The 57,671-nt window shown below is 38.5% G+C and carries 56 protein-coding genes and 2 tRNA genes (2 of these 58 running past the window's edge); 44 read left to right on the top strand and 14 right to left on the bottom strand.

Annotated elements, in window-relative coordinates:
* From ispH to EGC86_RS00965, 7 genes are all read left to right on the top strand, one after another.
* A protein-coding gene (ispH, locus tag EGC86_RS00995; protein ID WP_182744784.1) for a 4-hydroxy-3-methylbut-2-enyl diphosphate reductase crosses the window boundary here: on the top strand, positions 1–326 show its end. The gene continues 604 nt to the left of window position 1, outside the view; only the last 326 of its 930 coding nucleotides appear in the window; its start codon lies off the left edge, out of view; its stop codon occupies positions 324–326.
* Between the two features lie 253 nt (positions 327–579).
* Positions 580–1,110: a type IV pilus modification protein PilV gene (gene pilV / locus EGC86_RS00990; RefSeq protein ID WP_123776366.1), complete on the top strand. Its 531-nt coding sequence runs from the start codon at positions 580–582 to the stop codon at positions 1,108–1,110.
* Positions 1,111–2,124 carry a PilW family protein gene (locus EGC86_RS00985; RefSeq protein WP_123776365.1) on the top strand — a complete coding sequence of 338 codons (1,014 nt, stop codon included), beginning with the start codon at positions 1,111–1,113 and terminating at the stop codon, positions 2,122–2,124.
* Positions 2,125–2,136: 12 nt separating this feature from the next.
* Positions 2,137–2,571 carry a PilX N-terminal domain-containing pilus assembly protein gene (locus tag EGC86_RS00980; protein ID WP_123776819.1) on the top strand — a complete coding sequence of 145 codons (435 nt, stop codon included), beginning with the start codon at positions 2,137–2,139 and terminating at the stop codon, positions 2,569–2,571.
* Between the two features lie 4 nt (positions 2,572–2,575).
* The gene (locus tag EGC86_RS00975; protein WP_123776364.1) at positions 2,576–6,106 is read left to right on the top strand and encodes a pilus assembly protein; all 3,531 of its coding nucleotides are present in this window, start codon (positions 2,576–2,578) and stop codon (positions 6,104–6,106) included.
* A gap of 5 nt (positions 6,107–6,111) precedes the next feature.
* Positions 6,112–6,510 (top strand): type IV pilin protein, encoded by a 399-nt coding sequence (locus EGC86_RS00970; protein WP_123776363.1) that lies wholly within the window; start codon positions 6,112–6,114, stop codon positions 6,508–6,510.
* Positions 6,507–6,806, top strand: a complete 300-nt coding sequence (locus tag EGC86_RS00965) for a TapY2 family type IVa secretion system protein (protein WP_123776362.1) — start codon at positions 6,507–6,509, stop codon at positions 6,804–6,806. Before EGC86_RS00970 ends, EGC86_RS00965 begins: the two co-directional genes overlap by 4 nt.
* A 62-nt stretch (positions 6,807–6,868) precedes the next feature.
* On the opposite strand, the gene EGC86_RS00960 is transcribed toward EGC86_RS00965, so the two are convergent.
* Together EGC86_RS00960 and EGC86_RS00955 are read right to left on the bottom strand one after the other, a co-directional pair.
* Positions 6,869–7,357 (bottom strand): GspH/FimT family pseudopilin, encoded by a 489-nt coding sequence (locus EGC86_RS00960; RefSeq protein ID WP_123776361.1) that lies wholly within the window; start codon positions 7,355–7,357, stop codon positions 6,869–6,871.
* Positions 7,358–7,496: 139 nt separating this feature from the next.
* Positions 7,497–8,018, bottom strand: a complete 522-nt coding sequence (locus EGC86_RS00955) for a GspH/FimT family pseudopilin (RefSeq protein WP_123776360.1) — start codon at positions 8,016–8,018, stop codon at positions 7,497–7,499.
* 424 nt (positions 8,019–8,442) lie between these two features.
* On the opposite strand from EGC86_RS00955, the gene EGC86_RS00950 reads away from it, so the two are divergent.
* The 3 genes from EGC86_RS00950 to EGC86_RS00940 all read left to right on the top strand — a co-directional run bounded on the left by EGC86_RS00950 (position 8,443) and on the right by EGC86_RS00940 (position 11,088).
* Complete coding sequence (locus tag EGC86_RS00950; protein ID WP_011638327.1) at positions 8,443–8,781, top strand: P-II family nitrogen regulator; 339 nt, start codon at positions 8,443–8,445, stop codon at positions 8,779–8,781.
* Between the two features lie 78 nt (positions 8,782–8,859).
* Positions 8,860–10,146: an NAD(P)/FAD-dependent oxidoreductase gene (locus EGC86_RS00945; RefSeq protein ID WP_123776359.1), complete on the top strand. Its 1,287-nt coding sequence runs from the start codon at positions 8,860–8,862 to the stop codon at positions 10,144–10,146.
* Between the two features lie 240 nt (positions 10,147–10,386).
* The gene (locus tag EGC86_RS00940; RefSeq protein ID WP_011638325.1) at positions 10,387–11,088 is read left to right on the top strand and encodes a SapC family protein; all 702 of its coding nucleotides are present in this window, start codon (positions 10,387–10,389) and stop codon (positions 11,086–11,088) included.
* A 147-nt stretch (positions 11,089–11,235) separates the two neighbouring features.
* Here the strand turns inward: EGC86_RS00940 and EGC86_RS00935 are convergent.
* A tRNA-Thr gene (locus EGC86_RS00935) sits at positions 11,236–11,311 on the bottom strand.
* A 6-nt stretch (positions 11,312–11,317) separates the two neighbouring features.
* Positions 11,318–11,393, bottom strand: a tRNA-Phe gene (locus EGC86_RS00930).
* Between the two features lie 973 nt (positions 11,394–12,366).
* On the opposite strand from EGC86_RS00930, the gene EGC86_RS00925 reads away from it, so the two are divergent.
* Together EGC86_RS00925 and EGC86_RS00920 are read left to right on the top strand one after the other, a co-directional pair.
* Positions 12,367–12,924, top strand: coding sequence for a cytochrome b (locus EGC86_RS00925; RefSeq protein ID WP_123776358.1), 558 nt, complete (start codon positions 12,367–12,369; stop codon positions 12,922–12,924).
* A 103-nt stretch (positions 12,925–13,027) separates the two neighbouring features.
* Complete coding sequence (locus EGC86_RS00920; RefSeq protein ID WP_123776357.1) at positions 13,028–13,603, top strand: YceI family protein; 576 nt, start codon at positions 13,028–13,030, stop codon at positions 13,601–13,603.
* A gap of 90 nt (positions 13,604–13,693) precedes the next feature.
* Here EGC86_RS00920 and EGC86_RS00915 read toward each other — a convergent pair whose 3' ends face one another.
* Both EGC86_RS00915 and mutY read right to left on the bottom strand, forming a co-directional pair.
* Positions 13,694–13,972 (bottom strand): oxidative damage protection protein, encoded by a 279-nt coding sequence (locus EGC86_RS00915; protein WP_011638322.1) that lies wholly within the window; start codon positions 13,970–13,972, stop codon positions 13,694–13,696.
* A gap of 34 nt (positions 13,973–14,006) precedes the next feature.
* Entirely contained in the window at positions 14,007–15,080 is a 1,074-nt protein-coding gene (mutY, locus tag EGC86_RS00910; protein WP_123776356.1) for an A/G-specific adenine glycosylase, read from the bottom strand.
* Between the two features lie 249 nt (positions 15,081–15,329).
* Here mutY and trmB point away from each other — a divergent pair, with 249 nt between their 5' ends.
* The 5 genes from trmB to EGC86_RS00885 all read left to right on the top strand — a co-directional run bounded on the left by trmB (position 15,330) and on the right by EGC86_RS00885 (position 19,721).
* Positions 15,330–16,046 carry a tRNA (guanosine(46)-N7)-methyltransferase TrmB gene (gene trmB / locus EGC86_RS00905; protein WP_011638320.1) on the top strand — a complete coding sequence of 239 codons (717 nt, stop codon included), beginning with the start codon at positions 15,330–15,332 and terminating at the stop codon, positions 16,044–16,046.
* Positions 16,047–16,081: 35 nt separating this feature from the next.
* Entirely contained in the window at positions 16,082–16,408 is a 327-nt protein-coding gene (locus EGC86_RS00900) for a YggL family protein (RefSeq protein WP_011638319.1), read from the top strand.
* 6 nt (positions 16,409–16,414) lie between these two features.
* Positions 16,415–17,329 carry a glutaminase B gene (glsB, locus tag EGC86_RS00895; RefSeq protein WP_059744111.1) on the top strand — a complete coding sequence of 305 codons (915 nt, stop codon included), beginning with the start codon at positions 16,415–16,417 and terminating at the stop codon, positions 17,327–17,329.
* A 227-nt stretch (positions 17,330–17,556) separates the two neighbouring features.
* Positions 17,557–18,369 carry a YggN family protein gene (locus EGC86_RS00890; RefSeq protein WP_123776355.1) on the top strand — a complete coding sequence of 271 codons (813 nt, stop codon included), beginning with the start codon at positions 17,557–17,559 and terminating at the stop codon, positions 18,367–18,369.
* A gap of 410 nt (positions 18,370–18,779) precedes the next feature.
* Complete coding sequence (locus EGC86_RS00885; RefSeq protein WP_011638316.1) at positions 18,780–19,721, top strand: LysR family transcriptional regulator; 942 nt, start codon at positions 18,780–18,782, stop codon at positions 19,719–19,721.
* 459 nt (positions 19,722–20,180) lie between these two features.
* Here the strand turns inward: EGC86_RS00885 and EGC86_RS00880 are convergent, their stop codons facing one another.
* From EGC86_RS00880 to EGC86_RS00845, 8 genes are all read right to left on the bottom strand, one after another.
* Positions 20,181–22,037 carry a DUF885 domain-containing protein gene (locus tag EGC86_RS00880; RefSeq protein ID WP_123776354.1) on the bottom strand — a complete coding sequence of 619 codons (1,857 nt, stop codon included), beginning with the start codon at positions 22,035–22,037 and terminating at the stop codon, positions 20,181–20,183.
* A 203-nt stretch (positions 22,038–22,240) separates the two neighbouring features.
* Positions 22,241–23,380, bottom strand: coding sequence for a radical SAM family heme chaperone HemW (gene hemW, locus EGC86_RS00875; protein WP_123776353.1), 1,140 nt, complete (start codon positions 23,378–23,380; stop codon positions 22,241–22,243).
* Positions 23,381–24,055, bottom strand: coding sequence for an RdgB/HAM1 family non-canonical purine NTP pyrophosphatase (gene rdgB / locus EGC86_RS00870; protein ID WP_123776352.1), 675 nt, complete (start codon positions 24,053–24,055; stop codon positions 23,381–23,383).
* A gap of 243 nt (positions 24,056–24,298) precedes the next feature.
* Entirely contained in the window at positions 24,299–24,721 is a 423-nt protein-coding gene (locus EGC86_RS00865; protein WP_165872337.1) for a DUF4426 domain-containing protein, read from the bottom strand.
* A gap of 74 nt (positions 24,722–24,795) precedes the next feature.
* Positions 24,796–25,110 (bottom strand): DUF167 family protein YggU, encoded by a 315-nt coding sequence (yggU, locus tag EGC86_RS00860; protein ID WP_123776350.1) that lies wholly within the window; start codon positions 25,108–25,110, stop codon positions 24,796–24,798.
* 20 nt (positions 25,111–25,130) lie between these two features.
* Positions 25,131–25,679, bottom strand: coding sequence for a YggT family protein (locus tag EGC86_RS00855; protein WP_011638310.1), 549 nt, complete (start codon positions 25,677–25,679; stop codon positions 25,131–25,133).
* Between the two features lie 235 nt (positions 25,680–25,914).
* Positions 25,915–26,733, bottom strand: a complete 819-nt coding sequence (gene proC, locus EGC86_RS00850) for a pyrroline-5-carboxylate reductase (RefSeq protein ID WP_011638309.1) — start codon at positions 26,731–26,733, stop codon at positions 25,915–25,917.
* A 303-nt stretch (positions 26,734–27,036) separates the two neighbouring features.
* The gene (locus tag EGC86_RS00845; protein WP_123776349.1) at positions 27,037–27,723 is read right to left on the bottom strand and encodes a YggS family pyridoxal phosphate-dependent enzyme; all 687 of its coding nucleotides are present in this window, start codon (positions 27,721–27,723) and stop codon (positions 27,037–27,039) included.
* A 27-nt stretch (positions 27,724–27,750) separates the two neighbouring features.
* Here EGC86_RS00845 and EGC86_RS00840 point away from each other — a divergent pair, with 27 nt between their 5' ends.
* From EGC86_RS00840 to EGC86_RS00710, 27 genes are all read left to right on the top strand, one after another.
* Positions 27,751–28,788 carry a type IV pilus twitching motility protein PilT gene (locus EGC86_RS00840; protein ID WP_011638307.1) on the top strand — a complete coding sequence of 346 codons (1,038 nt, stop codon included), beginning with the start codon at positions 27,751–27,753 and terminating at the stop codon, positions 28,786–28,788.
* 12 nt (positions 28,789–28,800) lie between these two features.
* Positions 28,801–29,913, top strand: a complete 1,113-nt coding sequence (locus EGC86_RS00835) for a PilT/PilU family type 4a pilus ATPase (protein WP_123776348.1) — start codon at positions 28,801–28,803, stop codon at positions 29,911–29,913.
* A gap of 238 nt (positions 29,914–30,151) precedes the next feature.
* Positions 30,152–31,255 carry a hypothetical protein gene (locus EGC86_RS00830; protein WP_123776347.1) on the top strand — a complete coding sequence of 368 codons (1,104 nt, stop codon included), beginning with the start codon at positions 30,152–30,154 and terminating at the stop codon, positions 31,253–31,255.
* 128 nt (positions 31,256–31,383) lie between these two features.
* Complete coding sequence (locus tag EGC86_RS00825; RefSeq protein WP_123776346.1) at positions 31,384–31,917, top strand: glutathione peroxidase; 534 nt, start codon at positions 31,384–31,386, stop codon at positions 31,915–31,917.
* Positions 31,918–32,170: 253 nt separating this feature from the next.
* Positions 32,171–33,184, top strand: a complete 1,014-nt coding sequence (gene hemH, locus EGC86_RS00820) for a ferrochelatase (RefSeq protein ID WP_011638300.1) — start codon at positions 32,171–32,173, stop codon at positions 33,182–33,184.
* A gap of 254 nt (positions 33,185–33,438) precedes the next feature.
* Positions 33,439–33,768, top strand: a complete 330-nt coding sequence (yciH, locus tag EGC86_RS00815; protein WP_102036447.1) for a stress response translation initiation inhibitor YciH — start codon at positions 33,439–33,441, stop codon at positions 33,766–33,768.
* A gap of 33 nt (positions 33,769–33,801) precedes the next feature.
* A complete protein-coding gene (locus EGC86_RS00810) occupies positions 33,802–34,362 on the top strand; it encodes a YqgE/AlgH family protein (protein WP_123776345.1) in 561 nt (186 codons plus the stop codon).
* Positions 34,363–34,541: 179 nt separating this feature from the next.
* A complete protein-coding gene (gene ruvX, locus EGC86_RS00805) occupies positions 34,542–34,961 on the top strand; it encodes a Holliday junction resolvase RuvX (RefSeq protein ID WP_102036446.1) in 420 nt (139 codons plus the stop codon).
* A 902-nt stretch (positions 34,962–35,863) separates the two neighbouring features.
* The gene (locus EGC86_RS00800) at positions 35,864–36,724 is read left to right on the top strand and encodes an HAD-IIB family hydrolase (protein ID WP_011638296.1); all 861 of its coding nucleotides are present in this window, start codon (positions 35,864–35,866) and stop codon (positions 36,722–36,724) included.
* 1 nt (position 36,725) lies between these two features.
* Positions 36,726–37,946, top strand: a complete 1,221-nt coding sequence (locus EGC86_RS00795) for a glycosyltransferase family protein (RefSeq protein WP_011638295.1) — start codon at positions 36,726–36,728, stop codon at positions 37,944–37,946.
* A gap of 26 nt (positions 37,947–37,972) precedes the next feature.
* A complete protein-coding gene (locus tag EGC86_RS00790) occupies positions 37,973–39,718 on the top strand; it encodes a sugar phosphorylase (RefSeq protein WP_123776344.1) in 1,746 nt (581 codons plus the stop codon).
* A gap of 317 nt (positions 39,719–40,035) precedes the next feature.
* The gene (locus EGC86_RS00785; RefSeq protein WP_123776343.1) at positions 40,036–40,593 is read left to right on the top strand and encodes a DUF4136 domain-containing protein; all 558 of its coding nucleotides are present in this window, start codon (positions 40,036–40,038) and stop codon (positions 40,591–40,593) included.
* A 589-nt stretch (positions 40,594–41,182) separates the two neighbouring features.
* Positions 41,183–41,695 (top strand): transcription/translation regulatory transformer protein RfaH, encoded by a 513-nt coding sequence (gene rfaH, locus EGC86_RS00780; RefSeq protein ID WP_011638292.1) that lies wholly within the window; start codon positions 41,183–41,185, stop codon positions 41,693–41,695.
* Between the two features lie 443 nt (positions 41,696–42,138).
* Positions 42,139–44,871, top strand: coding sequence for an SLBB domain-containing protein (locus EGC86_RS00775; protein ID WP_123776342.1), 2,733 nt, complete (start codon positions 42,139–42,141; stop codon positions 44,869–44,871).
* A gap of 158 nt (positions 44,872–45,029) precedes the next feature.
* Positions 45,030–45,407, top strand: coding sequence for a four helix bundle protein (locus EGC86_RS00770; protein ID WP_123776341.1), 378 nt, complete (start codon positions 45,030–45,032; stop codon positions 45,405–45,407).
* Between the two features lie 189 nt (positions 45,408–45,596).
* A complete protein-coding gene (locus tag EGC86_RS00765; protein ID WP_245423081.1) occupies positions 45,597–46,523 on the top strand; it encodes a Wzz/FepE/Etk N-terminal domain-containing protein in 927 nt (308 codons plus the stop codon).
* Between the two features lie 55 nt (positions 46,524–46,578).
* Entirely contained in the window at positions 46,579–47,385 is an 807-nt protein-coding gene (locus EGC86_RS00760; protein WP_165872317.1) for a GNAT family N-acetyltransferase, read from the top strand.
* 1 nt (position 47,386) lies between these two features.
* The gene (locus EGC86_RS00755) at positions 47,387–48,472 is read left to right on the top strand and encodes a DegT/DnrJ/EryC1/StrS family aminotransferase (protein WP_123776338.1); all 1,086 of its coding nucleotides are present in this window, start codon (positions 47,387–47,389) and stop codon (positions 48,470–48,472) included.
* An 8-nt stretch (positions 48,473–48,480) separates the two neighbouring features.
* Positions 48,481–49,617 (top strand): DegT/DnrJ/EryC1/StrS family aminotransferase, encoded by a 1,137-nt coding sequence (locus tag EGC86_RS00750; RefSeq protein WP_123776337.1) that lies wholly within the window; start codon positions 48,481–48,483, stop codon positions 49,615–49,617.
* Between the two features lies 1 nt (position 49,618).
* The gene (locus EGC86_RS00745) at positions 49,619–50,977 is read left to right on the top strand and encodes an MATE family efflux transporter (protein WP_123776336.1); all 1,359 of its coding nucleotides are present in this window, start codon (positions 49,619–49,621) and stop codon (positions 50,975–50,977) included.
* 34 nt (positions 50,978–51,011) lie between these two features.
* Positions 51,012–52,022 (top strand): polysaccharide biosynthesis protein, encoded by a 1,011-nt coding sequence (locus EGC86_RS00740; RefSeq protein ID WP_123776335.1) that lies wholly within the window; start codon positions 51,012–51,014, stop codon positions 52,020–52,022.
* A 26-nt stretch (positions 52,023–52,048) separates the two neighbouring features.
* The gene (locus tag EGC86_RS00735; RefSeq protein WP_123776334.1) at positions 52,049–53,233 is read left to right on the top strand and encodes a glycosyltransferase family 2 protein; all 1,185 of its coding nucleotides are present in this window, start codon (positions 52,049–52,051) and stop codon (positions 53,231–53,233) included.
* 45 nt (positions 53,234–53,278) lie between these two features.
* Positions 53,279–54,388, top strand: a complete 1,110-nt coding sequence (locus EGC86_RS21200; protein ID WP_165872316.1) for an EpsG family protein — start codon at positions 53,279–53,281, stop codon at positions 54,386–54,388.
* Positions 54,389–54,411: 23 nt separating this feature from the next.
* A complete protein-coding gene (locus EGC86_RS00725) occupies positions 54,412–55,191 on the top strand; it encodes a glycosyltransferase family A protein (RefSeq protein ID WP_123776333.1) in 780 nt (259 codons plus the stop codon).
* Between the two features lie 43 nt (positions 55,192–55,234).
* On the top strand, positions 55,235–56,461 hold the full coding sequence (locus EGC86_RS00720; RefSeq protein ID WP_123776332.1) for a glycosyltransferase family 4 protein: 1,227 nt from the start codon (positions 55,235–55,237) through the stop codon (positions 56,459–56,461).
* Positions 56,454–57,053 (top strand): sugar transferase, encoded by a 600-nt coding sequence (locus EGC86_RS00715; RefSeq protein ID WP_123776331.1) that lies wholly within the window; start codon positions 56,454–56,456, stop codon positions 57,051–57,053. Before EGC86_RS00720 ends, EGC86_RS00715 begins: the two co-directional genes overlap by 8 nt.
* Positions 57,050–57,671 carry the 5' portion of an acetyltransferase gene (locus EGC86_RS00710; RefSeq protein WP_123776330.1) on the top strand. It continues 11 nt past the right edge of the window, so the window shows 622 of its 633 coding nt (coding positions 1–622); its start codon is at positions 57,050–57,052; its stop codon lies beyond the right edge, outside the window. Before EGC86_RS00715 ends, EGC86_RS00710 begins: the two co-directional genes overlap by 4 nt.

Below are 57,671 nucleotides of genomic sequence, written 5' to 3'. Positions count from 1 at the left end.
ATAGACAAGATGCTGTACGCAGTATGTCTTCCGAAGTTGATTTATTGATTGTTGTTGGTTCTAAAAATAGCTCTAACTCAAATCGTTTACGTGAACTGGCTGAGAAAACGGGTACGCAATCTTATCTCGTTGATACCGCCGCTGATGTGGAGGCTGTGTGGTTTGATGGTGTGAAGAAAGTCGCTGTAACTGCTGGGGCTTCAGCCCCAGAGGTTTTAGTACAACAAGTTGTTAACGCAATAGCAAAACTTGCCCCAAGTATTATTACCGAAGTTGAAGGCCGTAAAGAAGACACTGTATTTGCGGTTCCTGCTGAATTACGTTAATAATTTCAATGATCTAAAAATAATAACCCGCAGCTTAATTTAGGCTGCGGGTTTTTTGTGCTTACAAAATAAACCGAGTATAATACTGATAAATTGTGTTGACCTATTAATCATACAAGATAGATACTATCTGATTACATTTAAGTCAGCTATTATCTATGGATGATGTTTAGACTGGTTTAATAGTTATGCTGTATAAGATATACAAGATTGAGAGTGGCTACTTTTGATCTCATCGGGAGGTTTTACGCTCATGCCATGTAAAAGGAATGGATTTTCCTTAATTGAAGTAATGGTCTCACTAGTTATTCTAGTGATAGGCCTTATTGGGATTTTTAATCTTCATATTATGTCAAAGCAAGGCAGTTTTGAGTCTTTTCAGCAAACTCAAGCCTCATATTATGCTAATGACATGATAAATCGTATGAGATTAAACAGTGCTCAATTAGCGCAGTATGCTAATGGTTCTCCTTATTCCGGTACTCCTAGCGCTGTCAGTCAGCGATGCGATTCTGCGACTGTTTTTTGCAGTGCAAGTCAAATGGCCCTGTGGGATATTTTTGAATGGCAATCTTCTTTTATAGGGACTTCAGAAGTCATTAATACTAAAAATGTAGGTGGATTAGATACTGCAACAGGCTGTATTAATGTTAATGGTAATGTTGTCACAGTGACTATGTCTTGGAAGGCTATTCGAAGCTCTAGCGATTCTGGAGATGTAAATGCATGCGGTACAGCAAGTGATAAACGTCGAATTTATTCAATACAAACAGTGATTATTTAAATGACAGCTTTTAATAAAATTCACAGAAGATCACAATCGGGTATGTCACTTGTTGAGCTAATGGTGGCAATGGTTATTAGTTTGTTTTTATCTGCTGGCATTTTTACTATATTTAGCATGTCCTCAACCAATGTCACTACAACGAGCCAATATAATCAGCTTCAAGAAAATGGTCGTATTGCATTGGCTATAATGGAACGTGATATTTCTCAGCTTGGTTTTTTCGGTGATATGACGGGTTCTGAATTTATTCTTGGCATTAATACTACATTAAATAACACCATTCCAATTGCTGATGACTGTATTGGTGCAGGCTTAAACAATGCGAGTTTACCTAACAATCAACCAGCCCATTTTAGGCGTCTATGGGGTTATGAAAATGGTTTAAGCGGTACTACTCCTCTTGCGTGTTTATCCGCAGCAACAGTCGCCCCTAATACTGATGTTATTCAAATAAAACGTTTTATAGGCCCAAGTATTGGATTCGGCGATGGTAGTGATAGCCCTGTAGGCGATATCACAAGATTTTCTGTATCAACCACATCAACCCAAGCTATATTTTTTAACGGCCTTGATCCTGCAACTAATTTGGTAAATTCTAGAGTTTGGGAATACCAACATCATGTTTATTTTATTGATATTGAGAATGGTGTTCCGATTTTAAGTCGTAAAACACTAACGAATAAAGGTATGAAAAATGATGAACAACTTGTCGAAGGAATCGAGAATATTCGTTTTTTATATGGATTTGATAATAGTGGCGATAACACACCAGATACTTATGTGCCTGCCGCTGATGTGTTAGCTCCAGTGTGGGACAATGAAACATTACAAAGATTAGTTGCTGTGAAAATATATGTATTAGTGCGCTCAGCTCAAGCTGATAATAGTTATGATAATCAGACAACTTACCAGCTGGGTGACAAGCAGATAAATCCCTTTAATGATAATTTTAGGCGGAAAGTGTTATCGACTACTGTCGTTTTAGAAAATCCTGTATTGATAAGGAATTAGATGAGTATTTCTATTATAAAACAAAGAGGTATCGTTTTATTTCTATCTCTAGTTGTTCTAGTGATTATGACTGTCATAGGTATTGCATTAGCTGTTAACTCAACGCAGTCTTTACGAATGTCTGGTGCAGGAGCTGAACGTATCGAAGCTATGTCTGTCGCAAATGGGGGCTTAGAGCAAGTCATTGCTAATAATTCAGGCGCTTCTTTTAGTAATTTATTAGCAGTAAAAACGGAATCAGTTTTTAACAGCACTCAAGTTATTACACCATTACCAGAAACGGGCGTTAGAGACGTTGGTTGTCAAAGAACATCTAATGCTATGGGCTTAAATTTAGTCAGTTGCAGGCGTTCTCAAATAACAAGCACAGCCCAATTTGGCCGTGATAACTTAGGTTCGTTAACGGTTGCTGCAGGAGTTGAGCAGCAAGTGTTAGCAGGGAATTAATATCATGAAAAACAAAATTATAATTAGTGTAATAGCTATACTCGTCACTATTTCTAGTGGGTTATTTGCTGATGATACCGAGCTTTATTTAATCGACTCAAGCTCTGCTACTGGTAAACGTCCGCAAATCTTATTTATATTTGATAACTCGGGTAGTATGAATACTGATGACCAAGTATCTGTTAGTCCTTATTGCTCGATAAGTGAAAAAGCTGCTGGTAACTGTAGCTATGCTTCTGGTTACCAAAGCTATTTAGATAACTACTCCGGTTATATAAACAATAAAGCACTGTACTGGACGTCTAGCGGTATTGATAATTCAACATTACCATCACCTGATCAACCCAATGATGCCCGTCGTTTTTATTCTCAAAGTAATAATTGCAATAAGTCTGTGGAAGCTTTGGCTAAAAACGGTCAATACAATGGCTATTTTCGTGAGTATCAAGCTCGTGGACAAAGTGGTTCTTGGGAACCGCTAGCTCAAAATAATGGCCTTAACAAGAATCAGGTTTTTGATTGTGTACAAGATATTATAGATTACGACCCTAAAAACCCGGGTAAGAATAATCAAGGTAATTCATACGCTGATGGGTATCCTGTAAATACTTCTGCTATGTACACAAATAATGCAGGGACAGAATCTCGTAATTTAAGTTATAGCAGCACCAGCTTTGGAACAGGGGGTACTGTGACCTTGTATACTCCAAACTATTTAGTCTGGTATCAGTGGGTGACCACCACAACTGAAGGGAAAAATAGTGGCACTACCGACAACAAACGAATCGATGTTGCTAAAGCTGCTTTAAAAGCCGCTTTGGAAAGCATGTCTGTTCCAATAGATGCTGGGTTAGCTGTATTTAACGTAAATTCACGAAGTGAGGGTGAGAATAACGGGGGGCGTATCGTTTCAAATCTCGTTGAAATGACCAATACAAATCGAGCAAATTTAATTTCTACCATTTACAGTTTAGATCCTGAAACAAATACACCATTATGTGAAACTTTATATGAAGCATATCAGTTTTTCAGTGGCGGACCTGTAACCTACGGAAATAAAGACTCCAATAGGTATTGGTCAGGTAGATGGAGACAGATGAATTATACGCCAAATACTCCTCCAAGTATAATTACCTCAGGTAATTATACAAGTCCGTTTAAGAAGTGTCCTGATACTGCTTATGTTGTATATATTACAGATGGTGCACCAACTTTAGATCGCTCAGCTGACGCAAATATTCTAGCCCTAACGGCCTCAGCATCAACTCCGGCAGATTATACAAGCTTTACCTCAACAAATGGCTATGGGCAGCAGGAGGTAAACTATTTACCTGCATTAGCAGCTTATATGGCTAATAATGATGTTGTTCAAGGTGTTCTTGATGCCGATGGAGTAGACAACAAACAAACAGTAAAATTGTATACCATTGGCTTTTCAGCTGGAGCAGACTCAGCTGCAAAATTATTAGAAGAAGCTGCATTTAGAGCCGGAAGCCCTAGAAATGAGACTACCAATATATCTAGTGGTTATTTTAGAGCGTCAAATGGATTAGCCCTAGTAGAGGCAATAAATAATATTATTAAGAATATCTTAGAGGTTAACACCTCATTTACGTCGCCAAGTATAGCCAGTAACAATTTTGATAAAACGCAAACATTTAATTCTGCTTACTTTGCCATGTTTTACCCTGGAGATGGACCTCGTTGGAGTGGGAATTTAAAAAAATTAAAAGTAAATGGTGAGGGTGTAATTGTTGCTCCCGGTGGAACAATTAAAGCCATAGATACCGAAGGCAATATATCTGCAACAACATGTACTTATTGGAATACTTGTGCAGCAAACTCAAGTGATGGTAATAATGTTACCTCTGGCGGTGTATTACCTTATCTTAGGAATGCGTTAAAAAACCGAAATATCAAAACCACCAGTGGTGGAAGCATCATTGATATAGATAGTTCAAGTTTTGTTTCTTCTCACTCCCAGGCTGCTCTAGATTGGCTATACGGTGTTGATGTTGACGATGATGATAAGGATAGCAGTTTTACTGATGCTCGAGCTGACATTATGGGCGATCCGCTTCATTCTAAACCATTAGCACTTAATTTTGGTACTTCGGATGCCCTAGATGTAAGAATCTTATTGGGTACTAACCAAGGTTTAGTGCATATGTTCAAAGATTCTGATACTGGCAGTGACGATTATTCTGTTGGTAATGTCAGCGAAACTTGGGCTTTTATTCCTGAAGAACTTTGGAGTAATATTCCGACTTTAAAGGAAAATATCCCTACAGGTAATCACAGTGTGTACGGAATGGACTTGTCACCAGTTGCTTATACTGAAACAAATGCCAGCGGCAAGATTGATAAAGCTTGGTTGTATTTGGGAATGCGCCGCGGTGGTGCTTCATATTATGCTTTAGATATATCTAATCCTGATTCACCGTCATTAAAGTGGATGATCAACTCTACTACATCAGGTTTTGAGGATTTAGGTCAAACTTGGTCCGTACCCATTACGACGTTCGTTCCTGGAGTTGATGATCCGGTGTTAATTTTTGGTGGAGGTATGTCGTCTAGTGATGGTACAGGCGAAGGTGTTTATATTGTCAATGCTGATACAGGCCCCACAGAATTGATAAAACTATTTACCTTTTCAGACATGAGTAGTATCGCCACTAAAGTATCAATTCTAGACAGTGATAATGATGGTGTAACGGATCGTATATATGCATCAGACATTAGTGGTAATGTATGGAGGATGGATTTACCTTCTGCTGATAAATCGACTTGGACGATATTTAAGTTTGCGTCAATAAGTAACAGTAGTTCACCAAATGATCGTATGTTCTTTTCAGAGCCTTCTCTAGCGCAAACTCAGTTTAATAATATTCACAGTACCAGCGGTGTGCTTAGTTACCAAAATACACCTTATGATGCAGTCGCAATCGGTACCGGTAACCGAACTCATCCCTTAGATACATATACCAATGATATGTTTTTTGTTTTCCAAGATAGAAATGTTGTCACCCAATCTTTTAGTTCGACCGAGGCCCCAGCAACGCTAGTTTTAACCGATTTGTACGATGTAACTTCAGCGGCTCCGACATCGCAGGCCCAAAATATTGTGTTTGGAAATAAAAGGGGGTGGTACTATGATTTTACTTTAGCGGGTGAAAAAAGCTTATCGTCGTCTTTAATTTTTGATGGGAAAGTGTACTTTACGTCGTTTGTTCCTCCTGCTGGCGGAACCATTGATTACGACCTTGGAGTATGTGATCTTTCTGGTGAGGGACGGTTATATGTATTAGATTTACATAAAGGAACTCGAACTTATAGTGATCTTTACTATGAGTTGGGTGAACGTGTACCTGATACTCCTCAGATAGTTATACCAAAAGCTGACACTGGTAATGATACTATTGCCTATATAATTGGTGTTGGCAAAGGGGATTGTGTCGGCAATGATTGTAAAGGTACGGTGGTTTTAGGCTCGGGCCTAACAACAAATAGAATTTATTATCATATAGAAGAGTAGAGTTGATGAAAAAAGTGTCTTTTAAAGGTTTTACTCTGATTGAAGTAATGATTACTGTTGTTATTATTGGGATTCTTGCAGCAATTGCATATCCGTCATACACCAGTTTTATAACTAAAAGTGGCCGTTCTGAAGGTGTCGCAGCTGTAATGAGAGTATCCAATTTGCAAGAACAATATTATATGGATAATCGTGTATTTGCAGAGGATATGACCAAGCTAGGTATGTCTAGTGAACCGTTTTTAACCGAAAGTGGATACTATTCGGTTGATTCAGTGGGTACAACAACATATACCATTACTGCAACAGCTAAAGGTAGGCAAGCAACCCTTGATACAACTTGTGCTACTATCACACTTACAGCGGCAGGGGTTAAAGGTCCTTCTAAGGAGTGTTGGAAATGATCAAATTAGTAGTATTGTGTTTATGCTTTGCTTCGTTCGGGGTTATATCTGAGACAGATGAATGGCAAGATTATAAATGTCATATCACCTCTTCATCAATAGGTGAGAGAATACTCTTTTATCGCTGGAAAAATAAAGACGCTAAATGGAACCAAGCAAAATTATCCGGTACGCAGTTTAAAGATAGTACTTCGAGAACTAAATACTTTATCAAAGAAGTAAGTGAATGTTTACCTCTTCACCTTACTTTTAAATTAGAGTCTGCAAAAAAATTGGATATTGAGACGCTTCGTTAGGCATCATAATAGCTCTGATATTTTCAGAGCTATTAAACAATAATAATTATCATTTGATTATTTTAACAGCTTTTACCCTCATCACCATATGATACTCGACCACTACTACTAACCGATATACTTTTTGATTCATCCGCTTTTCCATTTGGGCAATAGATGAAATCCCCTCCAGTAGAAATACCATCAGAGGAAAAGGAAATTGCCTTAGACGGCCCTTTCACTTTGTCTTTATCGTCAAAGCTATCAATCACTTTTAATTCTGTTGTTACGCCGTTTCCTTCGACAAAAACCCTTATGCCTTTACTCCAATCTGTTCCTGACTTGCAGCTAGTAGCAGTTTGGAGTGAACATATATTGACGATAGTTCCATAATTAATGGCTTGATTTCTAGCCAATACTAAAATGCTGTGAATTTTATCTGTATTATTTTTTGCTCTAACACTTTCATACAACGAATTTAATGAAGGAACTGCAACCACAATGACAATAGCCGCTATAGCAACAGTGACCATTACTTCTATTAGAGTAAACCCAAACGTAAATTTTTTCATGCGCAAATCCTCTGCTATATAGACAGAGTATAACTAAGCACAGTATGAATTACAGTGTTTTATTGAGCATTTGGGGTAGAACGGCTGATTTACTATGTATTCAATTACCCTATTTAATTATCATTTCATTCCTACTTTGTTAAGGCTTACATTTAATATTTTTCTTTTTCGACATTCTTACCCTCCCAGCTTGATTTACAATGACGGCTTTAGAGTATTTACTGTCAAACTTCCCTGGACAATACGTTAATGTGCCATTGGTACCAGAAGCCAATCCATCGGGCTGAAAGCGAATTGCTGGGCGATTGTAATTAATGAAATCACTTTCATGAAAAGGAGCTGTTTGTTGGAGTAAGCTATCACTGCCATCAAGTTGGTTTTTTTGCCCACGGTCAATAAATACACTTAATCCTATGCTCCAATCAGATGAACATAAATTTTTGATTAAAGGACAAACCGTTACCCTAGAGCCATAACTTATTGCCATATTTCGACCTAACTGAATGGTTTGTTGAATAACTTGAATATTACTTCTCGCTCTGATTTGTTCAGTTAGCGAAGAGAAGGAGGGAATTGCAATAAGTGACATTAACATTACAACGAGTGTCGTCACGATAACTTCAATAAGACCAAAGCCTTTAACTCGGTTAAAATTTGTCATACTTGTTCATCCTTAAACGTGGTCAGCTGCGTCCTGCAGTAACATTAAGGTAGTATATAAAATAACCAGCCGCTTCGCTGAGAAATATCTTTTCATAAATACGTAAAATAGCCGCGACAATTAGCTTCGCTTTCAAGTAAGATATTTGGATGATGTTAGCGAGTATATAAATTGCAATGATGACATGTGCTTAATCAACTTCAGTATGGGATTATAAATGGTTATTAAATTGCTTTTGTCCTGCTTATTGTCGTGGATTGAATTGTAATAGGCACCATATTGACGTGTAAATATTGCTTGTTAGTAAAACAAATGGCCAGTTAGATATTGCAGACTTGAAACAAACCATTTTCTTATCGATTTATCCCATCTCTTATCCCGAGTTGAGGTTAATCAAAAACTTAGCCGATGACAGGAGTATTTAATGAAAAAAGTCGAAGCGATTATTAAACCGTTTAAACTTGATGATGTGCGTGAGTCACTTGCTGAAATTGGCATTACTGGTATGACAGTATCAGAGGTTAAAGGCTTTGGACGTCAGAAAGGCCACACAGAGCTTTATCGTGGTGCAGAATATATGGTTGATTTTTTACCTAAGGTAAAAATTGAATTAGTAATCCAAGATGACATTCTGGAACGTGCGATTGATGTTATCGTTGATATAGCCAGAACAGGTAAAATTGGTGACGGTAAAATATTTGTAACTGATATTGAACGCGTGATTCGTATTCGTACCGGCGAAGAAAATGAAGAAGCAGTATAAGGCCCATAAGGGCCTTTTTTTATAACTATAAACACAGTGTGACGAAGTTATTGGTATAAGGTAATTTTGAGGTAATGTATGGTTCAACGAATTGTTATTGTGGGTGGTGGGGCTGCAGGGCTGGCATTGGCTTCAAAGTTAGGCCGTAAATTTGGTAAAATTCCGTTAATCGATATTAGTTTGATTGATAAGAATACCGTTCACATCTGGAAACCTAAATTACATGAAGTCGCGGTTGGTGTTATAGATCAATCAATCGAAGGCCTACAATATCGAGATCACGGATTAAAAAACGGTTACCGCTATATTCGTGGTGCCATTGAGCAATGTGATCCGAGTACTAAAACAATCCAACTTGCTCCAGTGTTTAACGATGAAGGCGAGATGATCATTGCCGCGCGCAATATTGAATATGATACTCTTGTTCTAGCATTAGGCGGAGTATCAAATAGCTTTAATACACCCGGAGCCGAAAAACACTGCATTTTTTTAGACAGTCTAGACAGTGCTAATCTTTTTCATCATAAGCTAATGGATGCGTTGTTACAGCTTAATGAAACCCAAGACCAATTAGGTATCGGCATTGTTGGTGCGGGTGCTACAGGTGTCGAGCTTGCCGCTGAACTCCATCATGTTATTGAATCAGTAAGAGAGTACGGTTATCAAAATATATCTAAAGATCATTTAGATATAAATTTAATTGAAGCATCAACCAAAATCCTGCCTCAATTGCCAGAGCAAGTGAGTACAAGAGCGCAAACAGTACTGTCAAAGTTAGGGGTTAAATTGCATTTAGGTGTGCAGGTTAAAGAAGTGACCAAAGAAGGTTTTGTTACTGCGACAGGCGAGACGATTAAAGCAAATATCAAGGTGTGGGCAGCAGGTGTCAAAGGCCCGAAAGTATTTGAAAACTTCACTCAACTTCCCGTTACTCCCCGTAATCAAATTGATGTAGATGACTGTATGCGTGTAAAAGGCATCGATGATATTTACGCTTTAGGCGACTGTGCTCAATTAATTTTACCATCAGGTAAGCCGGTACCACCAAGAGCCCAAGCCGCAGCCCAAATGGCCGATCGGCTCTATGCCAATATTTGTTTGAAGATGAAACAGCAGCCAGAAAAGCCTTTCGTTTATAAAGACTATGGTTCACTAGTATCACTGAGTCGATTTTCGGCGGTTGGCAACTTAATGGGGAGCCTACGTTCAGGCGATTTTTTTGTTGAAGGACACATTGCACGTTTGATGTACATTTCTCTGTATCAGCGTCACTTAGCTAGCTTGTATGGCTGGTTCTCGGCATCTGTATATCGTATTGCCCAAAAATTACTGCGCTGGCAACGTCCAAAGCTCAAGTTACATTAGGCGAGTGATCACCTAGAGAGTTGAGCGACTATCAACATAAACAAATAGGCTTTGTTAAACATAAAGCCTATTTTGCACAAGAATTGGCCATTTGACGTTTATTGACACAATTTAACTTAAATCTACTTGAATTTAAGATTTAACTTGGTAGTTTCAGTTATTAATTATTTGTTAACGTAACGTATGACAATGATGTTGTACTTATACCATAGAAGATAATCAGTGCTTCAAGGAGCCAAGATGCCCAACCAGATTACATTATTAGAACAAACCAAGCATGGTGATTTAAAACTGACTCCAAGTGACTTTTCACACGTGGCGGAGCAGCACATCGTGCCGGTTACTTTACATGAAATTAATCGTGCTGCCACTGAGTATCCAATCGTATTTGTTAAAAACAGTGATACCAACGAATTTCAATCAGTTGCAATGTTAGGCCTAAAACCTGGTCAGAATCTAAGTGTAAAAGACGGTAAGTGGCAAGGTTTGTATATACCCGCAGTTGTTCGTGACTATCCTCTTGGTTTAGTGGTTAACCCAGACGTTAAAGATAAAGTCTGGATTGGTATTCGCGAAGATGCCAAAGAAGTGACTAAAACAGACGGCCAAGCATTGTTTGAAGATGGTAAAGAAACCCCGTTTTTAGAAGCGCGTAAGCAAGCGTTGATTAGCCATTATGAACAAGACCAAGCTACTCGCGGTATTTTAGGTTTTTTAGATGAAAAAGGGCTGCTGATTAATCAGACTCTTACTGTTGATGTCGCCGGAGAGAAACGCAATATCAATGGTTTATACCTTATTGATGAAGCTAAATTAAATGCATTAAGCGACGAAGAGTTTATCGAACTTAAAAAGCGCGGTTTACTAGGGCCGATTTATGGTCACTTGGGGTCATTAAACCAAGTTAATCGTTTAGCTCGGGTTGAAGTACTCGGTAGATAGTCTCCGGGCTTTTTAAACAAAACAGGCACTCAATTGAGTGCCTGTTTTGTTTATAGAAGCTAAATCAAATATCTGAATCCAGATATTTGATTCGACTTATACTGCAGATGCAAAAAAGCCACTCATTGTGTGGCTTTTTTGTTTTTATGGTGCCGGCACCAAGAGTCGAACTCGGGACCTACTGATTACAAGTCAGTTGCTCTACCAACTGAGCTATGCCGGCTAAATATGGTGCCCGAACCCGGAATCGAACCAGGGACACGAGGATTTTCAATCCTCTGCTCTACCGACTGAGCTATTCGGGCAACTAACTAAGCGTTAGTTAATTACTGCAGACTAGGTATTAACTTGGTAATCAATGCCTGTCTCGTCTGGAGTGCGCACATAGTATAGTGATGGTTTTTATCGTGCAAGTGGTTTTTCAAATGTTTTTACTCGTTCGGCTAGTTAATGTGCAAACTGGTGGTTTTTTATCGATTTTTAACTCTAAAAGTGGTTTCTAAGCGTTAATCGATAAGAATAAAGTCGTAGAAGCTTACTGATGATTAAATAAAATAACTAAAGAGTAGCTCGGTAATTGAATTCTCCGTCTGTTTTTTGCTCAACATTAGTCTAATTTTATTTTTACATATGATTGGCGTCTTAGTGTTATCAGTAAGATCGAGTTTCTGCGCTGATAAATGCCCATTTACATGTAAATGAGTGAACTTTCGGTCAAGTGAATTATCTTAGTTAACGTTAACTGAGTAACCAAGGCATCTATTTAGCACAATAGAACCGACTCTGTACGGCAAGCTTAAAATCGATTGAACTTTAAAGACGAATAGTGCGGATATTTGTGACGATTTTATAAAAGGGAGAGTTTATTCGGAGTAGTGATTTCACATGCGCGGGCGATAACCTAGTTATAGAAGTCACAAACGCTAGCCGAAAGGCTCGGGTTAAGGTCTTTTTAATCTTTATAGAATATGTTGGTTACAAGACATAAGCGTAGTTAGAGGCTTAGTCTCTAATACTTGCAGCCTGATATATAAAAAACAAACCGTTTATCTTGAACAAGTTTTAACGATGAAAGATCAATAGGGCCTAGATGATATTTAATAATTAGTGGCTACAATTGATGTACGTCGAATTAGTCATTACTTAATTACATTGTGTAGTTAACGTTATCTAACTCTCATCACTTCTATTTTATAGAACGATTTCGGCTATTTTTACTGATTTTCTTTCCCAAAACTAACGTTAGAATGTTGTAACTTCTTTAGAGGAAAGTAAGGCATGTTAAAGAATACTCCAGCTGGCTATGGCTTGGTGACTATTTTAATCCATTGGTTGTCCGCAATCGCAGTGATTGGCCTATTTAGTGCGGGTTATTGGATGGTAGATCTTACCTATTATAGTAGTTGGTACCAAACTGCGCCGCATCTGCATAAAAGTATCGGTCTGCTGTTACTTGGTTTAACGCTATTAAGATTAGTTTGGCGAACGATATCACACACTCCTAATCCGATATCGAATCATCAGTCATGGGAAAAGCGTTTGGCGAAGTGGGCACATATTATTCTATATATGTTAATGCTACTCATTATGTGCTCAGGAATTATGATTTCGACAGCTGATGGCCGAGATATTTGGATTTTTGACTGGTTTGCCGTGCCATTTCCTAATGCCTTTATTGACGAACAAGCTGATATAGCGGGGTTTATACATCAATACCTTGCCTATAGCTTAATCGGCTTGGTTGTTTTGCATGCAGCAGGTGCGATTAAGCATCATGTTATTGATAAAGATAACACCCTTAAAAGAATGCTTATGCCAAACCGTATTGGCAAGTAATCGAATTATTTAACAATCGAGTGTATTAATAATGACTCTCGATAGATACCACGCTACTTATTTATCTGTTTACATACTTATTAACTTAAAGGAATAAAAAACCATGAAAAAACACCTTATAGCAGCACTAATCAGTGCAACGTTTATGTTACCTGTTGCTGTTAATGCTGCCGACTATGTTATCGACACTCAAGGTGCACATGCATCGATTCAATTTAGTGTAAGCCATTTGGGTTATAGCTTTGTAGTGGGGCGCTTTAATGAGTTTTCTGGCGACTTCAGTTTTGATGCTGACAAAGTCGCAGATGCGAAAGTGAATGTTAAAATTAATACTAACAGTGTTGATTCTAATCATGCCGAGCGTGACAAGCATTTACGCAGCGCAGACTTTTTAAATACCAGTAAATTCCCTGAAGCCTCTTTTTCATCAACATCAATTGTTGATAAAGGAAATAACCAGTTTGTAATTAATGGTGACTTTACTTTAAATGGTGTGACAAAGCCGTTAAGCATTGATGCCGTTGCTATTGGTGAAGGTAAAGATCCATGGGGTGGATACCGTGCAGGCTTTAGTGGCAAAACCACTTTTGCAATGAAAGATTTTGGTGTCAAAATGGATTTAGGTCCAGCTTCTGCAAACGTTGAATTAGCATTAGTCGTGGAAGGCGTTAAACAATAATCTGTTGGATTTGTGATTAACAACCAAAAAACAAAGCCGCTAAGTTAAGCGGCTTTGTTGTTTAATACAGTTATTGATTATGTTGTTGCGTTATTCATCTTCAGCTGGTGGAACATAGCCTTCGATTTCAACGTCTTTACCTTCAAATAAAAAATTAGTCATTTGCTCTTCAAGAAACTTGCGGTCATCAACATTCATCATATTGAGTTTTTTCTCGTTAATGAGCATTGTTTGCTTCTTTTGCCATAAGCCCCAAGCTTCTTTACCAATATTGTCAAAAATGCGCTTACCTAATTCGCCTGGGTAAAGCTGAAAATCTAAGCCGTCAGCTGATTTGTTTAGGTGTTGACAGTGAACTGTGCGAGCCATGATGATTCCTTACTAACTTTAATTACATTAAAAACTAATGTGTCGCGAAAAGTACGGTTAAATTAGCCAAAATACGTTCTGTAGCGGCTGCCAATCCGACTTTCGCAGGTTGCTCTATGTTATACCAGAGAGCCGAGGTTTGTTCCATGATACCTGTTGCTTGATCGACAGATAGTTCAACTAGCACTGGTTGAATATCAAGGTGGAAATGACTAAATGTATGCCTAAACCCAGCAAGCCCTTGCTCTGATTCTGTCAAATTATGCAGCGTTAAATAATCATCTAATTCTGCTTGATGTTCAAATTGTGGGAAACACCATAATCCTCCCCATATACCAGCTGGTGGACGCTGAATAAGCTGAACTTTTACTGAATCTTGGCTGTTATCGACTAAAACCACCATAAACGCTGATTTTTCTGGCGTTACTTTTTTAGGTTTTTTACCAGGATATAAACTTTGATGACCTGTCTGTTGAGCCACACAATCAATTGCTACAGGGCAGGCAGCACAATTAGGTTTACTGCGGGTACAAACACTTGAACCAATATCCATCATAGCTTGGTTAAATTTTTCAACGTTTTTGGCTGGTGTTAACGCATCGGTTAATTGCCACAATTGTTGTTCAACGTGTTTTTGTCCCGGCCAACCTTCAATAGCACCATGTCGTGCCAAAACTCGTTTTACATTACCGTCTAAAATTGAGTGGTGTTGACCGAGCGATAAGGATAACACTGCGCCAGCAGTCGATTTACCTATTCCAGATAACGCAACCACATCATCAAACTGTGTGGGGAATTGTCCATTAAAAGCATCTCGAATATGCTGAGCCGCTTTATGTAGATTACGCGCTCTAGCGTAATAACCTAGGCCAGTCCATAAATGTAGCACTTCATCTTGATGAGCATTAGCAAGATCTATAACGCTAGGGAAACGCGCCATAAACTTTTCATAATAAGGAATAACCGTCGCGACTTGAGTTTGCTGGAGCATGATCTCCGACACCCAAACTCGATAAGGTGTTTTATTAATCTGCCATGGCAGCGATTTACGACCATGAAGGTCATACCAAGCGATGATACGCTCAGAAAATGGAGTCAAATTTTTCATGGGCGCAGTGTAGCTATAGCCATTTTATTACACAAGTGGCCCTACTATTTAAAATCACACGTTTGCACTAAATTAGCGTAAACATGTGCAATGAGTTTAGGTATAATGCCCAACTGAGTTTAAAAACGATCTATTACAGAAAGCAATGCGTAATGTGCTGCTAAATAGTGTTGGAATAATATTTTGGCACTACTTTAACTAATTTTTAGTTATAACAGCACAACAAAGTACGCAGACAATGAGGCAAAGATGAGCGACGTTACCACAGCTGAATTTAACGAAGACGGTAAGTATATTCGTAAAATCAGAAGTTTTGTTTTACGCGAAGGCCGTTTAACCAAAGGTCAATCTCAAGCAATTGAAGCACATTGGCCAGCAATGGGACTTGATTATACTCCACAAGCGTTGGAGTTAACTCAAGTGTTTGGTCGCGATGCTGATACCGTATTAGAAATCGGTTTTGGTATGGGGGCATCATTAGTGCAAATGGCAAAAGCTGCCCCAGAACAAAACTTTATTGGCATAGAAGTGCATAAGCCAGGCATTGGTACGTGTCTTTCTGAGGCTGGTGCTGCTGAAGTGACTAACTTACGTGTATATCATCACGATGCAATGGAAGTGCTAGAGCACAGCATTGTTGATGGTTCACTTGAGCGCGTACAATTGTTTTTCCCTGATCCATGGCATAAAAAACGTCATCATAAGCGCCGGATTGTGCAAGCCGAGTTTGTACAACTTATCCGCCGTAAGCTTAAAATTGGTGGTGTGTTTCACATGGCAACCGATTGGGAGAATTACAGCGAGCATATGTTAGAAATAATGAATGCCGCAGAAGGTTATAAAAATCAATCAACAACTGGTACAGTTGTCGAACGTCCAGAGCATCGTCCACTTACCAAGTTTGAGGCAAGAGGCCACAGACTCGGTCACGGCGTATGGGATATCATGTTTGAGCGTACTGCTTAATCACAACTACACTTTCAGCAATCGGAGAATACACCATGGCGCAAAATCGTAGTCGTCGTTTACGTAAAAAATTACGAGTTGATGAGTTTCAAGAATTAGGCTTTGAAATCAACTGGACTTTTGATGAGTCTGTTTCTGAGGCAGATATTGATAACTTAGTAGATCAATTTCTTGTTGAAGTCATTGAACCTCGTCAATTAGGTTTCCACGGTGGTGGACACAAGCAATGGGAAGGTATTATTGCTACCCAAGCTATCGGTAAATGTACTGATGAAGATACCGCTGCAGTGAATGCATTCTGGAAAGACAAGCCTGTATCTAACCTAGAAGTCAGTGACTTGTACGATATCTGGTGGGGTTAAGCTAAATTGCCTGAGCAATTATTACTTCAAGAAGCTGTCGATAAAGTAAGATCGCTATTGGGTAAAGGCAAGGTTGCAGGATATATTCCTGCTCTTGCCTGCGTTGACCCTAATAAAATAGGGATTGCAGTTACCACTGTTGACGGTCAAACAATTGGTGCGGGTGATTACCTCGAACCGTTTTCAATTCAAAGTATTTCAAAAGTCTTTAGCCTTACCCTGGCACTTAATTTATATACCGAAGATGAAATTTGGAGTCGTGTGGGTAAAGAACCCTCAGGACATTCATTTAACTCGCTGGTACAGGTCGAATTAGAGCGTGGTAAACCTCGAAACCCTTTTATTAATGCAGGTGCACTTGTCATTGCCGACTTGTTGCAAGCTCGTTTAGGGGCGCCTAAACATCGAATGCTCGAAGTGGTACGTCAATTGAGTCAAAACCCGACATTATCTTACGATAAAGTCGTGGCGGATTCTGAGTTCCAGTTCAGTGCTCGTAATGCATCTATTGCCTATTTAATGAAGTCATTTGGTAATTTTGAGGGCGACGTCAATACCGTGCTTAAAAGCTATTTTCATTACTGTGCATTAAGAATGAATTGCGCTGATTTATCCCGTGCGATGTTCTATTTGGCTAACCGCGGTAAAACGCTTGATGGCGACAGCTTAGTGTCACCAGTGCAAACTAGGCAACTCAATGCTTTACTCGCGACATCTGGATTATACGATGGCGCAGGAGAGTTTGCTTATCGAGTGGGAATGCCAGGTAAAAGTGGCGTGGGTGGAGGCATTATTGCCGTAATCCCTGGTGATATGTCTATTTGTGTATGGTCTCCTGAATTAGATATCAATGGAAACTCCTTGGCCGGTACGGCTATGTTAGAGCAGTTAAGCCAAAAGTTAGGCCGTTCCATTTTTTGATGTAACCTCTCTAAATTAATTATTATTGAGATTCGTAAAATAGACTACTTTTTGGTTTATTTTACGAATACACTTCCGCTATCACCCATCCATCAGTTAACTCATTAACTCTATATTTGTTTTATCTATTAAAAATCATCGAGTTAACTTTGTTGGCATAGCTTGTGCTTTATAACACTCATATTCGACCTTATTATTGATATTCGTATAGCAAAAGGATTTTTATCATGACCAAACAGAAGTTGATTTGTGGTGTAGCGTTAACCAGCATGTTATTCACTGCAGGGGCGTTGACGCCAGCTATGGCAAAAATGTCAATTAATGATGAAAAGTGCAATGTGACATTAAACTATGACGTTACCGTTGAACCAAAAAAATTGCAGATTAGTGATAATGGATCCGAGAAATATCGCGTTGAACTGGATCAACTGTATGTAGACGGTAAAAAGGTTACCTTAAACGCTAAGCAACAAACATTGCTCACTCAATATTCTGATGAACTATCTCGTCAGGTTCCAGAGGTAATTGATTTGGTCGGTGATGTTGTAGTAATGGCATCTCAGGCGGTTAATATGGCATTAACTCCAATATTTGGCGATGCCACTGGTAGCCAAATTGATAAGCTCATGACTGGGATACAAAAACGCATTGACACCATGGCGTATCAGCAAGGCGATAAGTTTTATTTAGGTTCAACAGAGTCTTCAATTGAACATGCATTTAATGAAGAGTTTGAGCAAGAGATAGAACAAATGGTCACCAACTCAATGGGATCATTAATGATGACATTAGGTAGCCAGATTATGTCTTCTGAAGGTGGTTCATTTGAAGAGAAAATGAATACCTTTTCACAAAAAATGGATAATGTCGGTAAAGACATCGAGCAACAGCTTGAATCGCAATCACAAGGCCTTGAACAACGAGCTGATAAAATTTGTGATAATTTTGAAGGATTATTAGTGTTAGAAAGCCAAGTTCGTAAAGACATACCAGAACTTGCACCTTATACATTAGCTAAGTTAGGCGAACTAAAAGATTAAATTTATTTTGTTCAACCTGTCTTCCCGGACACCTGACCTTCCCCTGTGCTCTTTTTGAAGACACAGGGGCTTTTTTTTTGTGCCAATTCTAGCGGCTTTACCGCTATAGCTAGTGTTGCTTTGTTCTGATAAAAAAATTGTCAATTATAAATATAGAGCCATAGAAGCTTTTTTTGTTATACTCGTGACAATTATTACAAAATTACACTCTACTTTAGATGTGGTTATATTTCAGAATCTTCATTTGTTGGTGTTGATTAACGGTATTAGTTTGTTTTGATGTTCATTTGGTAGCATCAATCATAATATCTGAATGTTGATATTGACGCTTAACAAGGTTTAGTTACCAGCAATGGCTAACAGATATCTGGAATTTTTATTAATGTCGTAACCAGCTTAAGGCGACTTTCATGTTAGAACTGTTAGAACCTATCGCAATTTTTACTCATGTTGCACGTGCAGGAAGTTTTAGTGCTGCAGCCAGACGTCTTGGCATTTCTAAATCTAAAGTAAGTACTCAAGTTGCAGATCTTGAACATAAACTTGGCGTGCAGCTTATTCAGCGTACAACCCGCAGTTTAAGCCTTACTGAAGCCGGCAATTTATTGTATCTCCAAGGCGAAGAGCTCCTTCGTGATGCAGAGCAGGCCGTTTCAAGTGTTCACAACTTAAATGATGCAACTCGTGGTGTATTAAAAGTTGGGATATCGCAATCATTTGGCACCATGCATATTATTCCAGCTTTACCAGCATTTATGGCAAGGCATCCAGAGCTTGAACTACAAGTTAGCTTACTTGATCATAAGGTCGATGTCGTCAGTGAAGGCTTAGATCTACTGTTAACCATGTCTGAGCAATTGCCGCTGGGTATGGTGGCAAGACCGTTAATGAAATGTCAGTTCTTATTAGTCGCCTCACCGGGTTATATTGCGCAACATGGTAACATTAGCCGACCTGAACAGTTAGTTGAGCACAATTGCTTGGTGTATCAAGGCGAGTGGCATGAGCACAGTATGTGGCAATTTAAAAAGGGCGAAGACTATTGCGAAATTGGTGTGTCAGGCAATTTCCGTGTCGATAATGCACCAGCATTGAAATCGGCCGCAGTGAGTGGTTTAGGCATTGTATATTTAGCCAGTTACTTAATGGAAGATGAAATTGCTCAAGGGACATTGGTACCTTTGTTACCTGATTGGCAGTTGACTCACAACCTTCCATTACAAGCTGTGTATCCTCGTCGTAAGCATCTAGCTCCCAAAGTCAGTGCGTTCATTGATTTTATTAAAACGCACATTAGTAGCCCACCTTATTGGGATGCTAAGTTCGACCATTTGTATAAACTTCGTAAGTAAAAGTGGAAACATTGTTTCTATTTTAAAACAAAGCCGCGACTTACCTTGCGGCTTTGTTTTAAGTGTTTGATTTTAAATTGCTTAAGGAGTTGATTGATTAGTTTATTAGTAAGTTTCTAATCAAGGGGTTAGCGATTTACATTTGTTAACTAGTTGAACTCTGTTCTGATATCAATACAATGGTAGTTAGTTGATTCGAAGTGATTTGAACCCTGCGTTTTTCTGAGAAATGACCCCTTTTCAGTTGGGCGTACAAATCGGCAAGGTAGCAAATTTTGAATCAGTGTTGGCAATGGTTTTCGAACTAAAATAATGCCAACCTTAAAACCATCATCCTAATTTATTTGGTTTACCCCAGACTTTGTTCTGGGGTTATTTTTTTGTGAAATTTGACAAAAAAACGGCAACCTCAGTCAGGTTGCCGTTTTATGTTAGTTCGAGTGGATTAGTTATTGAAAATTACCGTGATTGAACCTGTTTAATCCACTTGTTTACTTGCTCTTCAAGTATGTCTAATGGCAATGGACCATTTTTAAGAATTACAGTATGAAATTCGCGAATATCAAACTTAGCTCCTAGTGCCTTTTTAGCCTGCTCACGTAGTTGTAGTATTTTAATCATTCCCACTTTATACGCTGTCGCTTGTGATGGCATAACAATATGGCGTTCAACCATTTTTATCGCATCAGATTCAGCGTTGGGAGTATTCTCAACATAATAGGTAATAGCCTGTTCACGAGTCCATTTTTTTGCGTGTATCCCAGTATCAACCACTAAACGGCATGCGCGCCATAGCTCCATCGATAAACGGCCAAAGTCAGAGTATGGGTCGGCATATAAGCCCATTTCTTTCGGGAAATATTCTGAATAAAGTCCCCAACCTTCAATATAAGCCGTGTAACCACCAAATTTACGGAATTTTGGAATACCTTGCAGTTCTTGTGCAATAGCAATTTGCATGTGATGCCCTGGAATGCCTTCATGGTAAGCAAGTGCTTCCATTTGATACTTTGGCATCGCTTCCATTTTGTATAAATTAGCGTAATAGCTTCCTGGGCGAGAACCATCTGGTGCAGGTTGGTCGTAAAATGCTTTACCTGCTGACTTTTCTCTAAACGCTTCTACCTTTCGTACTACTAATTCGGCTTTAGGCTTAATAGTAAACACTTCATCTAAACGAGACTCCATAGTATCGATCAGTGATTTTGCTTGAGCCAGATATGCCGTTTTGCCTTCATCAGTTTCTGGGTAATAAAATTGTTTATCATCGCGCATGAACACAAAAAACTCTTGTAAGCTGCCGGCAAAGTGTACTTTTTTCATAATGATCCGCATTTCATCATGAATTCGCTTCACTTCAGATAAGCCAAGATCGTGTATCGTGTCTGCGGTCATGTCGGTTGTGGTGGTACGTGCTAGAGCGTTATTGTAAAACGCTTCTCCATCAGGCAGTTTCCAGGCTCCATCTTGAGTATCGGCGCGAGCTTCAAGTGACTTGGTGTAGGTTATTAATTGCTCATAGGCAGGTTTTACCTTAGTCAGTAGAGCTTGCTTAACTTCAGCTAGTAATGCTTTTTTACTGTCATCAGTTATATCGAGTTTATTTATTTTACGTGTCGCATCAGCCCATAATGCACTGTCTTTTCCTGTATCTGTAAATGGGGCGCCAGTGATAATGTTTTTGCTATCAGAAATTACGTATGGGAATACAAATTTTGGCGCAATGATATGTTTTTTAGCGCGAATTTCTAACGAGGTTTCTAATTGTGCCAGTAGTGTTGGTATGGCGTTCAAACGGCTAATATAGGCTTTAGCATCACTTTCATGGGTAACCTGATGTTGATTAATCAGAAATGAAGCCACTACAGAATGGACTCCATACATTTGGTTAATCGGATAAGTGTGATAACGCCATTTATCATCGCTAATGCTGTGTTCTAACCCAGCTTTTAACAGTTCATAACTGAGGGCCGCTTGTTCATTTAATTTGTTGGCATCAAGGCTCGTCAATCTTGTGAGTTGCTGTTTACTGCGGGCTAAATCTGCATCGGCAGCAGCGTCAGACAAGTCATTCCACTTGCCGTAATCTTGTTTTATGCCAAGGTAAGTTTGATTGACTGGATTTGCCATCACATTTTCCATAAAAATGGCTTCAAACAATGCGTTGGCTTTTTCTGACTCGGTTTGTTGGCTTGATGTCGCTGTACTTTCTTGTTGGCTCAATTGCGGCATGTTGTGCAAGTTCGCAATGGCTGAAGCGCTTAATAAACTTGATAACGCGACAGCAACGAGAGTTGTTTTAGTTTTAATAGACATTGATATCTTCCCAAAGTACCTAAGTTATAGGCGCATATCCTAATCAAGCTTTGTCTAAAAGTGTGAATAGAAATGTTAGAAAGTGTGTATTTAAGGTAAGTGGAATGTAGTGGTAGAAGCCGATTTTCTGATTATTGGCTCGCAGTTTCCGGATTAAAAAGTAAACTGCGAGTCATATTGTTTTTTTAAATCGGCTGATTAAGTTAAATAAATTGAGACAGCAAATCATTTACAAACATGTGGCCTTTAGAGGTCAATTGCCAATGTGTTGTGGTTTCTGTCAATAATCCCCGTTCAATTGATTTTTGCATTCCCAGCTTTACCACCTCGGCCGATTGACCTGTACGTTGCTCAAATTCAGTTTTAGGGATTGGAGTCATTAATCTTAGACGGTTCATTAAATATTCTAACGGACGGTCTTCTTCAACGACATCTGTGGTTTCAAAGGTATATTTATCCGCAGCGAGGTAGCCCTTAGGGTGTTTTATTTTTACGGTGCGCACAATCCGATTTGAGTCGGGGAGAGTGATCTTACCGTGGGCACCGCAACCGATGCCAAGGTAGTCGCCAAACTGCCAGTAATTAAGATTATGGCGACATTGGTATCCCTGTTTGGCATAGGCCGATATTTCGTATTGCTCATAACCTAATGCCGCTAAGCGCTGCTGACCTTGCTCGTAAATTTGCCACAGGTTCTCATCATCTGGTAATTGTGGCGGTTTTGAATGAAACAAGGTATTGGGTTCAATGGTGAGTTGATACCAAGAAAGATGCGGTGGGGCTAAAGCTGTTGCTGTGTCGATATCATGCATGGCTTCGTCAAAGCTTTGGTTTGGTAAACCGTGCATTAAGTCGAGATTGAAACTTAAATAATCTGCTTGTTTGGCTTTTTCTGCCGCCACTTTAGCTTCATCTTCATTGTGGATACGTCCTAGCAGATTAAGTTTTTCTTTTGAAAAACTTTGCACCCCAATAGATAAGCGCGTGACACCCGCAGCACGATAGGCACTAAAGTCGTCGTGCTCTAATGTACCTGGATTGGCTTCCATGGTGATTTCAATATTATCTTCAAAAGGGATTAATGCTTGTGCGCCTTCAAGTATGCGTTGAATTTGGCTAGCGTCAAATAACGATGGCGTGCCACCGCCGATAAAGATGGTATGCACCTTTCTACCTTGAACATAAGCCAAGTCTTGTTTTAAATCGTCCAGTAACGCATCGACATATTGTTGCTGTGGTAACTCACCATTTTGGCCATGAGAGTTAAAATCGCAATAAGGGCATTTTTGCACGCACCAAGGAATATGGATATACAAGCTAAGAGGTGGAAGTTGCAATGTCATTTATTGATGACCGCCAGAAGTATTGTTCGATAAAATAATACCTTGGGCTTTCATGGCACTCACTAATAACTCAAGTGCTTTGCCTCGATGACTATGGGCATTTTTCTGCTCACGAGTTAACTCAGCTGCCGAGCAATCAAAACCTTGTGGAATAAACACTGGGTCATATCCATGGCCTTGTTCGCCTTGTGGGGCATGGTTTATTGTTCCTTCCCATGAAGCCTGGCAAATTATTGGCGTGGGATCTTTTGCGTGACGCATATACACAAGTACACATTGGAAACGGGCACTTCGAAGTGTTTCACCTTGCAATGCATCAAGTAGCTTGAGGTAGTTGCTAGTTTCAGTTGCACCAGGACCAGAATAGCGTGCCGAGTAAATCCCTGGTTGGCCTTGTAGTGCATCAACTTCAATGCCTGAGTCATCTGCAATTGCAGCCTTACCCGTTATTTCAGCGGCATGGCGAGCTTTAATAATGGAGTTTTCTACAAATGTAGTGCCTGTCTCTGCAACCTCTGTCACGTTAAATTGATTCTGTGGTAATACTTCAATATTAAATGCTGTCAGCATTTGATCAAATTCGGCAAGTTTGCCTTTGTTGCCACTGGCAAGAACAATTTGTTGTTTGGCTAAGGTATGCATAAGTTTTTTAGATGAGGGTAAATTTGCCGTCATTATACTCTAACTACCCCGCGATAGGCTATTGCAAGCGATGACAAGCGGTAACGGCGATGAAAAGCGATAACAAGCAGTAACAGCGGTAGCAAGAGATAATGGCGTTAACAAACGATAGCAAGTATGACGAGCGAACGCTGCACTTTTTGCTTGTATAAGATCTAGCCGCGCTCTAGGCTCTTTCGCTCGATATAGCTCTTTCGCTCGATATAGCTCTTTCGCTCGATATCGAGATTTTAGGCCTTAATCTACATAGAACTTTTGTTTGAATTTCAATGAGGTGTTTAGCTGGTTGCCGTACTTAATGGCAATTGTGAAATTGACCTCTTGGTCATCACGATATGGCACTTCTGCTATGTAATAGATAGAATTTCCTTCACGGATCTCTTTAAAATCAAGCGTTATGCGGGCATCTAGTAAGTTATTAGCTATACCTGATATTTCAACAGGGATAGCAGGGTTCCCTTCTAGATTAGTATTGAGCACGGTAATGTTCACCAATCCATTGTAACTGCTACGTTCAATTCCGTAGGTTTTGGCTATTTCAGGAGTAATAAAGGTGCTACTGAGCGCCATGTAATGAATATCAAAATGACCAACTTGTAGTTTTTGCTCTGCATGAGCATAGCCAATACTGGTGATGGTTATGAGTGACAACAATAACATGTGTAATAATGAGCGAGATAAACGCAGAGAATGAAACATAATTTTGTCCTTAATGGGCGTGAGCAATAACATTATTATAGAGAAATCGGTGACAAAAGGGCGGCTATTTCTGGCGGAATAACCTGAGGTTGGCATATTCTAATTTGTTTATGACGACCTTGTTCACCTTTAATGATATGAACCTGACTTTTGGCTACTTTACAGGATTTTGCAAGATATTTAGACAGATAAGCATTTGCTTTACCATCAATAGGTGGTGCTGTGATGGCTATTTTTAATTCGTTACCGTGCAAACCGACAATTTGATCGCGGCTGGCTTTGGGTTGCACATAAACAAAAAGCAGCAAGTCACCTTGCTGCTCATCGTTAATATAGCTTACTGGATTCATTAGTTAGGTTTGTTCTAAATCTAAATAATTGACCAAAAAGGAATATATTGCGCGCACAACATGTTAATGAAATTCATCGCAATAAATACCACTAATACAGATAAATCCAAGCCACCAATAGCAGGCAGTACTTTGCGCACTGGGGCTAAAATAGGTTCTGTTAATTGGGTCATCACCATCACAATTGGGTTATAACCTTGGTTAAACCAGCTCAATACTGCACGGATAAGTAACATCCAAAAAAGTAACACGCCAGCTTGTTTTACGACAGATATCACTGAGAATAATAGTAAAGTAACAATATCTACAGTTGCCCCTGCAATGAAAGTAAGCACTAACATTTTGACCAACACGACAATCAGGGCCAGTACCATTGATGAAGTATCAAAACGTCCTACTGAGGGTAATAGTCGACGCATTGGTGCGATAATCGGTTGTGTCGCCTTAACCACAAATTGGCTAAATGGATTATAAAAATCCGCTCTTGCAAGCTGTAGCCAAAAACGAAGAATGACGACCATTAGGTATAAGTCAAACAGAGTGTTGACTAAAAAACTCATTGCATTCATGTATGTTGCCTTACGTTGATGTGATTTAGTGCTTAATATTGTACTTAAATTAGAGCGCAGATTTGAGTGTAAATTAGTACTAAAATTAACTGCGCTAATATTTAACGATACGATTTACTGAGTGACCAATATAACGGATTATCACTCAAATTTGGTGTTTATAAGTTCAGTTTTACGCAACTATTTTACACCAAAGGGATTAATCATAAGTTAAATAATCGTTCATCTCATAACGTTAGAATGTTTTAGCCATTTCTTGGGCTCTAGCAACACAGTTTGTCATCGCTTTATCAACCAATTCAACTAACCCGCCTTGTTGGAATGTTTCAACTGCTCTAGCCGTAGTACCGCCTTTTGACATTACATTTTGACGTAATTCGGTTACCGATAACTGTTGGTTTTGTATCACCATCTGCGCAGCACCCAATGCTGCTTGCTCAGCAAGGAGTCTTGCTTTGTCTTCAGCCATACCCATGTTGACGCCAGAGGCGATCATAGACTCGATAAACAAGAAAAAATAAGCAGGAGAGCTACCAGCAAGTGCTATTACTTGATCTAATTCCGGTTCTTTATCAACCCAAACCACTTTACCGCCGCTTTGCATTAAGGTTTCGCAAATTGCTTTATGCTCGGCAGAAATACTGTCATCGGCATAAATACCAGTCATACCATAGCCAATTTGAGTTGGAGTATTAGGCATAGTGCGAATAAGTTTTATCGGTTGTTTAAAGTAGTCTTGATAACGAGACGCTGGAATACCTGCAGCGATAGTGATGATTAACTTATTGGCTAAATCGAGTGAACTTAAGTCTTCACAAACGGCCGCCATTAATTGAGGTTTTACACTTAGCACGATTACATCGGCAGCTTGTGCGGCTGCATGATTATCGTGAGAAACTTGAATCGAAAAATCTTGCTGCAACGCATCTAACTTACCTTTGCTTGGATTGGTTGCGTGAATAAGGTCACTAGGATAGCCATGCTTAACTAAGCCACTAATAATGCTACGAGTCATATTGCCCGCACCGATAAAACATACTTTTGCTTGAGTCATTAAGTCTGTATCCAATAAAAGAGTGAATTTATGTCCAATTACTGTGTATGTTACCTAATTCAGCCCTAGGACGCTACGCTTCTAGGGTCGCTACGTACGTCCTGCTAGGATCTAGGGCGTGACTTCGTCACTGCTAGGATCGCTACGCTTCTAGGGACCGCTTCGCTGCTTGATTTAGTCACTTCGCGAGTAGGCTGTTGATTTTATAGCATCTAGCCGCGAAGCGACCTAGCAGCGAAGCGTTCTAGGCTGTTGCTATAGATTTTATAGCTTCTAGCAGCGTAGCGCTCTAGGCTGTTGATTTTATCTTTCACCAAAGATCGCACTGCCGATGCGTACCATGGTTGAGCCATTAGCGATGGCGATGTCCATGTCGCCGCTCATGCCCATTGATAGAGTGTCAACGCTAGGATATTGCTGCTTAAGTTGGTCAAAAATTTGCTTCAATTGGCTAAATTCTTGTTGTTGAAGTTGTATGTCATCAGTTGCCGTTGGGATAGCCATTAATCCGCGTAATTTAAGATTGCTTAAGGAAGCAATAGCAAGTGCTAACGTGGCGACATCTTCAGCATTAACGCCCGATTTAGATTGTTCCTGGCTAATATTAACTTGAATACACACGTTTAATGGCGGCTTGTCATTTGGACGTTGCTCATGTAAACGTTGGGCTATTTTGGCGCGACTTAAGGTATGCATCCAATCAAAATGTTCGGCAACAACTTTGGTTTTATTCGATTGCAGCGGGCCAATAAAATGCCACTCAATATCAGGATAATCTGCCTGTAAGGCATTAATCTTAGTTTCGCCTTCCTGGACATAGTTTTCGCCAAATAGACGTTGCCCCGCTTGATAAGCTGCAACTATGTCACTAATGGGTTTGGTTTTGCTCACAGCAAGTAGGCTTATTTCGGCCGATGAACGTGAACACTTTTGCGCCGCTTGACTAATTCTACTCTGGGCGATTGATATTCTGTCTGCTATTGTTGTCATAATGTTGGTTAACTGGATGTCTCTACAATGGAAATCACTGAATTACTCGCCTTTAGTGTAAAACACAAAGCATCAGATCTACATCTTTCAGCAGGCGTTTCTCCTATGATCCGCGTTGACGGTGAGGTAAGGAAAATTAATTTACCTGCGTTAGATCATCAAGGCGTTCATAGTCTTGTCTATGACATCATGAATGATAAACAACGTAAAGACTATGAAGAACATCTAGAAATCGATTTTTCATTCGAAGTGCCTAATCTGGCGCGTTTTCGTGTTAACGCATTTAATCAGTCCCGTGGCGCTGGCGCGGTATTCCGTACCATTCCTTCTGAAATTTTGTCTCTTGAGCAACTTGGCGCACCAGAAATATTTAAAAAAATCGCCAGTTATCCACGTGGATTAGTATTAGTAACCGGGCCTACCGGTTCGGGTAAATCAACCACATTGGCTGCGATGGTCGATTACGTTAATGAAAATCGACATGACCATATTTTAACCATTGAAGACCCGATAGAATTCGTTCATCAGAACAAACAATGCTTAATCAACCAGCGTGAAGTACACAAACACACACACAGCTTTAATGCTGCCCTAAGAAGTGCATTACGTGAAGATCCAGATGTTATTCTTGTGGGTGAAATGCGCGACCTTGAAACCATTCGTTTAGCCATGACCGCCGCTGAAACGGGTCACTTAGTATTTGGTACTTTGCATACCACCTCAGCCGCAAAAACCATTGACCGTGTGGTCGATGTATTCCCAGAAGGTGAAAAGAGCATGGTCCGCACCATGTTGTCTGAGTCACTTCAGGCGGTTATTTCACAAACATTGATCAAGAAAATTGGCGGTGGTCGAGTGGCTGCTCATGAAATTATGATGGGTACACCAGCGATTCGAAATCTTATTCGTGAAGATAAAGTTGCACAAATGTATTCAGCTATTCAAACCGGTATGTCTCACGGTATGCAAACTCTGGATCAATGTCTGCAAAACTTAGTCAATCGTGGGTTAATTACCCGTGAAGATGCGATGCAGAAGAGTTCGAATAAACAAGCTAATTTCTAAGGAACTGGGATCATGGATGTTCGTCCGTTTTTAAATATGATGGTGGAAAAAAAGGCGTCAGATTTATTTATCACTGCTGGTTTTCCACCCAGTGCCAAAATTGACGGGGAGCTACGTCAACTATCCGAAAATCGATTAACACCAGAGCAATCATTAGTGTTTGTTGAGTCGTTAATGAGTGATGTCCAAAAGAAAGAGTTTCATGACACAAGCGAGTGCAACTTTGCATTTGCGGCTAAAGATTTAGGGCGTTTTCGCGTCAGTGCCTTTTGGCAACGTGAATCAGCCGGTTGTGTTATGCGCCGTATCGAAACTCAAATTCCTGAAGTCGATGATTTAAAACTGCCCCCTATTTTGAAAGATTTGGTCATGAGTAAGCGTGGTCTTATCATCATGGTGGGTGGGACTGGTACAGGTAAATCGACTTCGTTGGCAGCGCTGGTGGGATATCGAAATGCTCATGCTCGCGGACATATTCTGACCATTGAAGACCCTGTTGAGTTTGTACATAACCATCGTAAAAGTATAGTTACTCAGCGTGAAGTGGGTATTGATACCGACTCATTTGATGCCGCACTTAAAAGTTCACTGCGTCAAGCGCCAGATGTCATTCTGATTGGTGAAATTCGTACTCAAGAAACCATGGAATTTGCGTTGTCATTTGCCGAAACGGGTCATTTATGTATGGCAACCTTACACGCAAACAATGCTAACCAGGCTCTCGATCGCATTATGCATTTAGTACCGGAAAGCAAACACAACCAGTTGCTATTTGATTTGTCGTTAAATTTACGTGGCATTGTGGCGCAACAGCTTATTCCTAAATCTGACGGAACTGGTCGTCGCGCTGCCATTGAAGTGTTAATCAATACTCCCCGAGTGGCCAGTTTGATTGCTAAAAATGAGTTGCATTTACTTAAAGAAACCATGGGTAAGTCACGCGAGCAAGGGATGCAGACTTTTGACCAAGCATTGCTAGATTTATATGTAGAGGGTGAGATTAGTTACGCCGATGCATTACATCATGCCGATTCGCCTAATGATTTACGTTTAATGATTAAATTGCGAAATAACGAAGCAGCTTCTTCAGGGTCAATGGAAGGCATTACCCTCGACATGGATTAGTGATGATTTGAGCCAGTAAATGAGTGGATTATCAATCGACCCATTTTTTATGAGAGGCCGTAAGCTACATCTTACGGCCTTTTTTGTTATAATGACCGTTATGATTGTTATAATTACTGCTGTTGTTGTAGAGAATGCGATGACTCGGGTACATTAAAACATTTATCTAGTAACTAAAAATATTATATGTTACTCATTTTTATCACGCTTTATAACATTGTTATTTCAAGGATGTTTCATGCAGTTATGGCAAAAATTCACCGTCTTATCTTCGCTAATCTTGTTCCCATTCGCGGCCTCAGCAGTACCAGTCACAGATGAAGTCGATATCGGCGGTGCAGTACGCGTAAACTACGGTTGGAAAGATTACGACAACAACTCCAAACTTGAGTTTGAACTGTTCCGTGCTGACGTTAACTATAAGAGCAAAGATGGCCTATTTGCCTCAGCTCAGTATCGTTGGTATGAAAACATGGACGTAGTTCATCATGCCTACATGGGTTATCAATTTGATGAAGCCCAATCAGTGCAAGTGGGTGTAACCCAAGTGCCATTTGGTTTATTGCCTTATGCAGCCCATTCATTTTGGTTCGGCGCAACTTATTATCTTGGCTTTGAAGATGATTATGATGCTGGTATCCATTACAAAAATGAACAAGATGGTTGGCGTTACGATTTAGCTTATTTTGTTAATGACGAAATTGGCGACGGTTCTAATTATGATCGTTACTCATTTGATGCGGCCACAACAGCCGATTCACCATATGAAGAGGCAGGACAAATCAACGCTCGAGTTGAGCGAGAATTTACTTCTGGTGAAGTCACTCATAAGTTAGGTGGTTCATTACAATACAGCCAATTAGATTTTATGGCTGATGCAGCTACTGTAGTGGGTGAAGACACCAATGGTCTTGCCGCTGCAGCGCATTGGCAACTTGACTGGAAAAAATGGCAATTACAATTACAATATATTCATTATGACTATGGTATAGACAACAGTGAACGTATTGCGCTAAGTGCATTTCAATATCCATTTGAAATTGCTGCTGAAGCCGATGTTGCTACCGTTAACATTGCTAAATCGGTTGACGTTGATTGGGGACCAATCACTAATTTGAATTTTTACAACGATTACAGCCAAGTGATGGCATCGGGTCAAGGTCTTGATGATTCTATCCAGAATGTGACTGGTGTAGCCATCACTGCAGGTAAATTTTATTCTTATGTAGATTGGATTGCCGGTAAAAATATGTGGTTTGTTGATGGTGCAGGCGTTGGTATCAATAACGGTGATACATCATGGCATTCACGTTTGAACATCAATATCGGTTTTTACTTCTAATCACTTTTGATCTGAATAAAGCAGTACTACGTACAGTCCTGTGATACCTAATTAGGCATCGATAAATTCGTTTATCGGTGCCTATTTTTATCTATTCTTATAAACTTTGAGTAAAGGACAAATTAACAATGATTAAATACCTAACGGCAATTGGCTTAATGGCATTAAGTTTTAGTACTGTTGCTGCAAATTGTCCTGATTATCTCAATGTTGAAGCTCGTAAATTACACTCAACAGAAAACGTAAATTTATGCGAACTCACCCAAGGCAAAGCAGTATTAATCGTTAATACCGCATCGCACTGTGGTTTTACGCCTCAATTCGAAGCTCTTGAAGCATTACACAAACAATATGCCGATAAAGGTTTAGTGGTGATTGGCTTTCCGTCAGATGATTTTTTCCAAGAAGAAAAAGACGAAGCAAAAACTGCCGATGTTTGTTTTATTAATTATGGTGTTACATTTACCATGGTGGCAACATCACCTGTTAGAGGCGATGAAGCTAACTCCGTATTTAAATACTTGGGCGATAAAAGTGCCGCACCTAAATGGAATTTCTATAAGTATGTTGTTTCGCCTGACGGTCAAACCGTGCAGCAATTTAGTTCGCGTGTGAAACCCGATAGCGAAGAATTGAAAAATGCGATTGAATCAGTTTTGTAATCGTTAGTTAAGTTGAGTTATTTAACCTAGCGACTAAATACAGCTACTAATAAGTAAAGTGACTTAATAGAAACACCCAAATGAGTTAGCTAGCGTAAATAAATATTTGCCGAGTACCGGGTAATTTGATGATAAAATCGATACCTAGCGCTCTTTTTGTTTTAAATGAATGCGATACAATTTTAACTTACGCTCACGCGTTACTCAAAGTGAGCTGTATTTGTAAATCCATACCAATAACGGAGAAGATACTTTGGCTAGATTTTCAGGGCTAGATAAAGACACCGGCCATAAAGCTCGTGGCAAAACCGGTGTATTACTATTGAATCTAGGTACACCAGATGCACCAACTGCATCAGCTGTTCGCATCTATTTAGCTGAATTTTTGGCTGATCCTAGAGTAGTCGAAATTCCAAAACTGATATGGATGATTATTCTTCACGGCATTATTTTGCGTATTCGACCTGCTAAATCGGCTGCCTTATATCAACAAGTCTGGACCGAAGAGGGTTCACCTTTACTGGCTATCAGCCAACATCAACAAGCCAAACTAGCCAAACATCTACAAGCCCAAGGGTACGATGCAAGTGTACATTTAGCGATGCGTTATGGTTCTCCATCAACGTCGAGCACTTTACAAGCTATGCACAAACAAGGTGTCGATAACTTAGTCGTTTTGCCTTTGTACCCACAATATGCAGCTCCAACAACCGGTTCTGCGTTTGATGCATTGGCCAAAGAGCTAATGAAATGGCGTTATATTCCTGCTCTGCATTTCATCAATACCTATCATGACAACGTCGATTTTATAGACGCGCTTGCTGCATCTATTCAAAAAGATTTTGATCTACACGGTAAACCACAAAAACTAGTGATGTCTTTTCATGGTATGCCAGAGCGTAACCTGCATTTAGGCGATCCTTATTACTGCTTCTGCATGAAAACAACTCGATTAGTGGTAGAAAAGTTAGGCTTTAGTGAAGATGATTATGTAGCCACATTCCAATCTCGTTTTGGCAAGGCTAAATGGTTACAACCTTATACCGATGCAACAATTGGTAGCCTACCGGCTAAAGGTATTACTGACATTGCCGTAATTTGCCCAGCATTTAGCGCCGATTGTCTAGAAACCTTAGAAGAAATAAAAGGTGAAAATCGTCATGTATTTGAAAATGCAGGCGGAAAGAACTTCAGATATATCGAATGCCTAAATGACAACGACGACCACATCAATATGATGGCAAATCTTGTTAAACCTTTTCTATAATTATAGGGCGTGACTCCGTCACTGCTAGGGCGCTTCGCTTCTAGGACGGACTGCGTCCTGCTAGGGACAGCTTCGCTGCTAAGATCCTAGGCCGCAACGCGGCTGGTCTGTTGATTTTATAGAATCTAGCCGCGTAGCGTCCTAGCAGCGCAGCGCTCTAGGCTGTTGCGTACCCAGGCTTTTAGCTTTATATCCTCGCCTCTGCTTTTATGATTTGTTAAACTTAAACAATGTTTTATTGCTAAAGAAATAATATGAGAATAGATCCCAATATCGCATTAGTTTATAGCACTGATAAAGGTCGCATTGATCAGCCTAAGCCGCAAGTTGAAGTACCAACTGGCGACGGTATAGTGCGGATTCATAAAGACAGTAAAGGTCGTAAAGGTAAGGGCGTAAGTGTGATCAAAGGGCTAGAGTTAGATGAAAAAGCCTTAAAAGACCTAGCGCAAAAATTGAAGAAACAATGTGGCTGTGGTGGTACAGTGAAAGACTTCTGCATTGAAGTACAAACTGACAATCGCGAACAAATAAAATCCATATTAGAAAAGTTGAATTTCACTGTGAAATTAGCGGGTGGATAATACAAAACGCTAAAACACTATTGGGGATAGCATATGGATAGCTTAAAAGACCACTTTTTAATTGCGATGCCATCATTAGATGACACATTTTTCGAGCGCTCGGTGATATACATTTGTGAGCATGATCAAAAAGGTGCCATGGGACTAATGGTTAATCGTCCAATCGGTGTAGAGGTTGAAGATCTGCTTGAGCAAATGGAACTCTATTTATCGCCAGAGTTTGTATTCTCCCTCGACAGTCAAGTGCTCATTGGCGGCCCAGTGGCACCCGAACGTGGTTTTGTGTTACATACGCCTCAACAACATTGGGTCAACAGTACCGAAATTAGCGAAGATATTATGCTAACGTCTTCTCGAGATATATTAGCCTCAATTGGTTCTGACAAATCGCCTGAAAATTTCGTGGTTGCACTAGGTTATTCCGGCTGGAGTAAAGATCAGCTTGAACAAGAAATTGCCGACAACACCTGGTTAACAATCAAAGCCACACCAGAGTTACTATTTAATGTTGAACCCGAACAAATGTGGCTCATGGCTACCCAACAGCTCGGTTTTGATATTTGGCAAATGTCTAGCCAAGTCGGACATGCTTAAAATAGGTCGCTACGCTGTTAAGATTCTAGGCCGCTATGCGGATAGTGCGCTGCGCTTCTAGGGCGGACTGTGTCCTGCTAGGGACAGCTTCGCTGCTAAGATTTTATAGTATCTAGCCGCGAAGCGCTCTAGGCTGTTGCTTTTAAAGCGTCCTCTAAAAATTAAACCAAGAGATATACATGCAACCACAAACCGTTTTAGGGTTCGACTACGGCACCAAAAGTATTGGTGTCGCTATAGGTCAAGCCATTACAGCTAGCGCCACACCTTTATTATCAATTAAAGCGGTTGATGGGATCCCTAATTGGGATGATATCGATAAATTATTAAAAGAATGGCAACCAGATCTCGTTGTTGTCGGCTTACCGTTAAACATGGACGGCACCGAGCAAGAGATGACTCAACGAGCTCGAAAATTCGCTAATCGAATTAATGGTCGTTTTGGCGTTAAAATTGCCACCCAAGACGAACGTTTAACCACTGCAGATGCTAAAGCCCGTTTATTCGAATTAGGTGGTTTTAAAGCGTTAACCAAAGGTCAAGTTGATGCTGTGTCAGCTGTGTTAATTATCGAAAGCTATTTTGAAAACCAGTATTAATCTAGAGCCTAAGTGCTAGGTCGCTACGCGGCTAGAGCGCTGCGCTTCTAGGAACAGCTTCGCTGCTAAGATTTAGTCACCAGATTCCAGTACCGTTCGAGTTACTAGGTCTTTTAGCTTTTATAGCATCTAGCAGCGTAGCGCTCTAGTGATCTAGATTCTAAGTACTAGGCCGCTACGCGGATAGTGCGCTTCGCTTCTAAGGACAGCTTCGCTGTTAAGATTTTATAGAATCTAGCAGCGTAGCGTTCTAGCATCTAGGCTCTATCGCTTTTTATCGCTTTTTATCGCTTTTCATCGCCCTCCATCTCTTTCTATCGCTCGTTACCACTCTTTACCGCTTGCTATCCTCTTTTCTGCCTCAAAATGGTGCAATTTTTATTCATTGTCGCGCATGTCCTTTGATCCTATTCAATATACTTTTTACTTCATCGTTTTTGTTATGAAAATAAAGCCAACTATATCAATGGTTAAAGTCTTTTTGTGCCATTAAGGTGCAACGTTATTACGTTTGGCACATATCCTGAATCTACCTAATCAGTTAATAGCGTTACAGCGATAGCGAAATAGCGATAACGGGTGATAACAAGCGAACGGTGCACTTACAAATAGAATGATGAAAGAAGGTAACAAGCAAACGTTCACTTACTAATAGGGCAATAAATAATCGATAACAAACGGATGGTGTGGAAACTGCTGAACGTTGGCTTTCAGCTTTTATAAAATCTAGCCGCGCAGCGAATTAGCTTCTAGGCTTTACGCTTGTCACCGTTCTTTATAGCTTGGCACCGCTTGTTATCGTTCGTCACCGCTAGTTACCGCTAGTTACCGCTAGCTATCGCTTTGTGTCGCTTGATACTGTTCTTGATAGTCAGCATTCAATGATTGAAAAGGGATACGATATGACAACACGACCACTTATCTTTACCGACATCGATGGCACTTTGCTTGACCATTTTGACTATAGCTTTAGTGATGCAATCGAAGTGATTGAAGCATTGAATGAACGCCATATTCCTATTATCGCTAATACCAGTAAAACCTTTGCTGAAATGGAGAAGCTACAACAAACTATCGGTTTTAACTCACCATTTATATCTGAAAATGGCGCAGTTGTTTATATCCCAATTGGCTACTTTGACCAACAGCCAGAGGGGACGTTTACCGAAGGATATTATTGGGTAAAAGAGTTTTGTCAGCCGCGGCAATACTGGCTTGAATTATTAAACCAACATGCACAAGCATTTAACGATGACTTTATTGGTTTTTCATCTTTATCGGTTGAAGCGTTATGTGAGCTCACCGATTTGTCGCCAGATAATGCCAAGCTAGCTTTGATTAGGCATTATGCAGAGCCAGTACTTTGGCAAGGCAATGAAGCCAATAAACAAGCCTTTATTGAGTTGATGACACGCGTTGGTGCAAATACCCTGCAGGGTGGACGTTTTCTACATGTTGGTGGAGATAGTGATAAAGGCAAGGCAATGAATTGGTTAGCCGATGTCTATTCCAAGCAATATATCGCTCCAGTGACCACTATTGCACTCGGTGACAGTGGTAATGACAATGCCATGCTCGAAGCAGCAGACCTTGCAATACAAATTAAGTCACCTGTTCACCCATTTCCCATATTAACACCACAAAAACAAAGCATTAAAAGCAATGAATGCGGCCCTAAAGGTTGGGCTGAATGCATTAAGAAAACTCTATTGTCTTCATCGGCTGAATCGCAGCTAAACCAACTACCATTTGGAGGGGCGTAACATGGCCGACTTTTATCAAAATGGCATTGTCACCACAATGCATAATCTAACCCGACGTAGCCATGAAGAGCTTGAGCAAGATTTAATTAAGTTTTCAAAAACGCGCCCGTTAGGATTAATTTTGCCATCTCTGTATTCAGAGCTAGAAGGCACCGCACTTAAAGATATTGTGAGTAAATTAAAACAGGTGCCGTATTTATCAGAAATTGTGATTGGATTAGATAGAGCCGATCTGCAACAGTACAAACACGCGCTAAGCTTTTTTGGTGAGTTACCGCAGCATCATCGAATATTATGGAATGACGGGCCACGCTTACAAGCGCTGGATGCAAAACTGCAAGCGTTAGGCTTAGCGCCCAAAGAGCTGGGAAAAGGGCGAAATGTCTGGTATTGCATGGGTTATGTTTTGGCTTCGGGTAAAACAGAATCGGTTGCACTGCATGATTGTGACATCGTGACCTATGAAAAATCATTACTCGCTAGACTGCTTTATCCGGTCGCTAACCCGCAGTTTAACTATGAATTCAGTAAAGGTTATTATGCACGTATTTCTAATGGACAAATTAATGGTCGAGTGTCACGTCTATTAGTCACACCGTTGATTAAAGCACTTAAAAAAGTGGTCGGTTACAACGAATATTTAGAATATATGGACAGTTTTCGTTATCCATTAGCGGGTGAGTTTTCATTTAGACGAGACGTGCTCAACGACCTACGTATTCCAAGTGACTGGGGCTTAGAAATTGGTGTGCTGTCAGAAATGCAGCGTAACTATGCCCATAATCGTATTTGTCAGGTTGATATCGCCGATAATTACGATCATAAACATCAAGATTTATCATTGGATAATGAAGACGCGGGTTTGTCTAAAATGTCGATTGATATCACTAAAGCCTTTTTCCGAAAGTTAGCCACTCAAGGACATACTTTTAGCACTGAATCGTTCCGAACCCTTAAGGCAACGTATTACCGTGTCGCCCTCGATTATGTCGAAACATACCATAATGATGCATTAATGAATGGCTTAACCACCGACATACATTTAGAAGAAAAAGCGGTTGAAATGTTTGCCCAAAATATTGTCACAGCAGGGCAACGCTTTTTAGATAATCCAATGGAAACCCCGTTTATGCCAACATGGAGCCGAGTCGTGAGTGCCATGCCAGACGTGCTCGAGCAGCTTAAAGCTGCTGTTGAAGCCGATAATGCTGAGTTTAGCTAACATCAAAATCGACCAGAGGACACCCTATGTCAGTAATGGATGGATTACAGCAAAAGCTGCAGCAACAACTTAGTTGTATTTACAACGATGTCGACATTGACATAAGTGTGCCAGCATTGGCTGCACAGCTCATCGATATAATGCGTATCACCGAGTATTGCCAAGTGCCCGAACCCTTTGTAAATCATTGGTCTGAAAAAGACATCATTATGATCACTTATGGCGACAGTGTGATCCAACAAGGTGAGCGGCCACTCACCACGCTGGCTCAATTTATCGACAGCTATTTAAGTTGCATCAATGCTGTGCATATTTTACCGTTTTTCCCTTACAGTTCTGACGATGGTTTCTCGGTTATCGACTATTCAAGTGTTAACGAAGGCCTTGGGTCGTGGGCAGATATCAGTGCTATTGCCAGTAAGCGGCGATTGATGTCAGATTTAGTGATCAATCATTGCTCTAGTCGGAGCTTATGGTTTGAGAACTTTTGCAAAGGTGAGGGCGTGGGCCATGACTACTTTTTTACTGCCGAGCCAGATGATGACTTAAGTGCGGTGGTTCGGCCAAGAACGTCAACATTATTAAGACCAACAGAGACACCGAGCGGCACTCAACATGTGTGGTGTACCTTTAGTCATGATCAAGTTGATTTTGATTTTCGTAATCCACAAGTATTAATCGAGTTTGTACGTATCATTCGTCAGTATTTAGATGCGGGTGTGAGTATTTTTCGCCTCGATGCAGTAGCCTTTTTATGGAAAATAGTCGGTAATAAATCAATTAACTTACCGCAAACCCATGAAGTTATCCGTCTATTACGGACATTAATTGAACACGCTCAGCAAGACGTCATCATCATTACCGAAACCAACATTCCTAACACCCAAAACTTAACTTATTTTGGTAATGCTAACGAAGCACATTGTATTTATAACTTCTCATTGCCGCCTTTACTGATCAACAGTCTTATTACCGGCAGTTGCTTATACTTAAAGCGTTGGCTTATGAGTATGCCGCCCGCACAAGACGGCACCACCTACTTTAATTTTATAGCTTCTCACGATGGTATTGGTTTACGCCCGGCAGAAGGCTTACTTGAAGAAGATGAGATTGATACTCTGGTCGACACAATGAAGCAGTTCGGTGGCCAAATATCATCCAGAACCACAGAAGATGGCCTGCAAAAACCTTATGAAATGAACATTGCCCTGTTTGATGCCTTACAAGGCACCACTAAAGGTAAAGACCAGTGGGGGATGCAACGTTTTGTGTGCGCTCATACCATTATGTTTGCGCTCGAAGGTATTCCTGGAATTTATATCCATAGTTTATTGGGAACCCGCAACGACTATCAAAAGCTGGCCAATACTTCACATAATCGCGCCATTAACCGCCATCGTTGGGATCTCAATCAATTAACGGAACAACTAAATGATGCCAACAGCGATCATAGCCAAGTGCTAACCGAGCTGACCAATTTAATCAATATCCGAACGCAGCAAATTGCATTTCATCCCAATGCTACACAATTCACCTTACATCTAGGGTTACAGTTATTTGGTTTTTGGCGTCAAAGTCGTAATCGTAAACAAAGTATATTTTGTATCAGCAACGTATCAGACCAAATCACCGATCTTCGCATTAATGAACTTAATCTTATTATTGCAGAACACTGGGTAGACCTATTGAGTGGACAACCAATAGAAGACATCACCCAAACCATGCAACTGCAACCCTACCAAACCGTGTGGATTAGTAATGTACGTATCTAGGGCGGACTATGTCCGCTAGGCCGCTACGCGGATAGTGCGCTTCGCTTCTAGGGACCGCTTTGCGGCTAAGATGTTATAGCATCTAGCCGGCAACGTCCTAGCAGCTCGCAGGTTCGCCAGAGGACGGACTACGTCCTGCTAGAACAGCTTCGCAGCTAAGATTGACTCGCTGCGCGACTAGGCTGTTGATTTTATAGCATCTAGCCGCGAAGCGTCCTAGAGTCTAGCGTTCTTTATTTTATAAAACCTTGTTAACTTGACAACGCCTTTGCTCTCTATAAGCTAATAAACATTAACGTCTTGTTTTTGGAGCCTGTATGAAAACCCTAATTATCGCTGCGGCAGTGTTAGCATTGAGCGCATGTAGTACCTTGAAATCTACTTCAGACTTCGACCCATCGGTATCATTTGATCAATATAAAACCTATTCATGGATAGAGAAAAAAAATGACGATGCGGGCTATCATTTAGACGGACTGATGGATCAACGCGTCCGTGCTGCTATCGAAACTCAATTAAGTCAAAAAGGTATCAGCAAAGCCGACAAACAAAATGCAGATTTATTAGTTAACTACATCACTAAAGTCGATAAAAAAATCAATATCGATACCTTTAACAGTCACTACGGTTATAACCCATATTACGGCCCTCGTTGGGGATTAGGCGGCAGTCTTCATAGTGAAACCACCGTGCGTGAATACGATGTTGGTACATTAATGGTCGACTTAGTTGATAACAAAACGGGTAAGTTAATTTGGCGTGGTACTGTTGCTGATACCGTACGTGAACAAAGTACCCCAGAAGAGCGAATTAGCATTATTAATCAAGCAATTGGCACAGTAATGATGAATTATCCGCCCAAACCATATAAGTAAACTTTAAGGCAACATAAAGTGTCTAATAAAAGCCTCGTTTATCGAGGCTTTGTTTTATGTAGGCTAGAAATACCTATATCGCCTCAAATTGACCTTTATGACTAACATTTATCAATAATTTATCGATGGAGTCATTAATTGAAATATCGATAAAGTCAGATTGTGATTGTCGTAAATGGAAGTGAAATAACTGATATAAAAGATCGTCAATATGTTGTTTAATCTGTTGAGATTTTCAGGATATTGACGCATGTTGAGACAGTACTTTTACCATCTTTAACAGCTAACGTAGCAGATTGGCATTACTAAGAACTTTTTATTATACATAAAGTAAGATTAACGGAGTTCCGTGCGATAAAGGTGTTAAGTAAATGTCGAACGATAAATCAATTAGTTACTTCTGAATGTAGATAATAAATGATGGTGTGATTGCTTAATATAAAACCAGATGATGACTTAAACGCTGTATTTATAGGCACTAAGGCCTAAAAACTCATTCAAAAAGCTAAGTAATTTTGTTAATATCCCAAGCCGTGAATCGGATGTCACTTGCTCAAGCTGATGAGCAAATTTAAACAAGCGAGTAATAATGAAATCTTGGTATTTACTGTATTGCAAACCACGTCATGAAGTACGTGCACAGCAAAATTTGGCTTTACAAGAAGTCGAGAGTTATTTACCTATGATCACCCAACAAAAAATGGTCCGCAATAAACCACAAATGGTTACGGCACCACTTTTCCCTAGCTACCTGTTTATCTATTTTGATCCTCTCATCACCAGCGTCAGCAAAATCCACAATACACGTGGTGCGAATCGTATTGTTGGCTGCCGAGAAGATATGACTCCCATTGACGACAGAATTATTTCAGCGCTAAAAAGACGTGTTCAAGGTTATGTCCCAGAAGAGGTAAAACCGTTGGGCAAAGGCGATAAAGTCAAATTTGTCGACGGACCGTTTAAAGACCTTGAAGCAATATTCGACGAGAATAATCCTGATAAGCGTTGCCATGTGTTATTTAACATCATGGGACAACAAAAACGGATTTTAGTCGAGTTGACGAATTTACAAGCTGTACCAAATAATGACCAAACAACATAAATAGCTAATATGACTAAATAACTAAGCTGTCAGATAATAGCGATAGTCTTTGTAGGATATTGTCCATTTATAAAATGAATGAAGCTGACTTAAAAGGCTATTTCTGACTGTAAAGGTTGAATATTGAACGTTTAAATGGATTTTTTGCTATTTTGCAACAATTTTGAAACGTTCTGAGGGTTTTACTCAAGCATCTAAGCTGATTTTTGAGTATAATTCCGCGCTTGATTAGCGGTTGTTATGGCTCACAGCCAATAAAAAATTAAAGATTCGCGTAGCGAAGGGCATATTGGAAGCCGTAATCCATGGGCGGTAGCGTGTCTGAAATAGGGCGCTTCGCTTCTAGAACCTAAAACCTAGAAGGACGTAGTCCGCCCTCTGGCGAGCCTGCGAGTTCCTAGAATCTATAACCTTCTTATAAAAAATAATATTGGAGATATCTGGTGCTACATAAAACCAAAAACGTGTTACTAGCTGGCTTATCGGCCTTTATTATTTTTACCACACAAGCGCATGCCGTTACCCCAACACCGCAAATGATAGAGCAGTTTAAACAATTGCCTAAATCAGAACAGGAAAGAGTTGCGCGTCAGTATGGTTTAGACCCTTCAATGTTGTCAGGCAGTGCCAATAGCTCTGTTAGTGTAACAAACCCTACTGTGGTTGAACCTCGTCAAAATCATTCAAGTCAACAACCAGAATCAGAAAAAAAGAACGAGTATGACTTCAAACAAGACAGTGATAAAAATGAATTAAAACGTTTCGGTTACGAAATGTTTGCCGGCGAACCAACGACCTTCGCACCTGTGACGGATGTTCCTGTACCAAGTGATTATATGGTCGGTCCTGGTGATGTCATTAAAGTTCAGTTATACGGAAAAGAGAGTAACGAATACAGTTTAACTATTAATCGTGATGGCACAGTGCAAATTCCCGATTTAGGCCCTGTATCAGTCGCTGGTCTAAGCTTTTCAGATTTACGTCAAGAATTGTCTAAGCGCATTAAGCAGCAAATGATTGGTATTGAATCAAATATCACCATGGGTGAATTACGCTCTATTCGCATTTTTATCGCTGGTGATGCCTACAAACCAGGCTCATATACCGTATCAAGTTTATCAACCATTACTCAGGCGCTATTTGTTGCTGGTGGTGTAAACGAAATAGGTAGTCTTCGCAACGTACAAGTTAAGCGAAGCGGTAAACTAATAGGCTCATTTGATTTATACGATTTACTGCTCCGAGGCGATGCTTCTGGAGACATCAATCTTCGTTCTGGCGATGTAGTATTCATCCCATCAATCGGTGGTTTAGTCAGTGTTGCTGGTGAAGTGCAACGCCCCGCGATTTACGAGCTGAAAAAGAATGAAACCATTGCAGATGTTATCAATATGGCTGCTGGTATCAAACAAGGTGCTTATCCTAGAAATAGTAGTATCGAACGATATAATGCCAATGGTTTAAAAACCATTATCAATGTTGATTTAACCTCCGCAAATGGCAATAACACCTTAGCAAAAGCTGGAGATTATATCCGTGTTAAAAATGCTTCTAATCAATATGAAGATGCCATTACTATCGTTGGTGCAGTAGTTCGCCCAGGTAAATACCAGTGGAAGCAACAACGCATTAGCGATGTGTTACCTTCAATTTGGGGCGATTTATTATTATCTGCTGACTTAGACTATGGTTTAGTTGTTCGTGAAATCAACAAACATGGCGACATAGAAACATTACAGTTTGCGCCTGGTGAAGCGATTACATCACCTAATTCTATTCAAAATATTGCTTTGCAGCCTCGTGATAAAATAATGATATTTAACTTCAGTGACGATACTCAAAATCGTTTTGAACTGAATTCATTAGTTAAAAAGCGTGTCAGTAAAGTTGAATCATTAAAAGGTGACTCACTGCTGGATGCCGATCTGTTTAAAGCAGGGTTTGAAACCTTAGACAATACCGTAGCTAGCAAATATACCAACGAGATAGCGGGTGTAGCATTAAATGAGCAAGCATCAGAAGAGCAAACGTTGGTTAGCAGTGAAGTCGCTAAAATGCTATCGAATCTATTCGAAGACCGTGACTTAATCAAACTGAGTAACGTTATGTCACGTAAAGAACTACTTTACCCGATAGTGACTAAATTAACTCAGCAAGGTAATTCACAGCATGGCATTATGATTGTTGCTATTGCAGGTAAAATTCGTCATCCAGGTGTATACCCGTTAACAAACTCTGCCAAAGTAACCGACTTAGTTAAGGCTGCTGGTGGCTTGTTAGAAGGTGCTTATGTTGAACGTGCAGAACTGACTCGTACTCATACAACATCTACAATATCGGATATTATCCACAAACAAATTAATCTTTACGCGGCAATCAACGGTAATCAAGAAGACAATATTGAGCTAAAAGGTCGCGATATGGTCACTATTCTTACCACTCCAGAGTGGCAAGAAAGAAAAGTTATCGAAGTCAAAGGTGAAGTTAAATTCCCTGGTACTTATAACATCAGACGTGGTGAGACGTTATCAGATGTTATCGCTAGAGCGGGTGGATATACTGAGTATGCTTATCCCTCTGCGGCTGTATTTGTACGTGAATCAGTGCGAATGCAAGAGCAGATCGAAATTAAAAAGTTAGCAGACCAACTTCGCCGAGACATCGCCACTCGTGGAGTTTCAAAAGATGGCTTAAGTGTCAATTATTCTGATGCACAATTAATGCTAACCGATTTAGAAAACATAAAAGCGGTTGGCAGATTAGTTATTGATTTAAACGCGCTTAAATTGGGTATCAAAGAGGCTGATGTTCAACTTGAAGACAGCGACATACTGTACGTACCCACTATTAAGCAAACCGTTGCAGTTATGGGCGAGGTTCAACATCCTTCGACCCATAGATTTAAAGATGGTTTAACCTTAGACGATTATTTAGTCATGTCTGGTGGCCCTAGAGAGCGCGGTGATGAAGGTAGAGTTTATGTCATCAAGGCTGATGGTTCGGTGATGATGCCTACTCAAAGTATTTGGTTTAATACCGACTCACAAATTTCGGCCGGCGACACGGTTATTGTGCCGCTAGACACTGAGTACAAAGATAACTTAACCCTATGGTCGCAAGTAACACAAATTATATATAACACTGCTGTCGCATTTGCTGCTGTCTCAGGTATCTAAGAACTGGAGGTTCTAGAAACTCGCAGGCTCGCCAGAGGGCGGACTACGTCCTGCTAGGGCGCTACGCTTCTAGGGTTTTATAGCAGGCCGTAGGCCGCTCTAGCAGCGAAGCGCTCTAGATTCTAGATACAAGATACTCAACTTCAGAAGGAACTGATATGCGTTTCGAGCAATTGGATGTGTGGAAAAGAGCTTCTAGATTGTCTTGTGAAATTTATCGGTTGACTGAGTCAGTCAGTAACTGGGGCTTCAAAGATCAAATTACACGTTCAGGATTATCTGTTCCCTCAAACATCGCGGAGGGAGAGGAACGTGAAACCCTAAAAGAAAAGATAAGGTTTCTGTATTACGCAAAAGGGTCACTAGGTGAGCTTGTGACTCAGTTATATATCGGAGCAGAAATCGAATACCTTGATAAACAAATAGCTATGTCGATGGTAAAAGAAGCCAAAGAGTTAGCCAAAATATTAGGTGCACTTATCAAACAAAAACAAGCACAGATTAAAGAAGATAATGCCGATTACACAATAGATTAATTTAACTAAGCGGCATGCTTTCTGTTTTTTATAGAAGCGAAGCTGATATCTTTTGACCTTATAGCAGCGCAGCGAACTAGCCGCGAAGCGTCCTAGAAGCGTAGCGCTCTACTTTCAAGAAAAATAAGACATATGACTAAACAAAACCTACAAGCTACTTATGACGCAAACTTTGCATCATCACAACCAATGGGCAGCGTTGAAAACGACGAAATCGATTTGCGCGAGCTTTTTGCCGTTATTTGTCAAGGAAAATGGTTTATTATCGCCATCACTGCAGTGTTTGCTATCGGTGCTGTTATTTTTGCCATCAACCAGCCGAATATCTACAAATCAGAAGCGCTGTTGGCTCCAGCTGACTCTGAGAACGGTGGTGGCGGTTTAGCTGCACTTGCAGGACAGTTTGGTGGTTTAGCAAGCATGGCTGGCATCAACCTAGGTGGTGGCGGTGTTGATAAAACCCAAATGGCAATTGAGGTGATGAAGTCTCGTCAATTTACCAGTAACTTTATCCAAGATCATAATATTTTGCCTGACTTAATGGCGGCAAAAAAATGGAATATGGCTGATAACACAATTAGCTACGATGGTGAATTATATAATAAAGCTGACAAAACGTGGCTTCGTATTGTAGATGCACCGTTTAAGCCTGAACCATCAATGCAAGAAGCGTATAAAGTTTTCAGTAAAATTATTGCCGTTAATGCTGCAAAAGAAACTGGCATGGTAACCGTTTCTGTAGAACATCTTTCACCGGCCGTGGCTCATCAGTGGGTAAATTGGTTAGTACAAGACATTAATAAAGAAATGAAAGACCGCGATGTTGCAGAAGCGACTCGCAGCACAACTTTTTTAAAATCTCAAATTGAACAAACAAATATTGCGGATATTCGCTCAATTTTATATAAGTTAATTGAAGAGCAAGCGAAAATAATTATGTTTGCCGAAGTTCGTGATGAATATGTATTTAAAACTATCGATCCTTCCATCATTCCTGAAAATAAAACGAGCCCTAAACGTGGGACTATTTGTCTCTTAGGAACATTAATTGGACTGATGTTAGGACTTAGTGTTGTTGTAGCTAGGTTTGCATTTAAAAAAAAGATATTAATATAAATTAAATATCTAGATTTTTCAAAAAATTTAATTATTTATTAAGGTTTCTTTGACTGTGAATATTGTTGTAGACGATCGTATTAGCAATGATTTTAAAAATTTCGCTTGGAATATATTCTTTAAGAGTAAAGGGAGAGGGCTTACTTTTGAGCAGCATTTTCCTTGGATTCAATCTGGTACTTCATTTTGGACTGTAGAAGCTAGAGAAAACGAGAGATTGATAGGTGGTCTTATAGTCAGGGAGCTGGAAATTTGTTATGGATCCCGAGTAGAGTTAATAGGGTGTATTGGACTTGTATGTGTTGACTCACTCTACAGAGGAAAAGGAATTGCTAATCAATTATTCAAAACCTTAATTGAAACAGCTTCAATAAAAAAATATGGCGCCTTGACGCTATGGACTAACCAACACCATATATATGAAAGTAAAGGTTTTTTTGTGTCCGATGAATCGCTTAGCGGAACAGTGACAGCTCCAGAGAGTGTATGCCATTCATTGGGAACAGCTTTTATTTGTGAAAATCTTCCTAATCATATTGGCCTTCCTCCTTTCGCCATATCAGGACGTATATATAAAAGTAAGGAAGCCAATATCACTGTAATAAGAGATCATAATAGTTATATTGTCTCAGATTGGAGTGGTTCTGATAATAATGTTTGTAGTTTAATTAAGGATGTACTACCTGAGTCATTTAGGATTCATACTCAATATAAATGCTCTTTAGTTAAGTTCTTATCCACATTAGGATATTCAATTAATCTTTCTCCAGTGAATTTACAAATGTGGCTAAAATTAAAAAGTGATCTCGAGATAACATTGATAACCAAGAGTAGTAATTTCAATATATTGAATAGGATATGAAATGATTCCATTAGTAAAAGTTGGACTACCAAGTAAAGAAAATTTAATGCCGCAATTAGAAGACATTTTATACAGCGGCATGATTGGTGAGGGGGATGCGGTTTATGAGTTTGAAAAAAGATTTCAAAAAATGTTTGGTGTACCTAATAGTATTGCAATGAGCAGTGGTACTGCAGCTTTACATGCCTCCTTGATTCTATCGGGTGTAAAACCTGGGGATGAAGTTATTACTACTAGTATGACTGCAGAACCAACGAATATAGCTATTCTACAAGTCGGTGCTATACCTATTTTTGCTGACGTAGATATTTTATCTGGAAATCTAGAACCATCGTCTATAGAAGATAAAATTGGTAACAAAACTAAAGCTATTATAATTGTTCACTATGCAGGTATACCTTGCAAGTTAAAAGAAATATCTGACATAGCAAAACGACATAATATATCACTTATTGAAGATTGTGCGCATGCTTTGGGTGCAAGGTATGAAGAAAATGGAATCGGTTCAATTGGTGATTTTGGTATTTTTTCATTTCAAGCTATTAAACATATGACTACAGTAGATGGTGGGTTTTTATCATTCAGGGACAATAATAAATTACGAGATGCAAAGAAGTTTAGATGGTTTGGGATGGAGAAAGGTATATCAAGGACTGAAATTGATATAACGTCAATCGGTTATAAATATAACATGCATAATGTAGCTGCTACAATTGGCTTAGCGCAATTAAATGACATTGATAAAAGATTATCTAAACATATAGATAATGGTAATTACTTCGATAAAGAAATACCTTCCATTTCTGGTTTAACAGTGCCTGTTTTTGATAGCGTAGCTAAACCGAGTTACTGGTTATATACAATATTTTCAGAAGAATCTGAAAATATTGAAAAAATACTAAATGGAGTAGGTGTTCAAGCATCAAAATTACATAGGCCAAATCACCTTCATTCAATATTTAGACAATATTCATGCGATCTTCCTCAATTAGATAAATATTATAAAAGAATGATTCATATTCCATGCGGATGGTGGGTTGATTTAACTGCAAGAGAAATGATTGTTGATGCACTAAAAAAAGGATAGTTTAGGATATGGATAAATTATTCCCTCTTTTTAATGTTGTTTCAAATCAAAATATGCAGGATGTATTTTGTGAAGTACTCAAATCCGGAAAAATTGCATCGGGGTCATATGTCGAATTGTTCGAGTCAAATTTTGCTAATTTAATCGGACAACAATATGCACTATCAATCAACGATATGACTAATGCAATACATCTTGCTTTACGTTTAGCTGATGTAGAAGAAGATGATGAAGTTATTGCTACTCCATTTAGCTGTATGGCCAGCAACTCTCCAATTGCGTTATGTAAAGCGATTCCTGTATGGATCGATTTTAAACCTAATAGTGTTGAGATTGACCTTATTGCATTTGAATCAGCAATTTCAGAAAAAACTAAAGCGGCAATAATATATCATGTTGCAGGATACCCTACACCAATAGATAAAATTGCTCTCATATGTCAAAAATATGGAATTAAATTAATAGAAGATTGTAATAACGCATTATTATCGACAGTTAATGGGCGGTATGTTGGGGGGTTTGGTGATTTTTCTGTTTTTTCTTTTTATCCGAATAGACAAATTAACACTACCGAGGGTGGGATGTTGGTTTGTAAAAATGAGAGTGATTATATTCAGGGAAAAAAACTTCGACGCTTTGGTATAAATTCAATTACTTTTAGAAATTCTATAGGAGAGATTGATCCTAAATCTGATATTCCAGTTGCTAGTAGCTCTATGGCTATGAATAATATCTGTGCAGCATTAGGGAATATTCAAATTGATGAAGTAAAAGATAGAATGTTACTGACTCAACGAAATGCTGAATATTACAAAGAAAATTTTTTATATGATGATAAAATAAGAGTTGTACCTGTGATGGATGGCTCTGAGAGTGCTTATTGGACATTCTTAGTGCAAATAGATAACAGAGATAAAGTTATTGAATTAATGAAAAGTACCGGGATATCAGTTTCAAGTTTACATCAGCGTAATGATATCTATTCATGTTTTAAAAAAAAGGATGTATGTCATTTAGATAATATCGAAACTTTTCAAAACACAGTATTAGCTCTTCCATGTGGATGGTGGTTATCTCAACTTGATATAGAGTTTATTGCAAAAAAATTAAAAAGTGTTGTATTCAGTTTTAAAATAAGTAATTAAAATGATTTTTAAAAATAGTTTTGTTAATGTATTTTTTATCTTTGCAAGTAAAACTGGTGGGGTATTAGTTGGAGTTTATTTCCTTCCATTATTCAATAAGATTTTAGGTGAAAGTATATTTGGGATAGTAGCTGTAATATTATCATTGCAAGCTTTATTGATGATGCTAGATTTTGGCATGTCGACTCTAGTTGCTCGAGATACTGCAATTTGTTTAAAAAATAATCCATTAAAAATAGTCAATGAAGCAAGCTTAGTTATATCTATTTTTTATATTTTTATACTTTTTTTTGTGTTGATTTGGTGGTTTTTTTTTGATATAACTATTTCTTTTATATTAATTGTTAGTACTTTAATTATGTTTTGGATCCTTATTCTCCAAAATATATCATTTTCTGCACTTTTAGCTAAGCAACAATATAAAGCAGTAAGTATTATTCAGGTATTTGGTGTTTTATGGAAAGCTTTATTTACTTTATTCTTATTAAATGAAGTGTCAACGACATTAGATGTTTTCGTATTTGCTCAACTATTTGCAACTCTATTGAATTTCATATTTTTGAAAAAATATAGTGAAGGCTTATTTTCAAAAGAATATATTAACTCAAGAAAAGTAAATTTGGATATTTCATCATGTATAGTGTTGGCTAGAAGAGGGAAGCCTCTTATAATATTGAGTATAGCTGGAGCAGCTGTATTGCAATTAGATAAATCAATTGTAACTTTTTTTATGTCAGCAAAAGAGTTAGTGCCTTATTTTCTAGCTTCTTCATTTTGTATGTTACCTATTGCAGTACTTGCAGGGCCGATAAAATCATATTTTCAACCTAAAATAGTTAAATTTTATGGAGAGAATGATAATATTAGTCTTCAGGTTTGTTTGAAAAAATATGTTATTGCACTTGCAAGTACAGTTTTTTTTGTGACAGTGGTTGTCTGGTTATTAAATGATTTCATTATTAATTTATGGTTACGAGGCGCTGGAAATACTTCTGACGTAGTTGCATTAACCCGAATACTTCTTCCTGCAATATCTGTAGGGGCACTCGGGTTTATTCCGTATGTATTTCTTATTATTTCTGAAGATTATAAGTTTCAAGCTAATTTTTCATTAGCGTTAACTTTTATAACTTTAGTTCTTGTTACGTTGTTTGCATATTTTAATAATTTAATAATGATAGCGGTTGTATATTTTTTATATCATTTCATTTCAACTATAGGTCTATGGATAAGGTTATTTTACATTCCAAAAATGAAAAAAACTGCCATGGACTCAATTAAAGTATGTTTTTTAACCTTGCTTTTCAATTCAGCTTTAATGGCTGTACTTCTCACTTTATTTAATGTAGTGACGAAATAATTTTTTTAATTTTTATCTGATAAAGAGTAATAGTATGTTCAAGAATAAAACATTGTTGATTACTGGTGGTACAGGATCATTTGGTAATACAGTATTGAAGCGTTTTTTAAAAACAGATGTTAAACAAATAATCGTATTCAGTCGCGATGAAAAGAAGCAAGAAGATATGAGGATATCTTTATCAAATGATAAGTTAAAATTTGTCATTGGTGATACGCGAGATTATAGTAGTATTGTTCAGGCTATGGTTGGAGTGGATTATGTATTTCATGCTGCTGCCCTTAAGCAAGTTCCTTCTTGCGAGTTCTATCCTATGGAAGCGGTCAAAACTAATGTAATTGGTACCGAGAACACAATCAATGCTGCAATAGCAAATAAAGTGAAACGAGTGATTTTGCTTAGTACGGATAAAGCCGTATATCCAATTAATGCTATGGGTATTTCTAAAGCCATGGCTGAGAAAGTAGTTGTTGCTAAGTCAAGAATGATTCCTGAGGGAGGGCCTATTTTATGTTCTACTCGTTATGGAAACGTAATGGCTTCCAGGGGATCTGTAATACCATTGTTTTTTGAGAAAATTAAAGCGGGTTTGCCTTTAACAATTACAGATCCAAAAATGACAAGATTTCTAATGTCACTTGAGGATTCAGTTGATCTAGTATTGCATGCTTTTGAGCATGGAGAGCAAGGTGATATATTTGTTCAGAAAGCTCCAGCTTCTACGATACAGGATTTAGCGGAAGCCATAATGCAACTATGCAATAAAAAAACTAATACACAAATTATAGGTACTCGACATGGTGAAAAACTCTTTGAATCATTAGTATCACGAGAAGAGATGGTTAAAGCAGAGGACATGGGGAAATATTATCGTATACCAGCAGATAATCGTGACTTAAATTATGATAAGTATATCCTAGAAGGTGAAGTAGATATAAATAAAGTTGAAGATTACACTTCCCATAGTACAAATCGCTTGGACGTAGAGAGCATTAAGGAATTATTACTTACATTAAACTATGTTAAAAATGAGCTTAGAAAGTAACTTAAACTAATAGACTGTAGACAAAAATGCCACTTATTTCATTTATTATCCCAACACACAATCGTTTTGAATATGCTATAAAAACTATTAACTCATTGCTGTCAATTAATTCTGATATTGAAATTGTCATATCAGATACTAGTGATAATGATAAGCTCGTTAAGTTTTGTAGTTCACATATAAATAAAACACAATTAAAGTTAGTAAGACCTGGTCAAGGTATCTCCGTTGTAGACAATTTTAATTATGGTTTACAACATGCAACGGGTGAGTTTCTAGTTTTTATTGGAGATGATGACTTTGTTTGTAATAGTGTAATAGATGTAGCAAATTGGGCTCATGAAAATCTTGTTGAGTCTATTAGGTTTTCGTTTCCAGTGACATATTTTTGGCCCGATTTTAAACATCGTAATCAGGGTGATATTTTCTCCGGAACCTTGAGTTTTACTGAATATTCTGGGTCTGTTATATTACATGATACTAAGAAAGCACTCAATGAAGCTCTGAATGATTTTGGTCGCGGCGTATTGAACATGCCGCGTGCATATTCTGGAATGATATCTCGTCTTTTGGCTGAGCGAATAACAATTAAATACGGGAGTTTATTCGGTGGTGTAAGTCCTGATATTTATAGTTCTACTTTAATATCTTCTGAATCAATGAGTTCATATTTAATTGATTATCCAGTCGTAGTACCTGGAGCTTCAGGGGCAAGTACTTCTGGTTTGAGTGCAAAAGGTCAGCATACTGGAAAGTTAAGAGATAATCCTCATATTGGCGCTTTTCAAAATTTAGTTTGGGATAACAGGATTCCTGAGTTTTACAGTGTGCCAACTGTTTGGGCTTATTCTTTTTTAAAAGCGTTAGAAACAGTTGGTATTGACCCAAAAAGTATCAATTTCTCAATTTTATATTTGCGTTGTTTTCTATACTATCCACAATATAGAACTTTAACTTTTAATTGCTTTAATTCATGGCGGAGAGAACATGGTTTTTTAGTTTCATTTTTAGAGTTATCTAAATCATTTTTAAAAGAATTGTTTTGGGTGTTATCTATTGTTTTTAAAAGAGTTATCAAAAGAATTAGTAAAAGAGTTAATAAAGATAATGTATATTTAGATTTAGATGATGTGTTAGATGCAAAATATAAATGTGAAACAGTAATTAAAAGTCGCGGTATTTCAATAGATTTTAAAAACAAAGTAGATTGAATTATATAGTAGATTAATGTTGTTTTTCAGGTTTAAGGTGTAATTTTGATATATTTACTTTTATTATTTGGGGGGACAATTTATTTTTTTCTCGATGAAAAATACTTAAATTCGAAAAAGTTTTTAAGTGTTTTTTTTATATGGTTTCCTATTCTGTTTTTTTATTTTATATTTCCAGCAACTCAATATAATGTTGGTACGGATTATTTTACATATAGAAACTATTATGCCCAACCCGATTTAATTGAACTATACCGAATAAAAGGTGAGTTGGTTTTTTATTATATATATAGATTTATAGTGGAGAACCAACTAGGTGAACAATCAATTTTTTATTTCTGCACATTTTTTAATACTTGTTTACTATTTTTTACTATGTTTAAATTGAGGAAAGCTAATTTTAATATAGCAATAATTTTTTTTCTTTTCCTAACAATTACTGGTATATATCATAATCAAATGAATGGGTTAAGAGCATACATGGGAGTTATGTGTATTCCGTTGGCTTTTGTTTATTTAGCTGAAAACAAACTGATTAAAACTGCAGTTTTAATCATACTGGCAATATCGTCCCACTTTTCATCAGTTGTAAGTCTTCTTTTACTCCCTATGAAAATCCTAATACCATTATCCAATCGAAAGCTAGCTTTTTTATTTTTCTTACTTCCATTTATCTATGTATCTTTAATGCAATTAGTACCCTCATTTGTTAATTTGTTTTTTTTCCGCTATTCTCATTACCTTAATAGTGACTATGCAACAGGAATATCATTAATAAATCTTTTCTCCAAGTTATACTATTTGCCTTTATTTGTTTTTTTTTGGTTTGTTTACTTAAAAAGGAAACCGATAAGTATTTATTGTGAATCTTCTGTTTTTAGAAAATACTTCGATTTCTCTATTGTTGTTTGGGTTGTTACATATTGGTTCATCATACTTTCTTTGGAGTATGGTTTCTTTTTTAGATTGCAATCAGCATTTATATTTTTTTATATATTTCCAATTTATTATTTATATCAATATCTTATAGATAGTAAGTCTTGGCGGAGAGTTTCTTTTTTGTCTGTTTATATATTGGCTCCTTATGTGTTAAAAGTTACATATATGGCTAGCGGAGAATATAATTATTCAAATTATCTCTTTTATTCATTTTGATTGTATTTCAATAAAAGGTTTTTATGAAAACATTAGATGTATTAATATCAACATTTGGTTCTAGAGTTCAAGATATATCAAATTTATTGTTAGAGCCAATTGAAGGTGTTAGATATTTAGTTGGTCATCAGTGCGCTTCAAATATTGATATTTCTAAGTTAAATTTCTTAGAAAGACGTGATGTATTTTATTATGCATTAGAGTCTACGGGGGTAACTAAAAGTAGAAACTACTTACTCAATAAGGCTACTTCTGACATCGTGTATTTTTGTGACGATGACATTGTTCTCGATGTGGATTGTTTTAAAACCATTGTTGAATCTCATAGTAAAAATAAAAGTCAAGTTATAACTTTTATAGTAAATGATTTAGATGGTAATCCTAGGGGACGCTACCCTAATTCTGAGTCAAATCGGAGTTATGCGAATATTCTTTCTGTCGGAACAATTGAGATAAGTTTAAAACGTGAATGCTATGAAAGTGTACGTTTTTCTGAGGATATGGGAGCTGGTACTGACATTCCCATTGGTGACGAAGCCGTTTTTTTAGCTGATTGTATTAGAAATGATATGAAAATATTGTTTGTACCTACAGTTATTTGTAGCCATCCTCTAGAGTCTTCTGGCTCTTCCGTTTCTGAAACAAGTGTCTTTGCTCGGGGGGTTGCATTCCGAAGAGTTTTCGGGTGGTGTGGTTGGTTTATTTTACTTCCTTTTTTCTTGAAAAGAGCTAAACTTTTTACTATTGATGATGGAATGATAAAATCTTTTTTTATATTTGTTTCAGGCTTTAATTTTAAATGAATTATTTTTATTTCCGTGTCTAATTAACTAAGTATGTTTAACTATGAAAATTCTTTATCTTCATCAATATTTTGCTACTCCAGAATCAAATGCTGGAACTCGTTCTTATGAAATGGCTAAACGGTTTGTAAAAAGTGGCCATAATGTAACTTTTATTACTAGTTCTGCTTTTTTTTCTGAAAATTATAATTTCAACAAAGGTTGGAATATTATTCAGTTAGAAGGAATTGAATTACATGTTTTACATTTGAAATATTCTAATAAAGATAATTTTATGAAACGAATATTCAAGTTTATCAGGTTTTCAGTTAGTTCAACTATAAGATCACTCTCAATTAAAGCTGATGTTGTCTTTGCAACCAGTACACCTTTAACAATAGCTATACCAGGTTTATTTTATTCTAAGTTAAAAAATAAACCATTGGTGTTTGAAGTGCGAGATTTATGGCCTGAGTTACCAATAGCTTCAGGTGTAATCAAGAACAGACTCATTATAAAATGTGCAACATGGTTGGAGAAGTATACTTATAAAAATTCAAAAAGGCTTGTGGGTTTATCTCCAGGCATGTGTGATGGAATCATCAGGCATGGTATCGCTGCAGATAAAGTAACGCTTGCAACCAACAGTTGTGACACTGACTTATTTGATGTACATAAATCAGTAGGCCTCAATTACCTAAATTCTAAATTAAATTTCGTAGCTGGACGTAAACTCATTACTTACACTGGCACTTTTGGATTAATTAATAATGTTGGTTATATTGTTGAGTTAGCTAAAGCTGCTGACAAATTGGATTCTAATTTATGCTTCGTTGCTATAGGGGACGGCATGGAAAAAAAACAGATTATATCTGATGCTGACAAGGCTGGTGTGTTAAATAAGAACCTTTATATTCTTGCTGCCGTACCAAAGACTGAAATTGTCAAGCTTTTATCAGCTGCCGATTTGTCCTTGTCTTTATTTGGTTCAGTTAAAGAAATGTGGCATAATTCGGCTAATAAACTATTTGATTCACTAGCCTCACAAACACCAATAGCTATAAATTATGGTGGCTGGCAGCAAGAGTTTATTAATAAGCATAATTGTGGCCTTGTTCTACATGAGACTGATTTTAACAAAGCATCAGAGAGTATTTCTCATTTTTTAAGTAATCAAACCGAATATGATACTGCGGTTGAAAGTTGTAAAGTGCTTTCATATGATCATTTTTCAAGAGATATTATGGCTGCTCGAATAGAAAAGACATTAATGGATGCTATATATGATTAAACGTTTCTTTGATTTCTCAGTTGCTTTAAGTGCATTGCTTTTGTTATTACCTATCATAATTATAGTTGCTGTATGTATTCGTTTAAAATTGAGTTCTCCAATTTTATTTACTCAAGATCGCCCAGGCTTGAATGGCAAAGTTTTTAAAATGATGAAATTTCGTAGCATGCTCGATGGTAAAGATAAGTCAGGTAACTTGTTACCTGACGATGAACGTATGACTAATTTTGGCTCATTCTTGCGTTCAACTAGTCTGGATGAGCTACCAGGTTTATTTAATGTGTTAAAAGGTGACATGAGCTTAGTAGGCCCTCGCCCTTTACTTGTTCAGTATTTATCTCTTTATAACACTGAACAAGCACGCCGACACAATGTACGGCCTGGTATTACTGGTTGGGCACAAGTTAATGGACGTAACGCAATTAGCTGGGAACAAAAGTTTAAACTCGATGTATGGTATATAGATAATCAAAGTTTCTTGCTCGATTTAAAAATACTATTACTAACAGTTAAAAAAGTATTTATTCGTGAAGGAATAAGAGCTGAAGGAGAGGTTACAATGACTCTTTTTAAGGGGAGCGATGACAAATGAAAGAGTTAATTATAATTGGTGGTGGTGGTTTCGCAAAAGAAGTAGTTTGGCTTGCTGGTGATTGTAATCGCAAAGTAAAAGGGGTACTTGATGATTCGGTTGAAACTCATAATACTTACGTTCAAGGTGCTGCGGTAATCGGCAGTGTTTCTGAATGGGTAAACTATAAAGATTGTGAATTTATAATAGCTATTGGCTCTCCTAGGACAAGACGTTATGTATTAAACAAAATGCTTTCCTTGGGTAAGCCTAATTTTTCAATTCTCATACACCCAAGTGTCAGACTTTCGAACACAGTGACTGTTGGTAATGGTTCTATAATTTGCGCAGGCTCTATACTTACAGCTGATATCATGTTGGGAGAGCACAACATATTAAATCTCAATGTCACTGTTGGTCATGAATGTCAGTTTGGAGACTATGTTACTATTGCTCCAATGGTAGCTGTTTCCGGTAATGTTTTACTTGGCGATTTAGTTGAAGTTGGAACAGGATCTGTAATCAGACAAGGATTATCTCTTTTAGAAGGTTCTATGCTTGGTATGGGAGGTGTTCTTACAAAAAATATACCCGAGAGAATTATTTTTGCCGGTAATCCTGCAAAAAAATTAAAGGAAA

The sequence above is a fragment of the Shewanella frigidimarina genome (assembly GCF_003797125.1).
GTDB lineage: Bacteria > Pseudomonadota > Gammaproteobacteria > Enterobacterales > Shewanellaceae > Shewanella > Shewanella frigidimarina.
Note: the sequence above shows the minus strand (reverse complement) of the source record. Positions and strands in the feature narration are given on the sequence as shown.

Bases quoted from the DNA above. Each gene is read 5' to 3' on its own strand.
- pilV (WP_123776366.1), top strand. From the start codon at position 580: ATGCCATGTAAAAGGAATGGATTTTCCTTAATTGAAGTAATGGTCTCA.
- EGC86_RS00985 (WP_123776365.1), top strand. From the start codon at position 1,111: ATGACAGCTTTTAATAAAATTCACAGAAGATCACAATCGGGTATGTCA.
- EGC86_RS00975 (WP_123776364.1), top strand. From the start codon at position 2,576: ATGAAAAACAAAATTATAATTAGTGTAATAGCTATACTCGTCACTATT.
- EGC86_RS00970 (WP_123776363.1), top strand. From the start codon at position 6,112: ATGAAAAAAGTGTCTTTTAAAGGTTTTACTCTGATTGAAGTAATGATT.
- EGC86_RS00965 (WP_123776362.1), top strand. From the start codon at position 6,507: ATGATCAAATTAGTAGTATTGTGTTTATGCTTTGCTTCGTTCGGGGTT.
- EGC86_RS00960 (WP_123776361.1), bottom strand. From the start codon at position 7,357: ATGAAAAAATTTACGTTTGGGTTTACTCTAATAGAAGTAATGGTCACT.
- EGC86_RS00955 (WP_123776360.1), bottom strand. From the start codon at position 8,018: ATGACAAATTTTAACCGAGTTAAAGGCTTTGGTCTTATTGAAGTTATC.
- EGC86_RS00950 (WP_011638327.1), top strand. From the start codon at position 8,443: ATGAAAAAAGTCGAAGCGATTATTAAACCGTTTAAACTTGATGATGTG.
- EGC86_RS00945 (WP_123776359.1), top strand. From the start codon at position 8,860: ATGGTTCAACGAATTGTTATTGTGGGTGGTGGGGCTGCAGGGCTGGCA.
- EGC86_RS00940 (WP_011638325.1), top strand. From the start codon at position 10,387: ATGCCCAACCAGATTACATTATTAGAACAAACCAAGCATGGTGATTTA.
- EGC86_RS00925 (WP_123776358.1), top strand. From the start codon at position 12,367: ATGTTAAAGAATACTCCAGCTGGCTATGGCTTGGTGACTATTTTAATC.
- EGC86_RS00920 (WP_123776357.1), top strand. From the start codon at position 13,028: ATGAAAAAACACCTTATAGCAGCACTAATCAGTGCAACGTTTATGTTA.
- EGC86_RS00915 (WP_011638322.1), bottom strand. From the start codon at position 13,972: ATGGCTCGCACAGTTCACTGTCAACACCTAAACAAATCAGCTGACGGC.
- mutY (WP_123776356.1), bottom strand. From the start codon at position 15,080: ATGAAAAATTTGACTCCATTTTCTGAGCGTATCATCGCTTGGTATGAC.
- trmB (WP_011638320.1), top strand. From the start codon at position 15,330: ATGAGCGACGTTACCACAGCTGAATTTAACGAAGACGGTAAGTATATT.
- EGC86_RS00900 (WP_011638319.1), top strand. From the start codon at position 16,082: ATGGCGCAAAATCGTAGTCGTCGTTTACGTAAAAAATTACGAGTTGAT.
- EGC86_RS00890 (WP_123776355.1), top strand. From the start codon at position 17,557: ATGACCAAACAGAAGTTGATTTGTGGTGTAGCGTTAACCAGCATGTTA.
- EGC86_RS00885 (WP_011638316.1), top strand. From the start codon at position 18,780: ATGTTAGAACTGTTAGAACCTATCGCAATTTTTACTCATGTTGCACGT.
- EGC86_RS00880 (WP_123776354.1), bottom strand. From the start codon at position 22,037: ATGTCTATTAAAACTAAAACAACTCTCGTTGCTGTCGCGTTATCAAGT.
- hemW (WP_123776353.1), bottom strand. From the start codon at position 23,380: ATGACATTGCAACTTCCACCTCTTAGCTTGTATATCCATATTCCTTGG.
- rdgB (WP_123776352.1), bottom strand. From the start codon at position 24,055: ATGACGGCAAATTTACCCTCATCTAAAAAACTTATGCATACCTTAGCC.
- EGC86_RS00865 (WP_165872337.1), bottom strand. From the start codon at position 24,721: ATGTTATTGTTGTCACTCATAACCATCACCAGTATTGGCTATGCTCAT.
- yggU (WP_123776350.1), bottom strand. From the start codon at position 25,110: ATGAATCCAGTAAGCTATATTAACGATGAGCAGCAAGGTGACTTGCTG.
- EGC86_RS00855 (WP_011638310.1), bottom strand. From the start codon at position 25,679: ATGAATGCAATGAGTTTTTTAGTCAACACTCTGTTTGACTTATACCTA.
- proC (WP_011638309.1), bottom strand. From the start codon at position 26,733: ATGACTCAAGCAAAAGTATGTTTTATCGGTGCGGGCAATATGACTCGT.
- EGC86_RS00845 (WP_123776349.1), bottom strand. From the start codon at position 27,723: ATGACAACAATAGCAGACAGAATATCAATCGCCCAGAGTAGAATTAGT.
- EGC86_RS00840 (WP_011638307.1), top strand. From the start codon at position 27,751: ATGGAAATCACTGAATTACTCGCCTTTAGTGTAAAACACAAAGCATCA.
- EGC86_RS00835 (WP_123776348.1), top strand. From the start codon at position 28,801: ATGGATGTTCGTCCGTTTTTAAATATGATGGTGGAAAAAAAGGCGTCA.
- EGC86_RS00830 (WP_123776347.1), top strand. From the start codon at position 30,152: ATGCAGTTATGGCAAAAATTCACCGTCTTATCTTCGCTAATCTTGTTC.
- EGC86_RS00825 (WP_123776346.1), top strand. From the start codon at position 31,384: ATGATTAAATACCTAACGGCAATTGGCTTAATGGCATTAAGTTTTAGT.
- yciH (WP_102036447.1), top strand. From the start codon at position 33,439: ATGAGAATAGATCCCAATATCGCATTAGTTTATAGCACTGATAAAGGT.
- EGC86_RS00810 (WP_123776345.1), top strand. From the start codon at position 33,802: ATGGATAGCTTAAAAGACCACTTTTTAATTGCGATGCCATCATTAGAT.
- ruvX (WP_102036446.1), top strand. From the start codon at position 34,542: ATGCAACCACAAACCGTTTTAGGGTTCGACTACGGCACCAAAAGTATT.
- EGC86_RS00800 (WP_011638296.1), top strand. From the start codon at position 35,864: ATGACAACACGACCACTTATCTTTACCGACATCGATGGCACTTTGCTT.
- EGC86_RS00795 (WP_011638295.1), top strand. From the start codon at position 36,726: ATGGCCGACTTTTATCAAAATGGCATTGTCACCACAATGCATAATCTA.
- EGC86_RS00790 (WP_123776344.1), top strand. From the start codon at position 37,973: ATGTCAGTAATGGATGGATTACAGCAAAAGCTGCAGCAACAACTTAGT.
- EGC86_RS00785 (WP_123776343.1), top strand. From the start codon at position 40,036: ATGAAAACCCTAATTATCGCTGCGGCAGTGTTAGCATTGAGCGCATGT.
- rfaH (WP_011638292.1), top strand. From the start codon at position 41,183: ATGAAATCTTGGTATTTACTGTATTGCAAACCACGTCATGAAGTACGT.
- EGC86_RS00770 (WP_123776341.1), top strand. From the start codon at position 45,030: ATGCGTTTCGAGCAATTGGATGTGTGGAAAAGAGCTTCTAGATTGTCT.
- EGC86_RS00765 (WP_245423081.1), top strand. From the start codon at position 45,597: ATGGGCAGCGTTGAAAACGACGAAATCGATTTGCGCGAGCTTTTTGCC.
- EGC86_RS00755 (WP_123776338.1), top strand. From the start codon at position 47,387: ATGATTCCATTAGTAAAAGTTGGACTACCAAGTAAAGAAAATTTAATG.
- EGC86_RS00750 (WP_123776337.1), top strand. From the start codon at position 48,481: ATGGATAAATTATTCCCTCTTTTTAATGTTGTTTCAAATCAAAATATG.
- EGC86_RS00745 (WP_123776336.1), top strand. From the start codon at position 49,619: ATGATTTTTAAAAATAGTTTTGTTAATGTATTTTTTATCTTTGCAAGT.
- EGC86_RS00740 (WP_123776335.1), top strand. From the start codon at position 51,012: ATGTTCAAGAATAAAACATTGTTGATTACTGGTGGTACAGGATCATTT.
- EGC86_RS00735 (WP_123776334.1), top strand. From the start codon at position 52,049: ATGCCACTTATTTCATTTATTATCCCAACACACAATCGTTTTGAATAT.
- EGC86_RS00725 (WP_123776333.1), top strand. From the start codon at position 54,412: ATGAAAACATTAGATGTATTAATATCAACATTTGGTTCTAGAGTTCAA.
- EGC86_RS00720 (WP_123776332.1), top strand. From the start codon at position 55,235: ATGAAAATTCTTTATCTTCATCAATATTTTGCTACTCCAGAATCAAAT.
- EGC86_RS00715 (WP_123776331.1), top strand. From the start codon at position 56,454: ATGATTAAACGTTTCTTTGATTTCTCAGTTGCTTTAAGTGCATTGCTT.